Genomic DNA, 57,671 nt, shown 5'->3' on the forward strand with positions numbered 1-57,671 from the left:
TAGTCAGTTGAAAATAAAACTGTTATATAAATTTAAACGCGCTACTGGTATAAATTTTACTTGCGTGCTGCGTTCCCAGAGGCTGCGCAACCTACGTTTAAAAATAGCATCCCAGTAGCGCTATGCGCTTTTTAGAGGGCATCGACTATATAGCTCATACGCGCCTCATATGCTTGTTAGTTTACCCAACTGCATAACACTTGACTACCCTTTACGTTACGCATCCCCCTCCCAGAAAGTACAGATTTGTTAAAAACCTAACCCAGCAAAGCCTTTTTCAGCAAAACCGTTGTCAAAAAAACGCATAGCGTACTTCCGCTTCCGCATAGCCATGACCTATATCAATCTGCTCGAGCGTAGGGTTTGTCAACACCCGCGTTATCCCTTATGATAATTGGCCTCTAGCAGCGATTTATCGATTACCTTTTGCCCATTGTTTATCCGCGGACTCTCTATGACCCAACACTTTATCGTCATCGGCAATCCCATTGCCCACAGTAAATCCCCTGAGATTCATGCCCAGTTTGCCGCTCAAACGGGGATAGATATCAGCTATCAGCGTCAATACTGTCCTGATGATGCTGCCAGCTTTACCGCGCTGCTCGAAGCGTTTTTTCATGGTGGCGGCGTGGGTGCCAATGTCACCGTGCCGTTTAAACAAGTCGCCTATGCATGCTGCGCGGCGCGTGGCGGCTTGTCTGAGCATGCCAAGGTAGCAGGCGCGGTCAATACTTTATGGTTAAATACAGCATTGTTAAAAAACGGTGCTTCCATCTCTGAGGCCATTTATGGCGATAACACAGACGGTCAAGGTTTGGTCAATCATATACTGAGCTTGGGCTGGCCACTTGCAGGCGCGCGCGTGGCACTGATCGGCGCTGGCGGCGCAGCTCGCGGGGTGATTTTGCCACTGATTCAGGCAGGTATCGGTGATTTGAGCATTGCCAATCGTACAGTGAGCAAGGCGGAGGATTTGGCTTGTGAGCTGAGCGCTGCTAGCGACGTGATTGATGCACATGCTATCTCGACCTGCGCGACAAGCGAGCTGACAGGAGCGTTTGACATTATCATCAATGCCACCTCTATTGGGCTATCTGGTGAGACGTTGCCACTGGCAGATATGCTAACGGCTCATTATGCCTATGACATGATGTACGGACGCACGCTGCCGTTTTTGCAGCACTTTGCCGCTCGCGGCGCGCAGACATCAGACGGTTACGGCATGCTCATCGGCCAAGCGGCACTGAGCTTTGAGCGCTGGACGACGCAAAAGGTAGATGTCGCCATAGCGACTGCGGCATTACATGATAAGGCGTTACATGATAAATAATACTGTGATAAATGACGCCTAACCAACACGCGCCAGCAGCCAGTGTTCTATACGTCTCAATGGGCGGCGTAGGCGCATCGAATGTATAGCCAGCCCGCCACCTAGGCCGACCACGCAGCCGAGCGCTGTATCGAGCATCCGCGCGCGCATGACTTCCTCGGCTATCGGTGCCACCATCGAGGCACTGCCGTACTCTGCGATAAAGATGGTCAGCGGCGTGATAAAGATCACGGCCAGACCATAATGCCGATCGACCAATGACTCGATCAACAGCATCATCGCGAGTATCGAGGCGGCCACGCCCCACTGCGACAGCCCCCACGACAGCATCCAGCCAGCGACCGCCATGCCAGCGATGGTGCCGAGTAGTCGGTGTAGCTGCTTGATCCACATCGTGCGTAGCTGCATGCCCTGAATGATGATAAAACAGCTCATCGCCGCCCAGTAAGGATAGGGCATCTCAAAAAACATGGCGAGCGCTAAGGTTAAGCTGACAAAGCCCGCCACAATCGCACTATCACCGATCGTATCTGCTTCATAATGATAGACAGGCGCAGGCGCGACCGCACGCGTCATCAACAAAAACAGCGTATACAGCGCCGCCAATAACATCGACGCCCCGCTGCCCAATACCACTAGCCCCATCGCCGCTGGCACCTGCGCCAGTGGTGTCGGCATAAACAGTGCTATCGCGCCTGCCATCATCACAAACAACCCCGCAGGTGGCGGCTGACGATAGTAACGCCCCAGCACCACGACCCCAAAGGCCATCAGCACAAACACCGGCAACCTAAGCCATGGCAACTGCTGAGCTATCAGCCCTAAAGCAAAGCTCATCGCCATCGCAAACCCCCATGCCATGACCGTCACCAACCGATACGGCAAAGTACCCACCAGCGGTAGGTTTAAGATAATCATCGCCCCCAGCGACGCCTTAATACCTGAAGGCAGCGCATCAAAATATGCCCCGACAAACACCGGAAAACTAATAGCAAGCGCGGCGATAATGGGCATGTGCCATGGTCTTTTGCTGCGATTGACCTTAAGCAGATGATCCAGCTCGCCATCGATGAGCGACTTGATACGAGTCCACAAGGCGGTGCGCCAAACGACATGCTGGTTGCGTAGTTTTTTGCCCATAATTGGCCTACTGTCTCCTAGATATAGGTTGCTTTCGTCGGTGGCCTACCCTGCTCTTTAGGTAATGCCTGCTTAGGTAGTGACTGCTGATTATTGTCACGCTGCTCTTGCTCCTAGACCGCTGTGATAACGGCGGCCACAAAAGCAGAGCACTGATATAAAGGTGTTGATATAAAAGTGCTAAGATAAAACTGCTAAAAGTAACAGACTAAAAAAAGCCCCATCATTCGTACTTCAACAAAACTAAAAGTAATAAACTTTTATTAAAAACATGAATATTAGTTATCTGTTGTATATTTGTATGCATAGAAGATTTATACTCATACAAACGCCATAGCAGCTGACTTTTACTAAGGACGTTTGTAGGGCTTTCATGGAAGACATCGACTGGCTGCTCTTATCACACTCCATGACCACTGACAGACGACCAACAGACCATTGGTTATCAAATAGATACAGTGTCTACCTCTATCCCAAATAAGTAAAGATCGCTTACATAAACACTGGCTCAACGACTGCGCCACAAGCCTATGAGAGCGAACCAACCAAAGAGAGCGATTATGTTAACTTACAAAGCACCCTTACGTGATATCAAATTTTTGATCAACGATGTGTTTGATTATCAGACGCATTACAAAAGCTTAGACAACGGCGAAAACGCTGATCCCGAAACCGTTGATATGATTTTGCAAGGCATGGCGGATTTTGCCGAAAACGTCCTATCACCACTTTACCAGCCTGCTGACGAAGAAGGCTGTCATTTTGAAAACGGTGAAGTCACTACCCCAAAAGGCTTTAAAGAAGCCTATCAGCAGTTCGTCGAAGGCGGCTGGCAAGGCATCTCATACCCTGAAGAGTACGGCGGTATGAACTTGCCGATGTCCATCAACCTCATCAAAGCTGAGATGATCGGCACGGCCAACTGGCCATGGGCGATGTACCCTGGTCTATCTACTGGCTGTATCAATACTTTATTACAGTACGGCTCTGATGAGCAAAAAGCCATCTATCTACCAAAGCTGGTCGAAGGCTCATGGTCAGGTACCATGTGTCTGACTGAGCCGCAGTGTGGTACCGATTTGGGTCAAGTAAAATCAAAAGCCATCCCGCAAGAAGACGGTACGTATAAAATCAGCGGCACCAAAATCTTTATCTCAAGCGGTGAGCACGACCTAACCGACAACATCATTCACATTACTTTAGCACGCCTACCCGATGCCCCAGAAGGCACGCGCGGTATCTCGCTGTTTATCGTACCGAAGTTTTTGCCAAATAGCGATGGCGAGTCGGGCGAGCGCAATGCGGTGGTTTGTGGCTCTATCGAACACAAAATGGGCATCAGCTCATCATCAACTTGTGTCCTTAACTACGATGGCGCGACAGGCTACCTAATCGGCGAGCCAAACAAAGGCCTAAAAGCGATGTTCACCTTTATGAACACCGCGCGTATCGGTACGGGTATCCAAGGTCTGGCGCACACTGAGCTGTCTTTCCAAAACGCCTTGCCTTATGCCAAAGAGCGTCGCTCGATGCGCACCTTATCAGGCACCAAAGACCCTAAAAAAGTGGCAGATGCCATCATTCATCATGCCGATGTTCGTCGTATGCTCTTGACCCAAAAAGCCTTTGCTGAAGGTGGTCGTTCGATGATCTATCACTCAGCGCGCTATGCGGACAAAATGTCACAAGGCGTGGCCAATGGCGATGAAGCAGAGTTTGAAAAATGGGATGACAAGCTTGGTTTTTATACCCCTATCCTAAAAGGCTTTTTAACTGAGCTGGGTATCGAAGCGGCCAAACACGGTCAGCAAGTCTATGGCGGCCATGGCTATATCAAAGAATGGGGCATGGAGCTGATCGCTCGTGATGCTCGTATCGCGACCATGTACGAAGGAACCACGGGCGTACAGGCGTTAGATTTGCTCGGTCGTAAGGTCATCTTGCAATCTAAAGGCAAGATCATCCGTGACTATACCTCAAGCATCATGAAATGGTGCGGCGAGTATGCGCTGGATAAAGACATGCGCAAGTTCGTTTGGGCATTGACCAAGTTATGTGCTGAGTGGAACACCTTGACCGTTCGTCTGATGCTGATGGCACGTAAAGACCGCGAAATCATCTCTGCGGCCTCTGATGACTTCTTGATGTACTCAGGCTATGTGATGATGGGCTATCACTGGGCGCGTATGGCAGCGGTCGCGTATGACAAGCTCGAAAACGGCGGCACAGAAGCGCCAGAGTTCTACCAAGCCAAAATCCAAACCGCCGAGTTCTATTTCGATAAGCTACTGCCACGTACGTCAGGTCACGCCGAAGCCATGGTCGCCCCTAGCGAGAGCATGACAGCGATGGATATCGACAGCTTTGCTTTCTTAGACTAAGACTGCCCCTCGCACTCATTTATAACGATGAAAAAGCGCCTATGATTTAGGCGCTTTTTTTATGTGTCATAGAATACCAAAAAGCGGGGGAAAATATCTGCGAGAAGATAAAAATGTGGTCGAGTTATATAGAGTGAGTTCAGTATAAAAACAATAGTCGCAAACACCGACAGCCATCAGCCTATCGATACCATGTCGATACCATGCTGCTAATCATCGGTGATCGCAGCAAAATGCGCATTTAGCGTCGTGGCCAATTGATGCGGCGGCAACTCTATCTCTAAGCCACGACGGCCACCGCTGACATAGATGGTAGACTGCGTTTGAGCTGAGCAATCTATCATCGTCGGCAAGCGCTTTTTTTGTCCAAGCGGGCTGACGCCGCCCAGTACGTAGCCGGTTGTGCGCTCAACCAGCTTACTATCCGCCATTTGTACTTTTTTGCAAGACAAGGCTTTGGTAGAAGACAACGCTTTGGCCATCTTTTTGAAGTTTAAGGTCTTATCAACGGGCAATATGGCCACGGCAAGTACGCCTGCATCGCTCGATACCACTAAGGTCTTAAAGACTTGAGCGGCATCCACGCCCAGCTTTTCTGCCGCCTCAAGACCAAAAGAGGCTGCTTGTGCATCGTGGGTGTATTCGTGTAATTGATAATCCAGACGGTGTTTTTTGGCAAGATTGATAGCAGGCGTCATAGTGGGTTCACTTACCTTTTTTAATAGATATATTTTAATAGATAACAAGACAGAGCGGTTTTCATCAGTCAATGCGTCCATTATTGCGCTAAACGGATCAACTTTCAAACGATTGTACCGCTAGCTGCGCGCGCCTAGCCTTGTTTTTAAATACTGTCTCTCTCTGCTGCCCTTAAGCACTGTCTTTAAGCGCTGCTTTCGCTTACTGCCTGATGACTGATAGATAAGCGATGACCGCTGGCATATGAATATTAGTAGTATATACAGACAGCATATATCGCTTTGCTGGCTTTTATGGCATCATAAGCGCACTATATTTGATGACTTTTGATACTGATTATGATACCGAAGTTCCTAAAAAAACGGATTTTTAAAGCGCCCGTCACCACGGACAATACCGCAACTGACGGCCAACCAATCACGCCTAAGCCTTATGCAAATGCCCCGATCAATCAGCTCTATCGCAAGCTATCGGGTCAAATGCTGGACGTCGCGGTCAAACCCACACTACTAGGAGAGCTGCCTGAATTTGACAGCGACGATCAGACGCTCAGGTTTTATGTGCTGCAAGATTATTCGCGCTCCAATAGTATTTTGATTGACCTACAAACCCAAGAGCACAACCTGCCGCCTGCGTTGGTCGGCGTCCAAGATAGCGCTCATAACATCAAAGAAAACGCCGCTATTATCTTTTTAAAGCACCCAAGTGCCAAAGACAGCCAACTCTCGCCGCGACTATCGCGTTTGGTCTCTGCGGTGTTGCAGTATCCGGAGCTAAAGGTTCGGTTGGTACCGGTGTCTATTTTGTGGGGGCGTGCACCAGAAAAAGAGGACTCGTTATTTAAGCTGTTGACCGCCGATAACTGGGAAGACCCTAGCATCACCAAGCAATTATTTAATATCGGAGTGATGGGGCGCGATACCTTTGTGCAGTTTCATCCGCCGCAGGACTTGCGCGCGCTGATCCACGAGCAGTTACATACCACGCCCGTAGAAGACGACCATACTCAACCTATCAGCGATGAGACGTCCGCTTATACCATGACCACTGGCGCGGATGGCAATCGCGAGCTGGTGCGGATGTTGCAGCAGCAGCTCACCATCTATCTGGACAAGCAGCGCGCCAGTATGCTGGGCCCTGATTTATCAGACCGCCGCAACCTTGTAGACAAGCTCGTGTACTCGCCTGCCATCAAGCACGCGATAGAAGCCGAGGCTAAGGCTACGGGTACCAGCGTACGCGAAGCGCGCAGTGTCGCCAAAGGCTATGCCAATGAGATGGTCAACGACTACTCGCACTCGATCATTCGTGGTTTTTACAAGTTTTTGACGTGGTTATGGACACAGCTATATGATGGCGTCGAAGTCCATCATTTCGAGCGTGTACGCGAGCTGGCGGCAGACTACGAGCTTGTCTATGTGCCATGTCATCGTAGCCATGTCGATTATTTGCTATTGTCTTATGTCATCTACAAGCGCGGTCTGAGCATTCCTTATGTCGCCGCTGGTGACAATTTAGACGTACCAGTATTAGGGCCGCTACTACGCGGCGCGGTGGCGTTTTATATTCGCCGTAGTTTCCGTGGTAACGCGCTTTATACCGCGGTGTTGCGTGAGTATATGCATACTCTCATCACCCGCAACACGCCGATTGAGTACTTTATCGAAGGAGGCCGCTCTCGCTCAGGGCGATTGCTACCGCCGAAGATGGGCATGCTGGCGATGACGGTTCATAGCCAGCTGCGCCGTACCAACAAGCCTGTGGTGTTTATTCCGACCTATATCGGTTATGAGCGCATCATGGAGGGCGGCACCTACGTCGGCGAGCTAAAGGGCAAGCCAAAAGAGTCCGAATCCCTTATTGGCTTACTCAAAGTCGGGCGCAAGATCGAGCGTATCTTTGGTAATGTCCATTTGAGCTTTGGTACGCCGTTGCACCTAAGCGATTTTATGACCAAGTTTGATGTGCCAGCAGACAGCCTGCCTGCCGATCGCACCGATACCCCGCTTGACGAAAAAACCAGCGCCATGGTGGACAATATCGGCGTCAAAATCATGCAGCATATCAACAAAGCCGCTGTCATCACGCCAGTATCGCTATTGTCACTGGTATTGCTATCAGCCCCAAAAGCGGCGCTTGATGAAGACATCTGCCGCGAGCAAATCGCCTTGTATCAGGGGCTCGCCCAGCAGCTGCCTTATGCCGATGATACTTTTATCACCGATATGAGCCCGCAGCAAATCATTGATTATGGTATCAAGCTCAAGCTCATCGAGCGCACGCCGCATATCTTAGGCGACATCATTCAGATTGCTGGCAAGCAGGCAGCGTTGCTTAGCTACTTCCGTAACAATATCTTGCACGTCTTTATTTTGCTGTCGTTCTTATCGGCCTTGGTCGCTCGTAATGGCCGCATCGAGCGCAGCCGTTTGGACAATATTGCCACCCAGCTGTATCCATTTTTACAAAGCGAGCTATTTTTGTACTATCCGGCGCACAGCCTAAACGATACCCTCAACAAAAAAGTCGATAGCCTGCTCGCTCATGGTCTTATCGTCGAGCTTGGCGATGGTATCTTGAGCGTCCCTGAGTCCAATAGCAAAGGCTATCAGCAGCTACAAGTACTGGCCACGCCCGTCGGCCAGAGTCTCGAGCGTTACTTTATGACCCTTGCCCTACTCGCGCAGCAAGGCTCGGGCAATCTGACTGAAAACGAGGTCGTGGATTTGTGTCACTTGCTCGGTCAGCGCTTGTCGGTGCTATATGCCGACGACATTCCGGACTTCTTTGATCGGGCGTTGTTTACCAGCTTTATCAGTGCCTTGACGCGCCTTGACTACTTACAAAAAGAGGAAGAAACTGGGGTGCTGACCTTTGATCATCGTATCAATGACATCGCTCACCATGCCAAGTACGTCCTGACGCCTGATATGATGCAAATCTTGCAGCAAGTCGCAAGCTTAGACGAAGAAGAGATTACCCACGCGATTACTGAGATTAGCAATAAAAAGCAGCGTAAATTTGGTCGTAAGCGTTAATTGATACCGTTATATTAAGCTGCTCAAGATATTGAGCAGCATAAAAAAAGACCTCTAACTGATTAGAGGTCTTTTTTTATTGAGCACTATATTTTATTGAGTACCATAAGCACCGCTCTTAGGTAGAAATCTTTTTATACTTCATACGCTTAGGAGTAGCATCATCACCCATGGTCTTTTTGCGATAGGCTTCAAACTCAGAGTAGTTACCATCGAACCATACAGGGCCTTCTTCTTCGAACGCCAAGATGTGGGTGGCGATACGGTCAAGGAACCAGCGATCATGCGAGACCACCATGACGGTACCAGGGAATACTTGAATCGCATCCTCTAGCGCACGCAAAGTTTCGATATCCAAGTCGTTTGACGGCTCATCAAGTAGCAAGACGTTAGCGCCCTGCTTTAGTGTCTTAGCCAATTGCAAGCGGTTACGCTCACCACCTGATAGCTGTCCGACATGCTTTTGCTGGTCTGAGCCTTTGAAGTTAAAGCGGCCAATATAAGCACGGCTTGGGGTCTCATAGTCGCCTACCTTGATGATATCAAGGCCGTCTGATACTTCTTCCCAGACGGTTTTGTTATCGTCCAAGTTGTCACGTACCTGACCAACATAGGCAACCTTGACACTTTCGCCCAGCTCGACTGAGCCAGTATCTGGGGTATCACGCTCGGTAATCATGTTAAATAGCGTGGTTTTACCCGCACCATTTGGCCCGATGATACCGACGATAGCACCTGCTGGCACGTTAAAGCTGAGGTTTTCATAAAGCAAACGATCACCAAAAGACTTGGAGATATTGTTGACTTCGATGACCTTGTTACCCAGACGTGGACCAGGTGGAATATAAATCTCAGCGGTTTCGTTACGTTTTTGGAACTCAGTTGAGTTTAGCTCCTCAAAACGCTGCACACGAGATTTGGACTTGGCTTGTTGGCCTTTTTGATTTTTACGAATCCACTCAAGTTCTTTTTTCAGTGCTTTGGCAAAAGACTCTTCTTGCTTTTGCTGCTGCTCAAGACGGTTGTTCTTTTGCTCGAGCCACTCAGTATAGTTACCCTCATAAGGATAGCCATGGCCACGGTCCAGCTCCAAAATCCACTGCGCGACATTGTCTAAGAAATAACGGTCGTGAGTAATGGCGACGATGGTACCACTGTAGTTTTGCAAGAACTGCTCAAGCCACGCGACCGATTCGGCATCCAAGTGGTTGGTCGGTTCGTCAAGTAGTAGCATATCAGGACGTGACAATAGCAGACGGCATAGCGCCACACGGCGTTTTTCACCACCAGATAATTTGCTGACATCTGCATCCCATGGCGGCAGACGTAGCGCATCAGCGGCTTTTTCGAGCTGGGTATTTAGGTTATGAGCGTCCCACGCTTGGATGATGTCCTCCATCTTGCCTTGCTCTTCGGCCAGCTTATCAAAGTCGGCATCGGGCTCTGCGTATTCGGCATAAATCGCATCCAAACGCGCGAGCGCATCTAACGCCTCACGCATACCGTCTTCGACGTTACCACGGACGTCTTTGCTGTCATCAAGCTGTGGCTCCTGCGGTAGGTAACCGACTTTGGTACCTGTTTGCGCGCGCGCCTCACCACTAAACTCAGTATCGACACCTGCCATGATACGTAGCAAGGTAGACTTACCCGCACCATTGATACCTAGCACACCAATCTTGGCACCAGGGAAAAACGATAGGTTGATGTTTTTTAGAATCTCACGCTTAGGCGGAACAAGTTTTGACACGTTGTTCATCGTGTAAATATATTGAGCCATTAACACTCCGATAGACTGCATAGACAAGGTGTGACAGTCGCACTTTGCACGGATGCTCAGTGGGCTGCGCCTCAAAAATCAGGGTTGTAAATTGTCTGCCATTATCGCATTGTGGCGCATACCCTGCAAGCGAGTAGACGGCTTTCGTGCCTTTTCTGCTAAAGTATTGGATTAATTGGTGAAATAAGCCAACCTTATCGAGTTTTTTGCCGACCTCAACGAGCCTTGACGATTTTGATAAGGGTAGGCTATCGTAACATTTACCCTATCCACGATTACCCGAAAGGGCTATAAATCTACTCGCAGTCAGCGCATAATAAGGCATAACGTATTTGGGCAGATAATAAATAAACAATGCCGCCATCTATCATAGATCTAGAGCCTTTTTATAAGAAACATTGATCTAGAGCTTTTGTATAAAGCCACTGTCTAAATACCCTCAACCTAAAGCAATCTAATAAAACCAACAACGGAGTATATGATGAGTACACAGGAATTTACTGCAGACAACGCCCCAACCATCACCCACAACGAGTCCGCAAACCGCTTTGAGACCACCATCGACGGTCATACAGGCTACATCAGCTATCAGGAGCGCGACGACAAGCTGGTGTATGACCATACCATCGTGCCAAAAGAGCTAGGCGGCCGTGGTCTTGGTACAGCACTGGTCAAGCATGCTCTCGACTATGCGCGCGCTCATGATAAAAAGGTGGTGCCGCAATGCTCATTTGTCGCCTCCTACATCAATAGACGACCTGAGTATCAAGACTTAGTATAAAAAATTTGGTATAAAAGACTTGATATAAAAGACTTGATATAAAAGACTGTTCGCCAGTCAGCTGACGTCATCGTTATTTTTAATAAACCAAACCGCATAACAATAAAGGTTATTAATATGAGTAGTTTATCTGACAAACAAATCAACCTACAGTTAGAAGATCTGGCAGGATGGCAACGTGACGGCAATAGTATCGTCAAGACCTATCACTTTAGCGACTTTATCGAAGCCATGAGCTTTATGAATCAAGCCGCTTTTCATGCAGAAGCGCTCGAGCATCATCCTGAATGGCGTAATATCTACAATGTGGTAGAAGTGCGCTTGACCAACCATGATACAGGTGGCATCTCAAGCTTGGATATCCGTTTGGCCAAACGCATGGAGCACATCATTCAGCCCAAACGCTTATAAGCGCTATCTGACAGACAAACACAGCAGCCACAAAAAAGTCCTCGATTCAAATCGAGGACTTTTTTTACCAAATATACTCAAGCATCTTGCCTGTATGTTTAAACTTGCCTGCATACTTAAAATAGTTAAACATCTTAGCTGCTTAACTGCCGACTACATACGGCGGCTTACAAATGCGACGATAAATAAAATCACCGCCAATGCCAATAAAATATACGCAAAGTTTGCTGATAAGCCTGCGACACCGCCGAAGCCCAAGAAACTTGCTAACAATGCGATAACGGCAAAAATAATAGCCCAGCGAAACATAATCTTCTCCTTGAATGATAATCAAAACCAGATCGCAGATCTGTCTGCTATCCCTTCTCATACTCATTAATTGTTGTTTTTTATACCTATTACAACGACTTACGACCATAGATTAGCAACATTTGTCGCCAGACAACGTTCATTTTGGTAATAATATCGGTGGATTATGTAACCTTTGTAGCAAATCTTAATACTCGCCAAATCTTGTTTGTGTTTATAAAGATTGTGTGTAGCGACAGTTGGTGTTTTATAAGTCACGCTTTTTTTGTCCATTAAATCTGTTATAACCCCTCATAGTGACCCATTAAAAAAGTGACCCACTAAAAAGCAGCTAGGCACAGTGTGGAGGACACGCCCTAATCATCAGCCTTGCTCTCACATTTTTATAGAGAACTGACTGTCGCAACCCAACCATAAAATGACTGTCAGTACTGCACTTGACCAGATGATCATTGAGCAAAAGTTGCTATGATGATGGTAGCTACGATAATGAACGAGCCGCTACAAACAACCATTCATATAAGGAAGAGAATTATGGATACCAATACGGATACGACCAATCACACCGCTACAAACAATACTAAAAAACGACCTTATGCGGTCGTACTCTATGGGGCGACCAGTTTTGTCGGGCAGATTACCGCTCATTATTTGACCCATTTTTTGTCAAATGCCAAAAACAAAGACGGCTCTAATGTCACATGGGCCATCGCCGGCCGTGATGAAACAAAGCTAAACGACTTGCAGTCCAAACTTGCCAGCAAAGTCGACACCATCATTGCCAATAGTAACGACGCCGCCAGCCTCGATGCGATGACCAAACAAACCCAAGTCATCATCTCAACCGTCGGCCCCTACCTCAAGTACGGCGAGCCATTGATCAAGTCTTGTGCAGAAAATGGCACCGATTACGTCGATTTGACCGGTGAGGCCATCTTTATCAAAGACATGATGGATAAATATCAGGAGGCGGCAAAGCAAAGTGGCGCTCGTATTGTCAACTCCTGTGGGTTTGACTCTATTCCTTCAGATTTGGGGGTTTATTTTACCCAAAAGCAGGCTGAAGAGAGATTTGGTGAGACATGTGATGTCATTCATATGCGCGTCAAGGCGGCAAAAGGTGGGCTGTCTGGTGGCACTATTGCCTCAATGGCAACGATATTTGAAGAAGTCGGAGAAGACAAATCGCGCCGCAAGCAAGTGGCCAACCCTTATTTGCTAAACGATGATAAAGACGCGCCAAGCGTACGCCAAGACAACATCAGCAAACCAAAATACGACAGCGAGCACAAACGCTGGCTTGCGCCTTTTGTCATGGCCAGTATCAACACCCGTATCGTCCATCGCACCAACCAACTGCTCGGCTATGAGTATGGACGTCAGTTTAAATACGATGAAGCGATGTGGATGAAGGATGGCGTCAAAGGTCAACTATCGAGCTATGCGATGAGCGCAGGCTTATTTGGATTTGCCACAGCGATGATGATCAAACCCAGCCGTGAGCTACTATCTAAGCATGTGCTGCCCAAGTCAGGCTCTGGCCCTTCTAAAGAAGAGCAAGAAAACGGCTACTTCGATATTCGCCTGTTTGGTCAAACCACTGACAACCAGACCATCAATACCAAAGTCACCGGCGATAAAGACCCAGGTTACGGCAGCACTTCACGTATGTTGGCACAGGCTGCTCTTTGCTTGGCACAAGATATCAGCAAAGACGATGTGGCCGGCGGATTTTGGACGCCAGCCGCCGCGATGGGCGATACCTTACTGTCGCGCTTAGAGGAGCATGCCGGCCTTCGTTTTGAGGTGCTCGATGCCTAACATTATTATCATGGGTAGATGAGGGGCTGCATCACATGCATCCCAGCCGTACTGTACTTATTTTATAGCAGATCGACTATAGTCTCTGACCGTATCTTATTTATAAGGTGCGGTTTTTTATGGCAAAAATTTTAGAAAATGTAGTAAAACATCAAATGACAAATCTGGGCGGCTGTTAACAAATACAACTAGTGTACTTTTTTAGTGACAGATGTTGCCTGTTGACGATTTTTTTATACATTATGCTACACATTCCTAGCCTAATGTCACAGCCATCTTTTGGTCACTAGCGTAGGATAAAAAAGGTCACATAACTTTTTGTGCCTTATTTCTAAACATCTTATGAAGACCAAACACCTTATAAATACCGCTCCTGACCACTTAGCTTCTGATAACGCACAGTGAATGGCACATCGTTCATGTTACGTAGCCATGAGACCGATACAAGATAGAGCAAAATCAATAATAATGAAGAGGGAACCACAATGAAATTGCACGTATTAACCGCCGCTGTATTTACTTCAGGCCTTATGATGTTGGCAAGCTCTGCCAATGCAGCTATGACCACCGATGGCCATGGCAACGTTGGCTATGATAGCTACGATGAATGCGTCAGCGCAGTCAAAGAGGGTTCAGCCAAATTTTATACCCCTTATACTTATCAAAACCCCAAGCGCCAAGCCGGTGAAGCCGCCGTCAAACAAATGACGCTAGCAGAAGTGATGATCCCCCAAAGCGTGGTCGATCGCCATAACTTACCTACCAAGGATTACTCTGCAGGAGCCTGTGACTTAGGCGTTGGACAATCAAACGGTCGTTATGGGGTATCGGGCGCGTTGGTCGGCAAATATGTCCCCATCGCTGCTGATATGCCCGTCAACGTCTATATGGACAAAGCTGGCAACCCAGTTCGCTTGAGTATGCAGCAATGTGACAACCATTTTGGCGATAAATTTCCCACACCTATCGTCAGTGAGGCCCCTGCCCCAGAGGCACAAATTGCGGTCACTGAAGCGCGCAGCGTAGAGCCTGTCGTCGTTGAGACAACGCGCGTGATACGTCCAGCCAAATACAGCGTCAAAGAAGTCATCATCGCCCCAGACGATCAGATCAAACGCGTCAACACCACTCAAGGCACAGCAGTCGCCATCGAAGATAGTGCCAATCGCGCTGTGATTGTAGGCGAAGAGGCCGATGCCGACGTCCTTGATAATACAGAGATCAACCAAACCTTCCCTGTGGTTCGCGTTCCTGATGCTGACGAGATGCCTCAGATAACGAAAGAAGTAAATAAATAAAGGATTGGCATATAACCTGTTTTAAATACGCGCTCAAAGCGCCAAAAAAACAAAGATAAGCTTGGATAGACATTGTCGCAAATGTATTACCAATGTTTCATAATGTTACAAGAAAACACCAAGCTGTTAGAACCTTAATGACTTTACTACTGAAATACTGGCCCTAGAGCTGGTATTTTGCGTTTGGGAATAATAACAAGCTCATATCAGCACATAAGGTAGTGACTCAAAGTTCACCATCTTATGCGCGGATTTGTGGTTTTGTACATAATCATCTTATTATATTTTGGAGTTTTATCATGAAAAACACGGCTTTATCACTACTTATGGGTGCAACGCTTATCTTACCAACCATGGCGATGGCAGCCCCAGTCAACACAGCAGAGGTGACCCCAGCGGATAAACTGGCCGAACCCGTAGACAATACCTTACAAGCCGAAATCGAAGGCCCAGATGGTGAGCTACTGGCCACTCAACCTGGCGCTGTAGAAAATGAAGAGGCAGTCGCTATCACAGATGCAGTAACCATGGAGGTAGCGACTGAGGAAGCTGCTGAAGAAGCGACTGAGGAAGAAAATGATGCAATGGCAGCGGCTGGCATGCAACCTGCGCAAACCGAGCAGGCTGCACCAGCACTCAACATGCAGCACAGTGATGCAAACTATCAGCCACTATTGGCAGGTGAAGGCGCAACCGACGACGAAGCTGCCAACACAGAAATCACATTACAAGAAAAGAAAAAAGACAAGCGTGGTGAGCTACTCGCAACGCAGCCTGCGGATGTCGAGTTTAAAGAGAATCGCCGTATCGCTATCGCACGCTAAGATTTGGGCGCAATAATAGCGTCTCGATAATAGCAGCGCCCCAATTATAGCGCCGCTAACAAACAGCATAAACACAGATAATATTCTGCCTAGTAAGGCACAATTGATACAAGCGTATGACACAAAAAAGGCAGCACAATGGCTGCCTTTTTTATCTTTTATAATACTGATTATTTTTTGCTTTTGGTCACGCCGGCTTCTTGTAGCAGTGCGCCCAAAGTCCCCATTTTAGCTGGTGCGTCGGCTTTTGGAGCCTTGCTGCGGTTAGAGGCACTGTCATTAGCTTGACGATGGTCACGCGGTTTTGTTGCACGCTTATCCGCTGGGCGCTTGTTGTTTGGACGATTGCTGCGCGGACGGCTCGCTTTTTCATCACCACCAGTATTGCGGGTTGCAGGTTTGGTGGCTGGCCGCGCTGATTTTTCTGCTTCAGGCTTCATGCTAAAGCCTATACGGCCGCGTTTTTCGTCGATAGAGATGACGCGTACTGAAACGATATCGCCTGGTTTGACACGGTTCATCGGATCAGCGACAAAATCATTGGCCATCTGCGAGATATGTACCAGCCCGTCTTGATGCACACCGACATCCACAAAACACCCAAAGGCGGTAACGTTGGTGACCACGCCTTCTAGCTGCATGCCTTCGCTTAAGTCTTTAATGCTATTGACGTCTTCACGGAAATTAGCGGTCTTAAACTCAGGGCGTGGATCACGCGCAGGTTTTGCCAGTTCTTCAATGATGGCTTTTACACTGACATTGTCGTCATTGGCCGCCAGTGCTGTGGTATCAATGCTATTTAATACGCTGTCATTACCCAGTACCTCTGGCAATGCTTTACCGGTTTGCGCCAGCAAGCTATCAACCAGCGCGTAGCTCTCTGGATGGACGCCTGTCGCATCCAGCGGATTGCTGCCGCCGTGGATACGCAAAAACCCTGCCGCCTGCTCAAAGGTCTTGACCCCGAGGCGTGGTACGTTTTTGAGGGCCTCACGACTATCAAATGCGCCATGCTCTTTGCGGTAAGTCACGATTTGCTGAGCGACGTTTTTGTTTAGACCAGCGATATGCGCCAAAATAGCAGGGCTCGCTGTATTTACATCAACACCCACCGCGTTCACACTATCTTGCGTGACTTTGTCTAGACTGTCGGCCAATTGGTTTTGGTTGACATCGTGCTGATATTGACCCACGCCAATGGCTTTTGGATCGACCTTGACCAGCTCAGATAGCGGATCTTGCAAGCGACGGGCGATAGAAACCGCACCGCGTACCGAGACATCTAAATTAGCAAGCTCATCACTGGCAAGCTCACTGGCAGAATAAACAGACGCGCCTGACTCATTGACGATCACGGCTTTGGCTTTTAGTTCAGCGTTGGCGGCCAAAATCTCTTTGATCATCGCATCGGTTTCGCGGCTCGCCGTACCATTACCGATAGCGACCAAATCAACCTGATAAGTGCTTAATAACTCATCGATGACTTTTTTGGCTTCATCCATCTTATTATCAGGGGCAAACGGATAAACGGTGGCGACGACTGGCTTTTCTTCGCCATCTAGCATGACATGGCCTTGGGCATCGACAATCGCCATCTTCACGCCATGGCGGATACCTGGATCGACGCCCAAAATCACCTTGCGGCCAGCAGGTGCAGCCATGAGTAGATGCTGTAAGTTATTGGCAAACACCTCAATCGCATCGGCCTCAGCGGTCAGACGTTTTTCGGTCAATAAACGATGCTCGATATGCGGACGCCATTTATCCTTCCAGAGACTGGTCGCCGCCTCCTGCAAAAACTCACGACGGGCAGCAGGCGCTTTGGCATCGATATCAAAGTGACTGATGATTTTTTCGATAAAGGGAGCGTCTTCGCCATCAATTTTTAGGCCCAAAACGTTTTCTTGGCGGCCACGCAGCATCGCAAGCAAGCGATGATTGGGCAGACGCGCTAGGCTCTCACTGTGCTCAAAGTAGTCTTTGAATTTTTCGCCCACTTCGCGTTTTTCGTCACTGGCGACAGTCGATACGATGCTCGCTGTCTTTGCAAAGCCATTACGCAAGTTATCAAGCAAATCCAGCGCTTGCGTCCATTCATCAACGATGATGGCTTGTACGCCCGCCAGTTGTTTGTCTAGATCACCAAAGTCGACCTCTATCTCGTTACCCTTGTCATCAGAGATACTGGCTGGCGCCTCATAATCTGCCAATGCATCAGTGGGGGTAATCTCTTGGGTCAACAGCGCTTGTGCTGGTACATCCAAACCGGCGGCGCGGGCTTTGGCCGCAGGAGAGCGGCGGCGCGGACGGTATGGCAGATAGATGTCTTCTAGCTCAAGTTTCGATGTCGCATTGTCAATGCGCGCCTGCAGCTCATCTGTCAAGTTGCCTTGCGTGCTGAGCAGCTCAGTGATTTTGAGGCGGCGGCTGGCCATGTCACGCTCATAGTTGAGCGATTTTTCTAGCGCTCGCAGTTGTGCATCGTCAAGATTTTGCGTCTTTTCTTTACGGTAACGGGCGATAAACGGAACTGTCGCGCCCTCATCATAAAGTTTGACAAACGCATTGACTTGAGCAGTCTTAATGCCAAGCGCGCGAGCAAGCTTGTCGTGAATATTCGCGTGTGTGGTTGCATCCAAAACCTGTGTATTTGTCTGGGTTTGAGATGGCGTTAAGGTATCAGTGCTACTCATATACGTATCAATCGTTGAGAAATGTAGTTTTGCATTATAGCAAAAGCTGCATGAATAAAAATCCTTTTTATCTTTTTGCGCTTTTGCCTAGATTTTATGGCCGATATCGCCTTTTATCCTTTCTGTTTCGGCCTTGTTAAACAAACGCATACAGCATTTATCCTGATGGGTGATGCAATTGCTGGTGCAATCTTATACACTAAAGTATCAGCGGCGCAGTTTGGTGGTGTCTTGCAGCGTGAATCTCTAAGTCTGACTATTTTGTATCGCTTACCGCCGCTACATAGCCTTGTGTGCTTCTATATTTAGAAAGCTATAGTCGAACCCAAATAAATCAGATACCTGGCCAGCAAGTCGCTCAATGAAATGGGGTTTTTATATTGGATTGACTATAAGGCATATTAAGAGAGATCTTTGTTGTTAGATAATTTTTTAGACAGTTTTTAATCACAGAGCAAATAATGATAAGGGTGTTGCTCAGCGCAATTTATGCGTGACACCGATAATGAATGTTCATAATAATTTTTATAAGAGGATGCCTGTATGACAGATAATAATAGCCCAGATACTTTGACTCAGCGTATTTTGGTCGTCGATGACGATGCCCGCCTGCGCTCTTTGTTGCAGCGCTTTTTAGAGGACGATGGTTTTGTCGTGCGCACCGCCCATGATGGCAGTCAGATGGATAAGCTGATGCAGCGCGAGCTGTTTTCGTTGGTGGTGCTTGATTTGATGCTTCCTGGTGAGGACGGCATTAGTATCTGTAAGCGCTTGCGTGAAGACAATGCCGACATCCCTATCATCATGCTCACCGCCAAAGGCGGCGACGCTGATCGTATCGCTGGCCTCGAAGCAGGCGCTGATGACTACTTACCAAAACCCTTTAACCCAAAAGAGCTGCTGGCACGTATCAAAGCGGTACTGCGTCGTCAAAACCGTGAGCTGCCGGGTGCGCCAAGCCATCAGCTAGAAGTGGTAGAGTTTGGACCATGGACGCTTGATTTATCAACGCGTACGCTCAAACGCGACGGCAATGTCGTGACTTTGACGACAGGCGAGTTTTCTGTCCTAAAAGCCTTGGTGCAACATCCGCGTGAACCTTTGACTCGTGACAAGCTTATGAATCTGGCGCGGGGCCGTGAATGGGGGGCGATGGAGCGCTCTATTGATGTACAGGTCTCACGCCTGCGCCGCTTGATTGAGGACAATCCGTCACAAGCGCGCTATATCCAGACAGTATGGGGCGTGGGTTATGTGTTTGTACCAGATGAGGCAGAAGCCGAAACCGCCAAGAGCGAATAACCACATTGCCGTCTTTTCGGTTGGTATGTAAGCTGTTTTGCCGTTGGCGATCGTGATCTTTTAGCGCTTATGGCTTTAATCTTTTGCGATAAGCGTTTTAGGTCATCGTGCCGACAGGCAAAATATATCTTTGGGCACGCTTGTTGAGATTATTTTGACATCAACGACTATTTTTCAAAACATACCCTGCACCTTAGTGACAGGGTTTTTGGGTGCTGGCAAAACGACCCTCATCAACCACTTACTGACTACCAAACCGACCGAGCAGCGCTGGGCGCTCTTAATTAATGAGTTTGGTCGTATCGGTATTGATGGTACGCTGCTAAAAGGTGCGGATTGGTGGCAGGCGGCGCAAGAGACGATCGCCGTACGGGAGGTCAGCGGCGGCTGTATTTGCTGCACCAGTCAGCTACCCTTACAAATCGCCATCAGCCGCCTACTCAGTGAGCATAAGCCGCAGCGTTTGCTCATCGAGCCGACCGGACTGGCTCACCCTCGCGAGCTCGTCCAGCAGCTGAGCGAGCCACATTGGCAAACTGCCCTACAGATGCAAGCGGTACTCACCGTCCTAAATGCCATACAATGGCAGCAAGCCAAATATCGTGAGCATGAGGGCTTTGCGGTGCATGTGCAAGAGGCCGATGCACTGATTATCAATCGTTACGACCATCTAAGCGCCGACGAAATACAAGCGCTACAAGCATGGATAGCCACACTGAATCCGCACGCTACTATCATTTGGGCGGCACATGAGCCTGCTGCGGCTGTTAGTCATGACAGCGATCATAGCGATAATCCTGATAACAGCAGCAATGGCAGCAGTGACAAAAATGACGCGCTGCCAGCCTATATCACCATGCTACGCGAGCAGTTAACCAAGCCCAGTCAGGTCTTAAACCGTCAGCATAAGGTTGCGCTTGGGCCATTGGCCAAATCAGCAATTCGCACGCCATTGCAGGGTAACACTTCTGCCGTCTTTGCGTTGGCTGATCCTACCTTGGCTAGCAATAGCGCCCAAAATAGTACCGATAGCGAGCTGCCTTATCGTTATCACGAGACACAGCAAGACCTGCTCTTGGCCGGTTGGCGACTGCCAGCGCATTATTTGCTACCCGCAGATACCCTACAAAGTTGGCTACTGAGGCTACCAAACTGGCAACGCATCAAAGGCGTGGTACACACCTCGGATGGTTGGTTGCAGCTGAACTTCACGCCTGATAGCCTAACTACCCGTACAGTCGGTGCGCAGAGTGATAGCCGCTTGGAGGTCATTTTGCAAGGTGCTGACAATGGTAGCAATGATGGCGCTGACCATACGCCAATCGCTATCGACTGGCAACCCTATGATCGTCAGCTTATGGCAATGGTCGTGGCATTAGGGTAGCGAGCCTCTATTCACTTATTGGTCGCTTCTGTATAGCTTCAATACAGGCTACACACAAAAAAAGCCAATACTGTAGAAGTATTGGCTTTTTCAATTCACTCTTATCATGTGTGCCTGCTATCGAAGCTGACTGTCCTTACTGCCACGCCGATTAAACAGCTCCGTTGCCCGTGCGGCTTGTTCAAGCTCGCTCTGACAGCCGACACAGTGCTGCACACCGGGTACGGCCAGTCGCCGTGCTTGTGGAATCGCATTGCCACACTCATCACAAAGCTCAGCGCTTTCACCTTTAGGCATAGCCCGTCGCGCCCGCTCTAATGCGTCGTTGACCGTTGCATCCATTTGCTCGTGCTCAGCACCATCTCTTGACCACCCACCTGCCATAACGTCATCCTATTTATTATTAATGCTATTTAGCTTTTAAACAACAAAAGCCTTTAATAACAAATAGATGGGGCTGTCTTTATGGATTACAATGCCAGTTAGGGGCGGTAGATGAGGACGCCATCATCAGATATAGGCTAAGCATGATGAGACGTGCCTGAGCCATTTTTCTTATTGGCGATCGCTAGTCTTTTGGTTGCAACGCGACCACCTGCCCGCGCACTCCGATACTGGCATCACTCATCAAGCAGACATAACCTGCCATGATATCCTCAGGGGTTTTTAGGCTCATGGGGTTTTCTCCTGGGTAGGCATGAGCACGCATGTTGGTACGCGTCCCACCCGGGTTGATACAATTAAAACGTAAATTGGTGGTGTTTTTTGTCTCTTGGGTAAAGATATCGCTCATACCTTCCACTGCCTGCTTGGAGAGCGCATAGGCACCCCAAAACGCGCGCGGATGCGTGCCCACACTACTAGAGGTAAAGACGATAGAGCCATTGTCTGCGTCTTTGAGCAGCGGTAGTAGCGCCTGCGTCAGCATAAATGTCGCCGTACAGTTGACCTTCATCACTTGTGCAAAGGTATCGACGTCATACATCTCAAGCGGTGTCAGCTGCCCAAGCAGACCAGCATTATGCAAGATACCATCTAGCTGGCCGATTTCTTTATCGATCAGCCCCTCTAGCTGCTGCATCTCGGCATAAGTGGCACCCTCTAGGTTCATCGGTAGCATGGCAGGCTGCTTGCCGCCAAAGCTCTCAATCTCATCATAGACATATTCAAGCTTGCTGCTGGTACGTCCGAGCAACAACACAGTCGCGCCATAGCGCGCATAGGTCAAGGCGGCGACCCGCCCGATACCGTCACCTGCCCCTGTCACCAAAATAGTCTTGCCATCCAAGCAGTTGTCCGGGGGTACAAAGCTGCGGATCTCGTCATGTGTCAACGGCTGGGTAAAACCAGCTGTGTCTGTACTGCTCTGCGGTTTGGTTGGCTGATTCGTAGTGTCACTCATGGCATTACTCACTGCTTATTATTAAATAGTTAGGATGCTTAATCGTTATTTCGATAAATGGCTTTTAAGGCTTAGCTTGTAGAACTTATTTTGTAGAGGCTATAAATAATCGAACTGCCCCGAAGACAATAAAAGTTTATTTAATGCTTCAGGTGTCTCAGTAATATAGTCTGCGCCCCATTTTTTTAGGCTTTTTTGGTCTTCCGGTGGGATATAGCCATAAGCGGCCAAAATCGTCGGCATGCCAGCGGCGTTACCGGCTTCGATATCGCGTATATGATCGCCGACATATAGTACGCAGCCTGCCGCACCGCGCGGAATACCGAGCTTCTCTAAGGCCACATACATCGGCTCGGGATCAGGTTTTGAGCGCGAGACATCGTCGGGGCAGACCAGCACCGCGCAGCGCTCATCTAATTGCATCACACTGAGCAGCTGCTCGGCCAAATAACGCGGCTTATTGGTGACGATACCCCATGGCACGCCTTTTGCTTCCAGTGTGCTCAGTACCTCGTCGAGCGCAGGAAACACGCAGCTATCGACGCAGATGTCTGCTTCATAATCGTCCAAAAACTGCTGACGAAAGCGCTGCAGCTCTTCATCACTCGCCTGCAGTTGGTCATTATGACGCAGCATCAGCTGCACCATGGCCGAGGCTCCCGCAGAGACTTGCTCTCGAATTTGCCCCTCCGGCGGCGCTTGCCAATCGTTTTCACCGCTCATCTTTGCGATGATGCGGACAAAGTCAGCAGCAGTATCGATTAACGTCCCATCAAGGTCAAATAAAACCGCTTTTACAAATTGGCTCATAATAAATGCTCTTAGTCTAAAAGATAAATGTAGGCAAAATCACTTGAAGACGGCGCTATCGTAGGGGGTTTTGTACCGCCATCATATAATTGACATCGACGTTTTGTGCCAGCCAGTAGCGTTTGGTCAGCGGATTATAATGCAGGCCAATGATGTCTTGGCGTCTAAATCCAGCATGGACAGCCATTTTGTCAAGTTCAGCGGGGGTGATGAACTTGGCATAATCGTGAGTGCCGCGATCAAGCAGACGCAGCACATACTCTGCACCAATGATGGCAAACAAATAAGACTTGGGATTGCGGTTGATCGTCGATAGCACGCACACCCCGCCTGGTGCCAGCAGCTCAAAACACGCCTGCACAATCGACTGAGGGTCCGGCACATGCTCCAGCATCTCCATGCAGGTCACCACGTCGAACTGACCGGCGTGCGTTTTTGCCAGCGTCTCTACAGGGATATGCTGATAGCGCAGCGTGTGCCCAAGGCCACTTTGCTCGGCGTGGAGAGTAGCAGCTTTTAGGTTTTCGGTTCCCAAATCAATGCCTGTGACATCTGCGCCGCGGCGTGCCATTGATTCTGACAATATCCCGCCGCCGCAGCCCACATCCAGCACTTTTTTGCCCGCCAGACCCTGCTCAGCGGTCTTATCAGTGTGCTGCTTATCAACAGAGGGCTGCGCGCTTTGATAGCCGCGTTTGATATTTTCTTCTATCCAGTTGAGGCGTAGCGGGTTGATTTCGTGCAATGTCGCAAAGGCGCCCGTGCTGCTCCACCATTCCCCTGCCAGCTTATTAAATTTATCCACCTCGCTGGCATCCACATTGATGCTGTTAATCTCGGCATCATTGACGCGGCTATCGGTATGCTCATTGGCAGTTGACGAAGAAGCATGGACTGAGCTCATGATATTTCCTTTATTGTCATTATAAGTGTCGTATACGAAGGGATTGTCGTACAACGTCTACAACGCGCACGACGATACACTCAATATTAGCATGAGAGTAGCGGCTTTGTCGTGAGGTACATCGTCACGGATTGTGAGTCATGGCCATCGATTCGCTCACAGCTTTACAACCATTCGTTAAGAATCGGATTCACAAGCGCCTATGTTTTACGTTATCATAGTCGCTACTCTATGGTAGGTCGACCGTACTCGACACTATATCGTTTATACAGCTTTTAGCACTTTTGGCCTGTCTAAGCGGTAAAACCCATCATCACCCTAAGTTTATACATCTCAAGGATAAAGTATGAAACGTGTCATCACACTGACTGGTCTGGCTATGGCTATTGGTCTTGCCACTATGGGCGCACAAGCTGCCGACTATGTCGCCGGAAAAGACTATCGCGTGCTCGACAATCCAGAAAAAATCAGCGGTGACGCCATCATTGTTCGTGAGTTTTTTTGGTATGGCTGCCCGCATTGTAACGTCCTCAATCCGCATATGGAAAAGTGGGCAAAAACCAAAGACAAAGATGTCGCGTTCTTTAAAACCCCAGCGGCGCTCAACCCTGTTTGGGAAGCCAATGCCCGCGGTTTTTATGCCGCCCAGCTATTAGGGTTTGAAAACAAAACCCACGACGCTTTGTTTGATGCCATTCATAAAGACGGCAAAAAACTCTTTGACCAAGCATCATTGAGCAAGTGGTATGCGTCAAAAGGCGTAGATGAAAAGAAGTTTAACAGCCTATACAACTCGTTTGCCGTCGGTACAAAAATCGGCCGCTCACAAGCTGGCGCAAAGCGTTATCAGCTCTCAGGGGTACCAGCAGTCGTGGTACAAGGCAAATACGTCGTCACCGGTGAAAGCGCCAAAGTACCCAAGGTCGTTGATTATTTGGTCGACAAAGCGCGCGCTGAAAAGAAATAAACCCAGCCCTTTAACCGAGCGCTTCGATCTTATCGCAGCCTCGGACATATCGTGGTAGTAAGCTATAAATAAAAGCCAATCATTTGATGATTGGCTTTTTTGTTTGTTTGCGTTTATAGCATTTATAGCGTTTATAACATTGATAGCGACGCTGGGCAGTTATTTTTTGAGCTGCGACAAGATGGCCACTTCTCGTATATAGCTGGCCAAATCGGCTTCTGATTCTGCTAGTAGCTCATCATCTTGCATGTGTTTGGCGTACTCAATCCATAGTAACAGCTGATACATGCTGTTGCGCTCAGAGGCTTTGTATTGTTTGACAAACTGCTTTAGCGTGCCTTCGTCATTGATATTGAGGCGATCATACCAGCTCTCGATTTTGGAGACTTGCTCTTTTGGAAAATAGGCATCAAACAGCGCTTTGACAAGCTCGTGGCGGTTTTCTTCGCCGATAAGCTTACCCACCCGTTTGGTCTGACGATTGCGCGCATTGGCACTGGTAATGTCCGCCAATGCCATCAGCTCAGCCATAAAATAATCACTGGCTGGCAGTTTTTTTAGCTGTTTTTTCGACAAGCTTGCAAGCGGTATGGATAACTGCTGCAAGCGCTCATGGGCTTTTTTGAGTTCTGTGCGCGAGACGCGCATATCCTGTTCTGACCAGTCAATCATAAAAGCGTTCCGAAGTGATGAATAATAAAATAATAAAATGCACGTCTACTAGGGCGTGTCTTTATTGCAAAAATGGTGATAAAAATGAGCTACATTGCGGTCAAACAAGGAAGATAGCGCCGTTAATATCGGGATATAAACCCGCTATTTGACGATGTTTGGCAAAATTTGGCCATTTTTAGCCCATTTAGACAACTATCGAGTGAATTGAAGACACGCCCTAGGGGTTTACCACCGGCTTTTTTCGCGGTGCTTGGCCAACACCTTGACCCCTGCTGGCATGCTCTGTGCCAAACGGCGCTGCAAAGCATCTGTGATAAACACCGAGCGATGCTTGCCGCCTGTACAACCAATCGCCACCGTCACGGTATGACGGTTGTTGTGCAAAAACTCAGGCAGCCAGCGCGTCAAAAACTGATCGATATCATCGGTCATTTCTGCCACTTCTGGATAGTCGGCAAAAAATGTGGCGACCTCTGCATTTAGACCAGTCGCCGCTCGCAGCTCAGGGTTCCAATGCGGGTTTGGCAACACCCTCACATCAAAGACAAAATCAGCATCGATAGGGCTGCCATACTTAAACCCAAAAGACAAAAGATTGATGACAATCTGATTGTCCATGCCGATATGCGCACGTAAGCTGTCTTTTAACTGATGGATATTTAAGCTGCTGGTATCGACTCTGATATCAGCGTGACCTGCTATCGGCTCTAGCAGCTCTATCTCTCTTTTGATAGCCGCTGGCAAGTTAAAGGCGATATGACGGGCGTTATCACTGTCCACATCTTGCGACATCAGCGGATGGACACGGCGAGTGGCATTGAACCGCGCGATTAAAGTATGCTCTTGCGCGGTGACATAAACGACTTTGACCGCCTGCTTGCCATACGTTGTTTTTAGCGCCTCATAAGTCTCTGCAAAGTTAGACAAATCAGCGCGCGGTGTGCGAATATCGACTCCAAGGGCAATACGGCGTATACCACTTTCCATCACCAGCTTATGAGCTGCCTGTGGCACCAAAGATAAAGGCAAATTATCGATAGAATAATACCCAAGATCCTCTAAGATATTGAGTACTGATGTTTTGCCAGAGCCTGAGCGGCCTGAGACGACAAGGATGCTAAGTGCATCTGCAGCGGCTGGCCGTCGCACTTGCTCCGAAGCCTGCTCAGAGTGCTGATTGCTATTGTGTTGCTCCATGTCCATCACCCACCTGTCCTAGGTTATCCCAAGCCATACATACCAAACCACGCTACTCAGCCATCATAAAAGCGGTCTTGCTTTTGCCACAGAGCGGCTATGGAAATTGTTGTCGGTAGTTGACGCTATTGCTTCCTGCACATTGCGATATTACGATGGCTAATGATATGACGGCGAATTACATAATGACTACTTGATCGTCACTAGCTGATTGTCCAATAAACGCGCGCGCCCCAGCCATGCCGCTACCAAAATAACCATGTCTTGCTCATCTTTATCAAAATCCTCTGTCATAGCATCCAGCTCAGCGGTTTTTACCTCTAAATAGTCAACAGTAAACCCTGCATTTGTGAGGTGCTCACGCGTCTGTGCAAGTAACGCCGCTATGTGCGGCAATATCGAGCCTTGCGGCGCTATCTTTATATCTTGCAATTGCTGCGCCAAACCTTGCAGCGCTTGATGGAGCACAGGAGCCACCTGCCGCTCGCTTGCCGTTAAGTACTGATTGCGTGATGATAGCGCCAAACCATCAGCAGCACGGACAATGGGCGCGGCGATAATCTCTAGCGGATAACTAAGGTCTCGCACCAACTGCTTGATAATCGCCAACTGCTGGTAATCTTTTTGTCCAAACACCGCCGCATCAGGCTGGATGATATTGAACAGTTTTGACACCACGATACCCACCCCATCAAAGTGTCCAGGACGTGACTGCCCGCATAGCTGCGCGCTAATCGTCCCTGCCAGCACTGCTGTCGCGGGCGGCAAGACTGGATACATCTCCTCGATACTGGGCGCAAAAACATAATCGGCCGCCACTGTGGCAAGCTTTGTCACATCTGCGTCCAGCGTACGCGGATAGCTATCAAAATCCTCACCTTCACCAAACTGCGTGGGATTGACAAAAATACTCACCACCACAATATCAGCGTGTTGCTTGGCGATGTTTACCAGCTCAAGGTGGCCATCATGCAAATTACCCATCGTCGGCACCAGAGCGATAGATTGCTGAGTGCGATGCGGCTGCAGCGCTGCACGCAATTCTGATATCTGCTGATAAATGATTGGCATGATAAAGCCTTCTGTTCTTAATAATCGTAATTGCCCAAAGACAAAGTCAAACTCACTAAAAGGTTAAGCTATCATCAATTCAACTTAAAAATTAAAACTAGCTAAATTGATGCTGGGCGGTAGGAAAGCTGCCCTCGCGTACCGACTGCTGATACAGGGCAAATGCGCCTTCAATACTGCCAGCACGATTACGCGCATCGGTCAAAAAATCATGGACAAAACGCGGCACGCGGCCGTGTGCCATACCAAGCATGTCATGCATGACCAGCACCTGACCATCGGTATCTGCGCCTGCGCCGATTCCGATCACTGGTACCGCGACTGCTTGGGTCACCGCTTTGGCCAGCTCAGCGGGCACACACTCTAGTACCAACAGCGCTGCGCCTGCGTCGACGACGGCTTTGGCATCAGCCAGTAGCTTGTCTGCGGCTGTCTCACCGCGGCCTTGGATTTTATAGCCACCAAAGACATTGACCGACTGCGGCGTCAGCCCCAGATGCACACACGTTGGGGTGCCTGCCTGCGCTAAGGTTGTGACCAGCTCGCACAGCTCACGACCGCCTTCTATCTTTACCACGTGCGCGCCCGCCTGCATCAGCTTGCGGCTATTGGCCACCGCTTCTGGCAAAGTGACGTAGCTCATAAACGGCAGATCTGCCAAAATCAAAGCGCTGCTGTTACTCCGAGCGATATTGGCAGTATGATAAACCATATCGTCAACCGTGACTGGCAGCGTTGAGTCATGGCCTTGAACGACCATACCCAAGCTATCACCGATTAAGATCGTGTCAATCTGCGCCTTGTCCATCATCCGCGCAAACATCGCATCATAGCAGGTCAAGCACGTAAACTTGGTGCCTTCTTTTTTAAATTTATTTAGCGTAGATAACGTCGTCATATAGCCCTCAATCCCTTTGATTATCAGCTGAATACCTGGCGAGCGCACCGCTCATGAGTTACTTTTTAATAACTTGAGGCCTGTCCAATCGCAGCTTGGTGGATAGTCCGCAATCGGCTTGCCCAATACCTGTAGCTTTGGCGCTAACTCACGTAGCGGCAGCAAGACAAAGTTACGCTCACACAATCCAGCATGCGGTATGGTCAGCTTAGCATCCGTCATTTGCAGCTGACCATATAACAAAATATCGACATCCAAACTGCGCTCGCCCCAACGGCGCAAACGTGCCCGTTTTGCCTGCGCCTCTAACTGCTGACAAAACGCCAATAGCTCAAACGGCAATAACGTCGTCTCAAACCCCGCGACCGCATTGATAAAGTCAGGCTGGTCTTGTGGCCCCATCGGCGCTGACGCATAAAAAGATGACACCTGCAGATGACGTATCTGCGCATGCGCTTGCATCGCGTTGAGGGCGGTCTGTAGATGTTCGGTCGGCGAGCCCAGCTCATTGGCCAAATTACTACCCAACCCCACATAAGCGCATGCCCACTCTGCGGCGTCCTGATTACTGCCGTGATCAGTTGTGCTATTGACGTCTACAGCACCATTGGTGCTTTGACTGTTATGAAGGCGATTATTCATACCATTGGCTCTCACAGTCACCGATCAAACGTCTTTGGTGCTAGGCTGACGACGGCGACGCTTTGCGGGTATCGGGCCTTTATCCGTCTCTATCAGACTGATGATCGTCTGAGGCATTGCAGTTTGTGTTTTTTTGCTCGCGCTGGGCGCGGACGTTTTTGTTTTTTTAGTAGTAGCGGCTTCTTTATGGTCTGTGCCGCGCTTAGCTGGCGGCTCAGCTTCGGTAGTAGACTGAGCAGCAGGTTTTGGCGCTTGTTTTGCATAAGCCTTAGCCGGTTTTACGGGCGTCTGCTCGCTGGCATCGGTCGCTTGCGTTTTGGTCGTAGTAGCAGTACTGCTGGGCTGACGGCGGCGACGCTTATAAGGTATCGGCGCATTATTGAGACTCACCAATGCTGGCGACTGGGCAACCGTGAGCGCAGGCTTATCTGGTACCGATGCGACGGCTGCCTGCTTATCATCGCGGCTAACAGCTTGAGCCGATGGCGTCTGCTGTGTTGTGGATGGGCTTTCTACTTGCGCCTTTGATTGTTTTTGCGGTTGTTTTTGCGCGGCTTGCTGTTTGTCTTGAGCAGCGCTTTGAGCCTCTTTATCTTGCGGCAGCTGTTTTTTTAGCGGCGGTACGACTTTTTCGTGCTCGATGACAAATAATGGCTTTGGCGCGGCAGGCTTTTTGTGCGACTGCTTGATAGCGGTCAGTGACAATTGCTGCAATTGTGCCAGCTCAGCCTCGTCCTGCGACAATGGCTGATTGTCATCATGACGGCCAGCGCTTGACTTACTGTTTGGCTGACTATTTGATTTGCTAGTCGCTGGCTGTGATTTGGCACGGCGGCGACGCGCAGGAATACCGCCTGTATCAGCGCTGTCTTTTTGAGGCGCATTTGATGGTTTGGTCAACGCGGTATCTGTCACGCTATCGATACTGCTATCTGACTTTTGGTTTTGGCGACTGCGCCCGCGGCCGCGCTGACCTTTTTTGTAGGCGCCGCGGCGTATGCTTTCATCAAATACATCAATCGCTTGCTGCTGCTCGGACGTGGAGAGCGTTTGATACGTCTGCCACCATTCGCCCATACCATTGGTCGACTCAGACAAGGGATGCTCAGCATCGCCGCACTGCTCACGCAGCAATAAAAAATCAAAACCTGCGCGAAAACGTGGATGCTCAGAGAGCTGGACGATTTGCTTGTTACGCGGTGCCGACAGTTTGGGCTGCAAAATCCAGATATCACGGATAAATTGCTCAGCAAACTTTGGAATGGCGGTTTTGATACGCTGACGGTCGATGACTTTGCCAGCGGCGTGCAGTTGCGCATCGGCAAAAGGCATGTTGCGTTTTTTGGCTTTTTCTAGCTGGTGCAGGTAGTTTTCCCACAATAGCGCCGCATAAAAGAACGCCGGATTGATGCTTTTGCCAGCAGCGATGCGCTTGTCGGTATTGATCGCCACTTGCTTGACCAGTGCGCTTGGCTCAGCAGGTGGATAAATAACCAAGCTATCCATCGCCCCTGACTCAAACAATAACGGCAATAGCGGTACCAAATAGCCACCGGTAAACATCTTTTGCGTCTCGTCATAGAGACGATGCGGCGATATTTGCTCAAGTAGCGCCCAGTTGTCCTCATGGAACTGCTCCGCCAATGCCTCATCAAACTCAAAGCCAAGTTTGGCCTTAAAACGCAGCGCCCGTAGCAGACGTACAGGGTCCTCTTCGATACGAGTAGGCGCGTGGCCAAGCAGACGAATGATACGGTTGTCGATATCGTCAAGCGCCCTGCAAAAATCATGGACCACGCCTTTGAGTGGTTGGTAATAGAGCGCATTGATAGAAAAATCACGACGGGCAAAGTCTTGTTTGATATCGCCCCAGACATTGTCGCGCAAAATCATACCATCTTGGTTGGTATTGGCATTGTTGGTCGGTGGCCCGCGAAACGTCGCCACTTCAATCAGCTCACGGCCAGAATACACATGCGCCAATTGAAAGCGGCGGCCGATGATACGGCAGCGCTTTCCAAAGACGTCTTTGATCTCATGCGGCTTGGCATCCGTCACTGCGTCAAAGTCTTTTGGACGCAGACCCAATAATGTGTCACGCACCCCGCCCCCGACGATATAGGCATCAAACCCAGCTCGGGTCAATGTGGCAATGACTTCAGTAATGGAATTGGGTAATTCAGATTTATTCAGTTCTAACTGCTTGGCGGCACGCTCGGCCATGCATCTACTCCTCGCCGGTATTCTTTGATCACCCCTAACAGACACAGTGTTTATCAGGCGGATGTAACGACTAGTTTAACAAATTTTGCGCCTGCTGGGTGTGTTATGACCGTTACTTACGTGCTATTTTGTCAATATTCGCCTTGATTATTGCCAAACGCCTTTATTCATCTTGTACGCTGATGCGCGCTCGGTTTTTCTCAACGGTCTTCTGACCGATGCCTTTGACCTTTGCCAAGTCATCGACCGTCTGAAAACCGCCAAACATCTCGCGGTATAAAACAATCGCCTGCGCCTTATTACTGCCGATACCATGCAGCGAAACCAGCTCGCCCTCACCGGCACGATTGATATTGACCACCGTTTGCGTGCGTGCTTGCAACTGCGCGGTCTCTTGCGCCAATAAAGACGCGTATGCTTGCTGCGGACTGGCAAAACAAGTCGCTGCCAAGGCCTCGCTTAGCATGAGCGTCATGATAAGCACTGCCCCAGCGGCAGCCGCACCGACTGCGCTGACGGCTGTGCTGAGCATAGCACCGATCAAGCCAGGCTTATGATGAGCGTTCATGTTGTTTTGCCGCCTCCCACAAGGCATCCATCTCCTCAATATCGCTATCTTCCAGACGCTTGCCTGCCGCCGCCAGCTGCGCTTCGATATAGCCAAAGCGTGATTTGAATTTATGCACACAGGTCAGCGTTGCCGCTTCGGCGTCAAGGCTGAGCTTGCGCGCCACATTGACCAGCGCAAACATACAATCGCCCAACTCTTTTTCGATATCGCTAATATTGGCTTTTATCTCCGCCTTGGATTTATCCCTAACCTCCGCCTTTAACTCCTCGACCTCTTCTTCTAACTTCTCAAACGCGCCAGCTACCCCCTCCCAATCAAAGCCTAACTTTGACGCTTGGCTTTGTACCGACTGCGCTTGCATCAACGCGCTACCCGCTTTGGTATTATCCAGTCGGCGCTTGGGTTTGCCGCGCGCCTCGCGGGCTTGCTGCTCCTCGAGCTTGATCTCATCCCAGCGCGCTTTGACCGCCGCGTCGTCTGTCAGTGTCTCCGCTTCAAACACATGCGGGTGACGGCGAATGAGCTTCTCTTGCAAGGTAGCAATCACATCGCTCATATCAAAACGCCCTTGCTCAGCGTAGAGCTGACAATGAAACACCACTTGCAGCAGTACATCACCCAGCTCGCCCTTGATGTCTTCGTCATCATTCGCTTGTACTGCTTCGCCAAGCTCGTAGGCTTCCTCAATGGCATAAGGAATCAGGCTATGATTGGTCTGTTTTTTGTCCCACGGACAGTCAGCACGCAGCCGCGCCATCAAGGTAAGTAAATCATCAATCTGGCCGGTGGCCTCAGGGGTGCCTTGTACAGGCGTGGGTGGCAACGTGGTTTGCTCTAACGGTTTCATAAAAGACGCTCTTGTTTTTGCGGGTTGGTTCCTGTGTCAGCTAGTGTATCATTGAATAGCAACTGGCTTATAATGGTATAAATACCGCCATTCACTGTTTATTATTTATTAAAGGAATATATCATTATGCCCACCTCTACCGTCCCCAGCTATCAACCAGCGTCTGAGTTTCCACCGATGGTGATTGGCTCATTTAAGGCCTATGATATTCGCGGTGAGCTCGGCGTTAGTCTCGATGAAGACATCGCTTATCGTATTGGTCGCGCTTTTGCGCAGATATTGTTTCAGCGGTATCAGCAAGCGTCCGCTAATCAAGACAGTGAGCTGGCGACGCTAAAGCCCGCTATCGTCATCGGCAGTGACATTCGCCACTCAAGTGAGGAGCTAAAACAAGCGGCCATCAAAGGGATAGTCGATGCAGGCGTCGATGTCATCGACCTTGGCATGACCGGTACTGAGGAGGTGTATTTTGCCACCAGCCACTATGCGGCTTTAGGTGGTATCGAAGTCACCGCCAGTCACAATCCGATCAACTACAATGGCCTAAAGCTGGTCAAAGAGCAGTCAAAACCCATCAGCGCTGATGATGGACTGGCAGAGATTCAGGCATTGGCAGAGTCTGGGCAATTTACCAGCAGTGATAAATCAGGGGCATTGCAGCTGCTGACGGATAAAAGCGCCTATATCAATCACTTGATGATCTTTATCGACACCGACAAGCTCAAACCGCTAAAGCTGGTCATCAACTCCGGTAATGGTAGCGCCGGCCCTGTCGTTGATTTACTAACTGACAAATTAACACAAGCAGGCGCGCCGATCGAGGTAATCAAGCTGCATCATACCCCTGATGGTAGCTTCCCCAACGGCATCCCCAATCCGATGATTACCGCCAACCGAGCCGCGACGCAGCAAGCGGTTTTGACTCACAAAGCTGATCTGGGTATTGCCTTTGATGGCGATTTTGATCGGTGTTTTTTGTTCGACGAGACAGGCGAGTTTATCGATGGTAGCTATGTGGTGGGTATGCTGGCGCAAGCCTTTTTAAATAAGTATCCAAACGAGTCAATCGTCTATGACCCACGAGTGATATACAACACCGAAGCGGTGATTGACGCGCATCAGGGTGAGGCGGTCATCAGTAAATCTGGGCATTCCTTTATCAAGCAAGTGATGCGCGAGTCGGGCGCGGTCTATGGCGGCGAGATGTCCGCTCATCACTACTTCCGTGACTTCTTCTATTGCGACAGCGGTATGATTCCGTGGCTCCTGACCATTGAACTGCTATCCATCACCGGTAAGACGCTGTCGGAGCTGGTCACCGGCTATATCAATGCTTACCCCAGCTCAGGGGAGATGAACTTTCGCCTCACCACAAATGACGCGCCTGCTATTATTAAAGCCATTGAAGACAAGTATCGCAGCCAAAACCCCAGCAAAACCACCCTTGATGGCCTAAGCCTCGACTTTGGCGACTGGCGCTTTAATTTGCGCGCTTCTAATACCGAGCCGCTCATTCGGCTCAATATCGAAACGCGCGGCGATCAGCCACTTTTGGCGGATAAGATACAAGAGATCGAGCAGTGGCTGGCGGCACAAGGGGCGATGCCAGCATAAAGCCTTTACCTTGGTACAAAGAGTGCTAATGGTCAGACAATAAAGGCTCGCTAGTGAATATGAGCGCGCCTTTATTTCGCACGACCGATGCCCATATAGCTTCCTACTAAGGCCGCAATTTGTGAGCGGCTCATGGCGTTTTGCGCATCAAATATCGGCATGGCGTACTGATTGATTTTGCCAATATCTAACTGATCACGCGGTGACCAACTGATGATAAAAATAGCCTGCGCCTCTGCTAGATGCTGATAAGGCTGGGTAACCAGCTCCAGCAGCGGCTGCTGCCCATACAGCACAGTCAGCTCATGTTGCGCCTTATCGCTATAGACCAGTGTGCGGATATTGTACGACCATAGCAAAGCGAGTAATGGATGAATAGCTGATTCAATTGTAAGCCCCGAACCAGCCTTATAACTACCGCCCCAGATCATCACGGTTTTATTGTCGATAAACCCATCAAAGTATTGCCAAAACTTACGAAATATCAGCTCTTTTTGATCTTCATTGATATGTATGACCGACTCTAAGAGCGGCATATCTAGGCTACGCGCTTGGCTCGACTGCTGCAGCTGCTGCAGCTCACTTGGCAGGGTATTGCCACCAAAGCCCCATCCTGCTTGTAAGTAACTACTGCCCACCCGCTGATCTAAGCCCATGATACGGCTTACTTGTTCAATATCGACGTTTTGACTATCTGCCAAGCGCGACATCTCATTCATAAAGCTCACCCGCGTCGCCAGCATCGCCATGATGCTACTACGAGCAAACTCAATGGTCGCGATATCGGCATGATGGGACGCGCTTGCATGCTGCATCAATGGCTTTAATATGGCCAAATGCTGACTACTCTCTGGCGTTTTTTCGCCCAGCAGCCACAAGGAAGGGTTTAACATCGAGCTATAAGCATCACCGTCTTTTAAAAACACAAAGGGCACATAATACACCCACGCCCGCTGCAGCCGCTGCGCCAGTGCAGCGACCTGCCCTAATGCCTGAATACCGCTCATGATCAGCGGTAGCGACTGCTGATGACTGTGATTAAAGGCGGTAATCCAGCCGTCCTCTAGCCATATCGCGTCAATACTGTCTAAAAATAGCCAATATAGCGCCACTCTGGCTGGTTTGGGCGGATGATCAGCGGCGTTATGAGTGCCATCGCCTGTTTTATCATAGTGCTGCAACAGCTGGTCTGCACTATTGGGTAACGCGTGGTGACTGATCAGCTGCTGCTGCTCATACATCTGCCACAGTGCTTGCAGATGATGCTCAAAACCATACTGCTCTAACTGCTGGGTCAGTAGGGCTTTATCCGCATACAGATGCACGCACTGACCGAGGCTTGCCAGCACCACCGCACTGGTGATAGCCTCGATACTATGACCGACCAGCACACAGACATCAGTCTCCTTTACTGGCTTTGCTTGCCAGCCCCGCAGGTCAGACAAACGCTTATCACTATTATCCGTGCTCATGATATTACCTTGTAAACTGATGATTATAGGCTTTAAGACAGCTGATTGATGTGGCGTAGCAGCTGATCGGTGGAGCTATCAAACTGCCCTTCACGCTCATCTTGCATGGCATGATACACGGACTCCGCCATCTGCTTACCCATCTCAACCCCCCATTGGTCAAAGGGGTTGATATCCCAGATGCTGGCCATGACATAGACCTTGTGCTCATACAGCGCAATCAGCGCGCCTAGGCTATGCGGGGTCAGCTCATCGAGTAAGATGGTGGTTGACGGCTGGTTACCGCGGTAGTATTTGTATTTATCAGCAGCGCTATCGGCTACGCTATCACTGCCAGCTGTTGCCACGGCGGCATTCCCAAAGGCCAGCACTCGGCTTTGGGCCAGACAGTTGGCGAGCGATAGCTCATGCTGCTGCTGCAACGGTGCGTTTTTTTGCTTATCATGATAACGGCGCACGCAGGCGATAAAATCACATGACACCTGCTGCGTTCCTTGATGCAGCAGCTGATAAAACGCATGCTGCGCATTGGAGCCGATCTCACCCCACAGTATCGGGCAGGTATCATAGTCGAGACGCGCGCCGTGCTGGGTGACTGACTTCCCATTACTCTCCATCTCAAGCTGGGTTAAGTAGCTTGGCAGATAGCTCAAACGCCCATCGTAAGGCAGTACCGTGTGGGCATTGACGCGTAAAAAAGTACTGTTCCAAACAGCAATCAAACCCAATAAGACCGGTAAATTCTCTGCAAAGTCAGCCTGAGCAAAGTGCTCATCCATACTGTGCGCGCCTGCCAGTAGCGCCTTAAACCCCGCCATACCTATCCGAATGGCCAGCGCAAGGCCGATCGCCGACCACATCGAAAACCGGCCGCCGACCCACTCCCATAGCTGTAGCTGATGCTCAGGATGAATCCCCCACGCGCGCATCTTTGCGCTATTGGCAGAGATACCGATGAAATGTCGGCGCAGCACGCTGTCCTCTGTACCCGCATGGCGTTTGGCAGTAGCGAGCAGCCATGATAAGGCGGTCTTGGCATTGGATAAGGTGTCTACCGTACCAAAGGATTTGGACGAGATAATAAATAAAGTGGTCTCAGAATTGAGGTGCTTGAGCAGGTTGTCTAGCTGGGTGCCATCCATGTTGGAGACAAAATGTACGTCGATATCAGTATCAGCCCATTCATCAAGCGCCGTCGTCGCCATCAAAGGCCCAAGATCTGAGCCGCCGACGCCGATATTGACCACATCAGTAATGGCCTTGCCCGAAAATCCGCGCCACGTGCCGTTGCGTACCCGCGCCGATAGGCGAGCCACCTGCGCCAGACTGTGATGCACATCAGCCACCACGTCTTGGCCGTCCACTTGTAACGCGGCGGTCGCTGGCAGACGTAGCGCTGTATGCAGTGCCGCGCGCTGCTCGCTGGTATTGACCATCGCGCCTTGTAGCAGCGCCTCGATACGAGCCGATAGGTCGCAGCTATCAGCAAGGCTTAAAAGGTTAGATAATACCGTCTCATCGATACACTGCTTGCTATAATCCATGTATAGCGCCCCCGCCCGCGTACTAAAACGCGTGGCGCGCGTGGCATCTTGCGCAAACAAATCCGCCACCGACCAGCGCTGCGCCGCTACACTCTGTAGCTGAGACCAATATACCGAGTGGCGGGCGCTGCGATAAGCGCTATCTTGCTGTCTATCGTCCATGGGTTACTTATCGTCCGCGAGTTGCCGCTCGGCAAAGTAGACAAACGCCTGCATGTATGAGCGCATATCGCCGGCATCATAGCTATCACCACGCATCGTCGTCACATTGACCCCCGACTCACTAATCAGCGCATCGATGGCATCGGTCAGCTGAATCTCACCGCCGACCGAGGCAGTAGTCTGCGCCAGATAGTCAAAGATTTGATTGCTAAACACATAGCGGCCGACCACCGCGAGATTGGACGGCGCGTCTGCTAAGCTGGGCTTTTCGACGAACCCTGCCACCTTAACACTGCTATTGCTATTTGTGTTGTCATCGATATCGCTCGCATCACTAAACGCTTGACTCAATTGCGCGATACCGTATTTATGCACGTCCTCATCTGCCACGCTCTCAACCAATATCTGTGAATGACCATCGTTGGCAAAGGCATCGATCATAAAGGCTAAGTTGTCCACGCTCATGTCGGTGGTGTATGGATCGAGCACCACATCAGGCAATAACACGGCAAAGTCATGCTCGCCGATGATGGGTCGGGCGGCCAATACCGCATGACCCAACCCCAACGCCTTGCCCTGACGGATCATCGACACCGTCACGCCCTCTGGTAGCCAGTTCAGGCTATCGGCCAGCTCGTCTTTGCCTTTATGACGCAGCTGCGTATCTAGCTCGGCATTGATATCGAAGTAGTTTTCGATCGCGCTCTTTTGTGCATGGCCGACGAGGACAATGTGTTTGATACCAGCGGCGATGGCTTCCTCGACCACGTAATGAATGGCGGGGCGATTGCCCAGTGGCAGCAGCTCTTTGGGCACGGATTTGGACAGTGGCAGCATACGAGTGCCAAAGCCTGCGACAGGAATAACGGCGTGGGTGATGTTTTTCATACCTCAAAAATCCTATTGGCTTACTATTGATCGTTAGTATTTAATCAAGTGCTTTGCCTAAAGCTCACATCAAAGCTTACTCAATACTGTATGTGCATCTAAGCTTTCTTTTAAGCTCAGCTTATCTACTTTTATGCTATCTGGTATTCCAACAAATAAAGCGTGTGTCGCATTGGCTTGTTTTTCGACACTCGGCATAATCAAACTGGCTTTCTGATGAAGTGTTTCTATGTGCCACAGTCGCCATGCTTCCCAATAGTCTAAGCGAGACAGGGCTGCTGTACGATTGTAGATACCAAACTGCTCTGAGGTCATGAGTGAGTTTGGACGATGGCTGGCGATGGTCAGCGGCTTTTTAACAACTACGATGCGCTCATTGCCATAGACTAGTTTTAAACGCTCAAAAAACTCACTATCCGCCCCTGTGCGCACGATATGCCATAGCCCCGTCTCTTGTTTGACAGTCTGCAAGCGGAACATGGGAGAAGCGGGGTTTTGGCGCATAAAAGGATACACTTGCCTGACATAGTACTGACCCTCATGATCTAATCGCAACCAGTGGGAGGTCGTAACCATAACTCTAGCGTCTGTTATCAATGGATGTACTTGCTCTGCTATTTTTTGTGGATGCGCCCAATCGTCAGAATCCTGACAGGTCAAAAACTCACCTGTCGCATACTGTGCACAGATGCTTTTGGCAGCAAATGTTCCTACATTTTTCGGTAACGCAATGACCGTTAAGTCTTTATAGCGACTGTTCAAAGACCCTAAACGCTGTAGTGTATCATCAGTGCTGGCATCATCAACGACTATTATCTCTAAGTTGCGCCACGTCTGCATCAGCAAACTATGAATACAGCTTTCAATTGTCTTGCTGGCATTATAGGTGGTAACGATGACTGTCACTTTATGCCGCTGATGATGACCTCGAGACTCTTCTTGCTTGTCAAGATTCTCTACTGTTATTAGATTGGCTACAGTGAATTTCTGCTGCTCATCGGACAACGCTATCTGATCAAGCTGATGATAAGTAAATATTTGATTTAAATTGGCCAGCTTCGCCAGTGGTGTATGAAGGGCGATATTACTGTAAAGACAGCTTTTATCTGCATACTCGGCATCTGCTGGATATGCCAAAAAATCACTTAAATAATGATCAATATGAGTACTTAGTGGATCATGCTGCTGTAAAAGCGCAATATATAGACCCTGATAATAAGAACTATCTAACGTATCTGACTTTTCTTTCTGTGCTTTCAAAAAATTAAATACCACTTCAGGGTAAAGTGATATCGTTTCTTTGATCAACTCATGATGAAATTGATAGTAGCGTTTATCATACAAGAGTTGCTCTATATGACTTTTGGCCTTCTCATCCGTTAAATTTTTACGCTTAATATTGGCAATAGTAGATACCACTGTATGACGCGGTGTCTTTACTGATAACCATGAAGAATGTTTTGAAACGGTACGATATAGGCCCAGACGTGCTGCATACCAACGCCGCTTAGCAGTAATATAGCGCTGCCTGGGCTTTAACACTGCTAAAGCCTGAGCGAACTGCTTGTTTTTAACATAAGAAAAGTATTTCAAATCGAGACCTAATTAGTAATCTGAACCAGATAAGTCTCGAGTATATACCTTATCCAAACTACCTGATAAATCTTCTGAGAGTCGGTTGGCTACAATAACATCTGACCTACTCTTAAACTCTTCTAAATCATTTACAATTTCACAGTCTAAAAAACTATGTTCATCAGACTTCGGCTCATAGATAATCACCGTCGTACCCAGTCGTTTTAAGTGTTTAATAATACTCTGAATGGCCGACGCACGGAAATTATCGGACCCTGCTTTCATTATCAGACGATAAATACCCACAACCTTTGGGTTACTCGATACGATATCATTGGCGATAAACTCTTTACGAGTATTGTTTGAAGAAACCACTGCCTGTATCAAGTTCTGCGGTATATTTTCATAATTGGCCAGTAGCTGCTGAGTGTCTTTAGGTAAGCAGTATCCTCCATAACCAAAGGAGGGGTTGTTATAAAAATCCCCGACCCTTGGATCTAAACAAACACCTTTGATGATTTGCTCAGTATCTAGACCATGAACCGCTGCATAAGTATCCAGCTCGTTAAAGTAAGAAACGCGTAATGCAAGATAAGTATTGGCAAATAGCTTGACCGCTTCTGCCTCAGCACTATTGGTCAATAGAATGGTTGGATTTTCTTTAACTGCGCAATCTGCCACCATTTGCGCAAACTCTGCTGCCCGCTCTGACCGCTCACCGACGATGATACGTGAAGGGTATAGATTATCGTATAGCGCCTTGCCTTCACGTAGAAACTCAGGAGCAAAGACAAGGTTATCAATGCCTAGTCTTCTTTTCGTTTTTTGCGTAAAGCCTACAGGAATGGTGGATTTGATGATAATCAAGGCATTCGGATTGACTGCCAATACATCGTTGATGACTGCCTCGACACTACTGGTATCAAAGCAGTTGGTATCTGTATCATAGTTGGTCGGAGTGGCTATCAGCACATAGTTTGCATCGGTATAAGCTTGTATTTTATCTGTCGTCGCAAACAAATCCAGCTCTTTCCGAGCTAAAAAGTTTTCTATTTCTTTGTCATCAATTGGTGACTGACGCTGATTAATTTTATTGATTTTATCTTGATCAATATCTAATGCGGTAACGCTATATTTTTGTGCAAAAAGTACGGCATTAGAGAGACCGACGTATCCTGTGCCTACGATAGTTATTTTTTTCATATTTTATACCTTAGTATAATAGACTATAGTCAACTCGATCTAACAAACAGATGACACTACGAGTATAAGCTTTACTTATGTACTACATATCTTCACTACTGCGCAAAACCCATCTCAGTAGCGCATTTACATTTATAACAATATTGCTCTGAACTGACTATATTAGTTTTACGGCAGAAATTTTTCATAGTTTTATTATAAAAACGAATCTGTGTAATTTACGGCCTAATATATACATAACTAGAGAGTATCTTCAATTCAATCGATAGTCCTCTAAATGGGTTAAAAGTGGCAAAATTTGGTCAAACGGTGACAAGTATAGTCGACCCTAAATAAAACAGATACATCTGACTTCAACGTGGAACTGGTATAAATTTTTCTGGCGTGCTGTGCCTGCGCAGACAGAGGTTGCGTAAAATTCATCCCTGTCCCACTGTATCGTTTTTATACTGGACTTACTTTAGCTGACTAATATCTCGTTTCAGTCTTGTCAAGTAGACTTTTCCACAGATCTGCTATTTTTTCTTTCTCATATTGCTTAGACTTGTGATATGCGTTCTCTCTGAATACCGTATTTTCATTATTAAGAACTTTTATTATACTATGAGCCATGCCCTCAATATCTCCAAATTCATTTTTAAAGCCCGTTTTACCATCTATTACTAATTCAGCTGGACCATAGTTAACATTAAAAGCTACTACTGGGCAGGAATAGGCATAGGATTCAACGATAGGCATTCCAAATGACTCTCTTTCGCTAGTAAATAAAGAGCAAGCAGCACCTTTCAGATATTGTTGTGCATCTATTTGATATCCTAAAAGACTAACATTTTTTTCAACTTTCAAATCATTAATTAGTTTCGCAAGACTGTCATACTCAGGACCTTGACCGTAAACTTCAAGAGATGCAGATGGTACTTCTGATATTACTTTAGCAAATGCTTTAATAGCTATATCTACACGTTTAGGTTTAGTTAAAGAAGTAATATATACACATCTATTTCCTCGACGTGGAGTAAACCCTAGGTTCTGCCGACCTGATTCATGAGGTACAACTACTAAATTACCATCATTTCCTTGGCTAGATATCCATTGTTTTCTTTGAAGGTTGGTCAAAAAAACTATTGCATCATAATCACTCCAATATTCATCATCTCTCCAAGAAGCTAAAGGCAGAGCTTTATCATTATATATATCAATCATAGTACTACCATGTGCTATACGATAGTTAAAATACCTCTTTCCTCTTTTTATCGCACAGAAAACATCTCTAGTATCTACTTTATTATTATATGAAGCATCTTGAAATATATGTACTTTGTTATAATTATCTGATACGCATTCAATAAAGTATGCCCAAAAATCCCTATTGCTATAAAATCTTTTAATAAGTTTATTATTATTATACAATTCTATAATGGGTGTATAATCCCATAAAAAAGCCCCTCCTAAAGTTACTGCTCTTAGATAAACATCATTATTTTTGTTGAAGTACTCAAGTACAACTCTGCCATCCGGTAGTATATATTTTACACATCTATTGTTTTGTTTCTCTTTAGTAATAAAATTCACTTTCTTAAGTAACTTAAGGATCTCCCCTTCACCAATCTCATCTTTTGAATAAACAAAGGTACTGAAATAATCAAAAATATTAATTAAAGTACTTTGTTTCAAATAACCTGCATTTTGCAACTTACTTTCTATAATTTTATAATCTTCACAATAATCAAACGTTAAAACAAATGAGTCGTTAGTAATATTGAAATTTTTTAACGTATCAGCTCTAGTTAAAGCTGAAATAGCTACTCCTCTTACTATAGATCGTAGAGAACTAAGCAGGACTAATGCTAATCTATTCATAAAATCTTATATCCTTTAAGAGCAATGAAAACAAATTTATATTATATTTATCAAATTTTTATTCCGATGTAATCAACCTTTTCGCTCTTATAATTGCTAATCTCAAATAACCCTCTAAAGAAGATGCTAAATAATCAACATGGTTAGACTTTGCTCTATAATAAGAAGACTGACTAAAGTTATTCCATGCCACTTCATTATTATAAAGCCACGAAACCATTTCACCCATCTCATCCGGTGTTCTAACAGCCATCCCTGTGGCAGAGATATACTCACTTAAAGAATGTGGCATATGTCTATAAACAGCAGGAGTACCATAAAACTGAGCTTCACAAGCCACCATCTCAAAAGTAAGATGAACATTTAGACAAATAAACAACTTCCTATGTGCCATCCAGTCTCCAAACTCGTCTGTCATATGAGGTACAAACTGTACTTTAGGATGTGGTGGATTTTTTCCTGAATATTGTTTATACGCATATAGGTTGACATGAGGTAGTCGTCTATGGATCGCCTCAATCCAAGCATGTGAGTTACCTCCAATTATATATTCATTGCTTAGCTTAGTCGCATCACCTAAACAAATACCTTCGCGCTGATGAAATGGAATAGTGGCATTACTTTCAGTTGGTAAAATTGTTTTTGGTAATACACATATAAACTCTCTGATTTCATTAAAAATTCTATCCTGAGCTGCACTTTCAGTAAAAACTGTAGCAAAAACAGGAACTTTAGAAGACTTATTATAAAACTTTATTTTTTCTACCATCCAGTTACTTCTATCATCATCATAAAGATATGATAAGTTAACAAGTACTGGTATATTTCGGCTCTGTAAAAAGTTAACTTTATTATCTACGCTTACAAAATCTGGCCTAACTGGATCTCCTGGATATATCCAACATAAATCTATATCTTTTACAATATCTTCATCTAAATCATTAGTTGTATCGAGAGTTTTTACTTCATGTCCTAGATTAACTAATACATCTTTAATAAGTTTACAAGACTTATAAATACCACCTTTAGAAAAAGTGCCAAACCTTCCTATAATTAATAGCTTTAAAGGTAGATTATTATTAAGTGTCCATTCATTAATCGATTTTACAAAATTATTTTGTAAAACTACTGTGTTCTTTCTTGTTTGCGCATTTGAACTAGAGTCTTTATAAATAGAACTAGCATCACTACCCTCAACTGCAACTATTTGGTTAGCTTCATGTTCAATTACGTAAAAAGGAATATTATACTCTTGACCTTTTAGCGAAAAAAATATATCTGCCATGTTAGGCGCTATAAAATCTTTCAACTTAACAGGCATAATACTAGTATGGAACGCACAGCAGCCTGTTCCTAAAATATGAACAGGAGTATCAAATGGTCTATGAGCTTTAAAAGTAAATACACGTCGAGACTTTTGATCATAAAAATCTTCATAAGGCTTTTTAATTAATGACCCATGCCAGCCAACACAGGCCTTGAATTCATATTTTTCCAATTTTTCGATGGTAGTAGATATATAGTTCTTTGGATAAATTAGATCGTCATCACAAGAAAAGTATATACCATTGTGCTCATCGACCCAGAAAAACTTACCTACATCTCCTAAATCTTTGCCTTTAAATCCTTCAACTATTATTTTAGGATGTTTTAGATAATCTGGAATATAACTCCATCCATTTAAATAGACGCCTATTTTTTCTACTTGTGGTAACAAAGAACTAATGGTTTTTTCCAGTGCTAATTCTCTTTCGGGTATTGCCGCAATACCGACAAAGACGTTGTTTGACAGTTTACCTTTGGCAAAATCAACAACCTCTCTTTTCGTTCTATTCTTAATTAGTTCAATATTAAAAAGAATAGTATCAGATAACTCTGGATACTCTACAATCGCTTTCTTATACAGTTCTAACGCTTTATCATAGTCCTGATTTAACATTAGATTGTTAGCTTTCTTTAGTATATTTGTTGAAATCATATCAAGCCTATTTAAATTTAATGAACCATTATTAGTTTATATATCGTTACTATTCACATAGCGTAAAAAATTACTTTTTGAACTCTCTTATCTCTCGGCTCATCATAAAAGGCATTTTAATGAGAGCTTTAGGAGATGTCATTCCGCTCACAAACAAATCACCTAATTTATAAGACAAATGACTTTTTACTTTTTCGGCTTCCCTATTGTCTTTGTATTCTTCTATGTCTGGTAAGTCGACTTGATTTCTATCGAAACTCTGAAATTCTTGGTATTCTTTAAACAGAGCTAAAGGTAAAACCGCTAAATCTTTAGGTTTTTTAGCCTTTACCATCTTCGCTCCAAGCCTATATGGCAGATCATTCTTCACCCTATCAGCTGCTCCATAATATACTGGTGCCTTAGAAGGTTGCTGAGCAGTTACTTGTGGTTGCTCATTTTTTTTGGAAGGCGATAACGACTGGCTTTTTAAATAGTACTTTTCTAACTCTTCTTGAGTACGATGCAGCTGCTTAAGTAGCATCTCATTTTCTTGCTTTAGACTCTCAGCTAATCTATTCCCATCTATAGCGTTTGCTGGGTTCTGACTGTCTTTTGCCTCTTCTAATTTTTTCTCAAGTAGCCCAAACTCTTTTACTTTCTGCTGTTTGTACATTTCATGTGCTGACGACTGACTCTCTAACTGATTTTGAACATCATATAATTGCTCTACAAGCAGTTCTTTTTCTACTGAGTGCTGGGGGTTTTCTTGCTTATCATACAGATCATTTAAGACAGTAACCAACTCTGTTAAATCAGCCTGTTTGGTTCTATAGATTGGCTCACTGCTTTTTATAGCCGCTTTATTCAGTAACGTATTAAACAGCTTAATCACTTCTGGATATTTTTTTAGGATTTCATTATTGATATGATCTATCGCTGCACTACTTTGGTTAGCAGTGTCGGTATCTGAGACTGTATCTGTAGCATCTTTAAAGACTTGCCAATGCTTCTTTAGGCTCAAACCACTAGCAATGGACTGAACTTGCTCCCCTAGCTTGCTAATATTATCGGCTGCACAGCTGCCCTCAATCAGTATGGCTTGACCTTCATAAGTTTCAAGTGTTTCTAGCATTTTCTGATGGTAATCAACCCATTCATTTATAGCTTGATCAATCATGTCTGTAGTTAGAACGGCATCTGCAAATTCTTTAAAAACATTACTTGGATGATCAAATACCAAAACAAACCCTACATCAGGTTCAATCTGCTGCCAATACTCTAAACTCGCTAGGTTCTTATCAGACTCCCAACCCCAGTTCTCAGCATCCAAATTAGCCAAAAGAAAGTCCGTCATCACATTATCAGCCATCTTCTCATTGGTAGATGACATATTTTCTCGCACAAGCACCTTATACAGTGTCTCTGAAACTTGTTCGGCAGTCATATTATGAGTATAGCTATCGTTAGGCCTACTCAAGCCTCTTTCATATAGCTTCTCCATCACCTGCTTAGATTTAGAAGTCTTATGCCCAGCTTGCACGATAATACTCATGTGGATTTCCTTAGTAAGTAACAATAATAATAGATAAGATAAGTTTATTTACTTATAACCATTCGGATTCATACTCTGCCAGCGCCAGGTATCTGCACACATCTCAGCGACAGACAGCTTAGCCTGCCAGCCAAGTAGCACTTTGGCTTTATCAGCACTGGCATAGCAGCTGGCGATGTCTCCGGCACGCCGCGCGACAAACTGATACGGCACAGGCTGCCCTGTGGTATCAGTAAAGGCATTGACCAGCTCTAACACCGACGTACCTGTGCCAGTCCCTAAATTAATGGGTAAAAAACCCACTGCGCTTTGCTCTACCTTGACTTGCTGCTGTAAGTAATTCAGTGCAGCGACATGACCTGCTGCTAGATCAGTGACATGGATAAAATCACGCACGCCCGTGCCATCGACGGTCGGATAGTCATTGCCAAAGATGCTCAGTTTCTCGAGCTTACCGACAGCGACTTGTGAGATATAGGGCATGAGATTGTTTGGAATATCGTTTGGATCTTCGCCTATCTGCCCTGATGGATGCGCGCCCACTGGATTGAAGTACCTAAGAGGAATCAGGTTCCAGCTGGCATCGGATACTGCTAAGTCTTCTAAGATATGCTCGACGGTCAGTTTGCTCTGACCATAGGGATTGGTACAGGAACGCGGGGCGGTCTCATCGATAGGGAGAGTCTCAGGATCACCATAAACCGTAGCAGAGGAGGAAAACACGAGGTTTTTAACGTCGTACTCAGCCATGACTTCGAGTAAGGTGATGGTGCCACTGACGTTGTTATTATAATAAAGTAAGGGCTTGGCCACGGACTCACCGACGGCTTTTAATCCAGCAAAATGAATGACACCAAAGAATTGATGAGCGTCGAACACTTGTCTCAATGCCTTGGCATCACGGATATCGCCCTTAACAAACTCAATAGGAGTACCAATAAGGTGAGAGACACGATTGATCGCTTCACGGCTACTGTTAGATAGGTTGTCATAAACAACTATCGCGTAGCCTGCCTGATGCAAGGCTATACAAGTATGAGAGCCGATGTAGCCTGCACCGCCAGTTACTAAGATTTTACTTTTCATAATTTTTCAAACAAAAAAAGACACCCCATTGTAGAGATGTCTTTTTGATAATTCAACACAGCTTTAGTGGCTTTTTGTAGACTTATGCTGACGTCTATCTTACCAACCCGTAACTTCTTTTAGCTTATCGCCTAGCTTCGATGGGTCACGTGTATACGCGATACCCGCATCTTCAAAGGCTCTAAACTTCTCTTCTGCAGTACCTTGACCACCAGAGATGATCGCGCCAGCATGGCCCATACGCTTGCCTTCTGGAGCAGTGACACCAGCGATGTAGCCAACCACAGGCTTCGTTACATGATCTTTGATATAAGCGGCGGCTTCTTCTTCAGCAGTACCACCGATCTCACCGATCAAGATGATCGCTTCGGTCTGTGGATCTTCTTCAAACAGTTTTAGCGCGTCGATTTGGTTCATACCAGGGATAGGGTCACCACCGATACCGATACAGGTTGACTGACCAAAGCCTAGCTTTGTGGTCTGCGCGACAGCTTCATAAGTCAAAGTACCAGAGCGTGAGATGATACCGACTTTACCTGGCTGATGGATGTGGCCTGGCATGATACCGATTTTGCACTGGCCTGGGGTGATGACGCCTGGGCAGTTAGGACCCACTAGACGCACATCGCCCGCTTCTTCTAGATAGCGCTTGGCTTTTAGCATATCGATAGTCGGTACGCCTTCAGTGATCACGACGATCAGCTTTACGCCAGCATCGATCGCTTCGACGATTGAGTCTAGTACAAATGGTGCTGGTACATAGATCACAGACGCGTCAGCTTGAGTCGCTTCCATCGCTTCCGCCATGGTGTTAAATACTGGCAATCCTAGGTGCGTTTGACCGCCTTTACCTGGCGTGACACCGCCGACGACTTTGGTGCCGTATTCGATGGCTTGCTCTGAATGGAACGTACCATTTTTACCCGTAAAACCTTGTACCAATACTTTGGTATCTTTATCGATTAATACACTCATTATTTTTTCCTTGTATTCGGTTGTCTTGTGACAGCGACTTGACGACTGATGACCACTATCAATGACGATCTGACAATGACGATCTGAGCTTATCAAGTGCCATCACGCTTTGACGACTATGCGATAGCGCTTATATGCTTAGAGTTTGGTTTTATCGCCCTACTCTAAGGCGCTGGCGCAATCGGTATTAAGCTTGTACAGCTTCGACAATTTTTTGTGCAGCGTCTGCGAGGCCCTGAGCTGAGATCAGTTTTAGACCAGACTCTTCTAGGATTTGCGCGCCTTTTTCAGCGTTGTTACCTTCTAGACGGACGACGACTGGTACTTGTACGTCGACTTCTTTGACCGCAGCGATGATGGCTTCTGCGATCATGTCACAGCGTACGATACCGCCGAAGATGTTGATAAGAACGCCTTCTACGCTGCTGTCTTCTAGGATGATTTTGAACGCTTCTACAACGCGATCTTTGGTTGCACCGCCGCCCACGTCTAGGAAGTTAGCAGGCTTACCGCCGTACAGTTTGATGATGTCCATGGTCGCCATAGCAAGACCAGCACCGTTGACCATACAGCCAATGTTACCTTCTAGGGCGACATAGTTTAGGTCAAACTCAGCAGCTTTTAGCTCACGCTCGTTTTCTTGCGTTTTGTCTTGTAGCGCAGCGATTTTTGGTAGGCGATATAGGGCGTTTGAGTCGATACCGATTTTGCCATCGACACAGACGATTTCGCCGTTTTCGCGTACGGCTAATGGGTTGATTTCCATTAGAGCAAAGTCGTTTTCGACAAATGCTTTGTATGCGCCAGTCATCAATTTTACGAACTGGTTGATTTGCTTGCCTTCTAGGCCAAGTTTAAACGCCACATCACGCGCTTGAAAAGGCATAAGACCAACTAATGGATCTACATGTACTTTGAAGATTTTTTCTGGTGTCTCATTAGCGACTTCTTCGATATCGACGCCGCCTTCGGTTGATGCCATAAAGGTCACACGGCGGGTTGCACGGTCGACCACGGCACCAAGATATAGCTCAGTCTGTACTGGATACATATCTTCTGCAACCAAGACGAAGTTGACAGGTTGGCCATCAGCATCAGTCTGGAAGGTGACCAAGTTGGTACCGATAAGCTCTTCTGCCACTTGTTTGGCTTCTTCACGAGTCTTAACCAGCTTTACACCGCCCGCTTTACCACGGCCACCAGCGTGTACCTGTGCTTTGATGACAGCGATATCGGTTGGGGTTTTGTCAAAAGCAGCAGCAGCTTCGTCGCCATTGTGGGCGATGATGCCTTCTTGAATAGGCAATCCGTAGCTTTTTAATAGCTCTTTTGCTTGATACTCATGTAAATTCATTGATTGTATCCCTTGTTTTTTACAATTAATAAAAAGTGAAAATAAGTGCGCGTAGACCAGAGTCTGGCGCACTTATGACCATAGCCGCAGCGCCGATAGTAGTACTATCATTGACGCCTAAATAGTCAAGTCATAAATCGATACTTGCTTATTTGTTTGCTTGTTTTGCAACGGTAGCGAACGACTTATTTTTTACGCTTTTTACGCTGGATAGCGTGAATGGCGCGGCCATCTGCAGATAGCGCCGCTTCGTGTACTGCTTCTGAGATCGTTGGGTGAGCAAACGTCATCAGTTGCAAGTCTTCGATACTAGAGACAAACTCCATCGCGATCATGCCTTGATGGACGATATCACCTGCGCCTGCAGAGATGGCATGCATACCTAACAAGCGATCTGTTTTGGCATCGGCGACGACTTTGATAGAGCCTTGGCCTTCGCTTTGCGCGAGCGCACGACCGTTGGCCGCTAGGTTAAATGAGCCAGTTTTGACTTCATAACCAGCTTCTTCGGCTTCTTGCTCAGTCATGCCAACCCATGCGATTTCTGGATGGGTATAGATGACATTAATGATGGTGTCGTAGTTGACCTGAGCTTTTTCGCCATGGATACGCTCGACGGCCATCATGCCCTCTTCCATCGCTTTGTGCGCAAGCATAGGACCACGTACCAGATCACCGATGGCATAGACGCCGTCTAGATTGGTTTTGCACTGATCGTCGACATCGATTAGACCGCGCTCGGTCAAGGTGATACCGCTGTCTTCGCCCAGTAGTTTTTCAGAGTAGGCACGGCGACCGACACAGACGATTAGCTTATCAAAGCTCTCCTCGCTCGGCTCGCCTTTGGCTTCGCTGGTCACAACGACTTGATCGCCTTTGACTTCGGCGTTGGTGACTTTGGTATCGACACGGATATCAAGGCCCTGCTTTTTCAGCAGTTTGCCGGCTTCTTTAGCGATGTCTTTGTCAGCAGCAGCTAAGAAGCTTGGTAGTGCTTCATATACCACAACCTCACTACCCAAGCGGCGCCATACAGAGCCTAGCTCCAGACCGATCACGCCTGCACCGATCACACCAAGGCGCTTAGGTACTTCAGTGAAGTCAAGTGCGCCAGTCGAGTCGACGATACGGTCGCCGTCAGTTTTGGCCACTGGAATATCGATAGGCACTGAGCCTGCCGCAAGAATGACGTTTTTGGCAGTGATGGTCGTTTCGCTGTCGTCTTCTAGCGCGGTAAATTTAACTTTTTTCTCGCTACCTTTACCATCGATGAGCGTACCCCAGCCTTGTAGCCAGTCAACGCCATTGCCCTTGAGCAATGCTGCCACGCCGCCGGTCAACTGCTTGACGATGCCTTCTTTACGAGCGATCATCTGTTCGATATCGATAGAGACATCACCTGTGCTGATGCCATGCTCAGCTAGGTCATGTTTGGTCGCTTCATAACGATGCGAGCTATCCAGCAAGGCTTTTGATGGGATACAACCGACGTTTAGACAAGTACCGCCAAGCGCAGGCTCGCCTTTATACACGCGTTTTTCGATACAGGCCACGCTCATGCCAAGCTGACCTGCGCGAATGGCTGCTTCATAACCGCCAGGACCGCCGCCGATGACGACCAAATCATAATTGTCTTTCATAGTACGTTCCTATTTTTTTAGATTATTTTAGATTTTGCTCATGTTGTGTGAGGTATATCGGCACGATGGTGTCACTTTTTTGCAATAACGACCGATCTCATCTTTAACCACAGGATTAATTATTTGTCTGGTTTTGATGACGTCTGTATTCGCCAATAGGCTGCCCCCAAATACAGACAGCTCAATAAGGCGTACTAACAGCCAGCCGTCAAACGCCGCCCTATATGACTGCGTTTTCATTAAACGTCACAATTAAACGTCACAATTAAACGTCACAATTAAACGGCTTGATTATTGCTAAGCTTAATCTTGCTTAAATGACAATGGCCGATACCAAAGTTAAAAAACTTGTATCAGCGATTGCCAATACAAGCTTAGAAGCTTACAGGTCTAAAAGAAGCATAGTAGGATCTTCGACCAATTCTTTTAGTGTCACTAAGAATTGTACCGCTTCTTTACCATCGATCATACGGTGGTCATAAGACAGCGCTAGGTACATCATTGGCAAGATCTCAACTTTACCGTCGACTGCCATTGGGCGCTCGTTGATCGCATGCATACCTAAGATAGCAGTTTGCGGTGGGTTCAAGATAGGCGTTGACATGAGTGAGCCAAATACGCCGCCGTTTGAGATAGTGAATGTACCACCCGTCATCTCGTCTAGACCAAGCTTGCCTTCTTGCGCCTTGCTACCGTATTCACGGATTTTGGCTTCGATGTCAGCCATACCCATACGGTCAGTATCACGCAGTACTGGAACGACGAGGCCGCGATCTGATGATACCGCCACACCGATGTCATAAAAACCATGATAAACGATGTCATCACCGTCTAGTGAAGCGTTTACCGCTGGGAAGCGTTTGAGGGCTTCGGTCGCCGCTTTGACAAATAGCGACATAAAACCTAGACGTACGCCATGACGTTTTTCGAACTGGGCTTTGTACTTAGTACGCATGTCCATCAACGGCTTCATATTGACTTCGTTAAAGGTCGTCAACATAGCGGTTTCTTGGGTAGCTGACAGTAGACGCTCAGCGACACGCTTACGTAGGCGCGTCATTGGAACGCGTTTTTCGGTGCGCTCGCCAGTTGACTCTGCCACAGGACGACCACTATCTGACTTGATAGAGCTGTCGGCTTTTAGCGTTGGGTTTGCCATATCACTCTTGGTCACACGGCCACCGCGGCCACTGCCTTCGACGTTTTTCGGATCTACGCCAGACTCTTTGGCCGCTTTACGAACGGCTGGGCTTTGATCTTTATGGTCGGCTTCGTCTTTTTTGTCAGTGGCTTGTACTGGCTCACCGCCATCTGTACCTTGTTTGGCTTGCACTGGTGCCGCTGGCTGGTCTGGGTTGACTGCTGGCTCATCGTTTGAGTCCGTGCTGCCGCTTGCGCCCGCTTCAAACTCAGCGATCAGCTCGTCAGATAGTACTGTGTCATCTACTTGCTTGACGATTTTGGTCACAACACCATCATCAGGTGCCACAACTTCTAAAACAACTTTGTCAGTTTCGATTTCAGCCAATAGGTCATCACGGTTTACTTGCTGACCTTCACTGACATGCCATTCGACGATCGTGCCATCGGCAACCGATTCTGGAAAAACGGGGGCTTTGATATCAGCCATCGATATACTCCTTAGATTTGGATATTTATATGCGTTATTAAGTCGTGATAGGCAGTCAATACTGTGTGCAACAATGTCACTGATAGGTATTGCCAGTACTGACTGTCATCGCCTGCTTCATGTGTCTTCTATAATCTATAACTTGTAACGTCTGTCACTTATCTTACTTTGCCAGCTCATCGACACTGATACCAAGACCGCCTGCGATCAGTGCTTGCTGCTGCTGAGCATGCAGTTTTGGCGAGCCTGTTGCAGGAGCGGCGCTCGGCGGACGTGCTACTGGCTCCATGACTTTTGCCTTGGTTGGATGTGGTACGACGATACGGAACATATGCGGCGCTAGATAGTACCAAGCACCTTGGTTCAATGGCTCTTCTTGCGTCCAAACGATTTCTTTTAGGTTGCTGTATTTTTCGATCTCAGCAATCAAGCGTTTTTCTGGCAACGGATAAAGCTGCTCAATACGGACGATGGCCACATGATCAAGACCAAGCGCACGGCGCTGCTCAAGTAGATCATAGTAGACCTTACCACCACAGAGCACCATACGAGTGATGTTGTCTGCATTGTGCTCATCCATCTCTGGCAGTACCGTCTCAAACTTACCGTTGGCAAGCTCTTCTAGATGAGAGGTAGCTAGCTTATGACGCAGCAGGCTCTTCGGCGACATAACGATAAGCGGCTTACGAATCGGGCGTACCGCTTGACGACGTAAGGCATGATAAATCTGTGCAGGCGTCGTTGGGGTAATCACTTGCATGTTGTCTTCGGCACATAGCTGCAAGAAACGCTCAAGACGTGCTGATGAGTGCTCAGGGCCTTGACCTTCATAGCCATGTGGCAACAGCATGGTCAGACCACAAACGCGCTGCCATTTGGTCTCGCCGCTTGAGATAAACTGGTCAATCACCACTTGTGCGCCGTTGACGAAATCACCAAACTGCGCTTCCCAAACGATGAGCGCGTTTGGTACAGTGGTTGCATAGCCGTATTCAAAGGCCAGTACCGCTTCTTCTGACAACAACGAGTTATAAGTGGCAAAACGTGCTTGGTCTTCGCTGATATGCGATAAGGGCACATACATACTGCCGTCATTGACGTTATAGATCTCACTATGGCGATGCGAGAAAGTACCACGGCCAACGTCTTCACCAGTGATACGAACCAAGACATTGTCATGATCGACCAATGACGCATAGGCCAAGGTTTCAGCAGCGCCCCAGTTCAATGGCTCTTCGCCTGTTTGCATGGCTAAGCGCTGATCGACCATTTTTTGTACTTGACGCTGTAGCTTGTAGCCTTCTGGCATCTGCGCCATACGGCGGCCATACTCTTTTAATTTTTCGATATCGACGCTGGTATCCCACTCATCGACCAAATCATGGCCTAGATAGGGCTTCCAATCGACAAATAACGCTTCGTTTGGCTTGCTGACCAAGGCATTAGCGACATAGTCACCACGGTCTAGCGACTCACGGTAATCATCTTCGTACTGTTTTTCTTCTTCTGCACTAAGGACGCCATCGGCGATGAGTTTTTGTGCGTAGATAGTACGCGTCGTAGGCAGTTTTTTGATAACTGCATACATCAAAGGCTGCGTCGCTGATGGCTCGTCGGCTTCGTTGTGGCCGTTACGGCGATAGCAGAACAAATCAATGATGATGTCTTTGTCAAATTCATGACGGTAGTCTAGTGCCAATTGCGCGGCAAACACCACAGACTCAGGGTCATCGCCATTGACGTGTAAGATAGGTGCATGCACCATCTTGGCCACATCAGTACAGTACTCGGTTGAGCGTGCGTCTTCTTGACGGCTGGTCGTAAAGCCGACTTGGTTGTTGATCACGATATGAACCGTACCACCCGTGGTATAAGCACGCGTCTGTGACATCTGGAAGGTTTCTTGAACCACACCTTGACCAGCAAAAGCAGCATCACCATGGATGACGATTGGCAGCACTGAGTTACCGTCTTTGTTGTCCATAAACGGCTGATCGTTACGGCGAACTTGACGTGCACGTACCGAGCCTTGCAAGACGGGCGCTACGATTTCAAGGTGCGAGGGGTTAAAGGCTAGAGCCAAATGCGCCTCACCACCTGGTGTCATGACGTTAGAAGAAAAACCGTTATGATACTTAACGTCGCCTGAGCCTTTTTCTGGCTGTACCTTACCATCGAACTCATCAAACAAATCGGCAGGGTTTTTACCTAAGATGTTGACCAATAGGTTTAGACGGCCACGGTGCGCCATACCAATGACCATCTCTTTGGTGCCATAGCCGCCAGCACGTTGGATGATTTCATTGATGGCTGGAATAAAGCTCTCGCCGCCTTCTAGACCGAAACGTTTGACGCCGGTATATTTACGAGCCAGATATTTCTCTAGGCCTTCAGCCGCTGTCAGACGCTCTAAGATAGATAGGCGTTTTTCTTTATCAAATTCGATATAGCCTAGGTTGGTCTCGAGGTATTTTTCCATCCAGCGTTTTTCGGTACTGGTGGTCACGTGCATGTATTCAACACCGATATAACGGCAGTACACACGCTCCATAATTTCGATTATCTCACGGAGTGTCGCTTCATCTTTACCGATGTTTAAATCATTGGTCGGAAATACCGTATCGAGATCGGCCTCTGATAGGTTGTGATATGCAAGCGTCAGATCTTCTACTTCGGCACGCGGATGCAGATCTAATGGATCTAGCTTGGCGCGGCGATGACCACGGCGGCGGTAAGCTGAGATCAGCTGCTGCACACCCATTTGTTTAGGGTCCGCGCAGTCGGCACTGCCAGCAGGCGCGCTACTGGTGTCAGTGTTGACTTTATTGGCGGTTTGATTGCGGGCCAGCAATAAAAACTGATCCTTAATAGCATTGTGTTTGGCGTCATTTGGCGACTTGTACTGTTCAAAATACGTTTGCCAGTCCGCATCCACACTATCAGGATCTGTTAGGTATTGCTCGTAGAGCGCTTCGATATAATTGGCATTGTCAGCGGCCAGTTCAGTATGTCCTAGCTCTGCTGCGTCTTTGGTTATACTATTCATAATAATCGTCTATTTGATAGATAAATGAATGGAATCGTGCTTATTATTGTGTAATCTGTCGTATATCTGCTATGTAAACCTTGTGTCACATCAGCGGCTGAGCGTTTATTGACTGAACGTTTATTGATTGTCAAAAGTCTGGATAACCTCTGACATAACTTACGTCAAGCAACAATCAAACAAATTGACCGCTGACTGTCTCTCGTCTATTTTTGCATTGCCGCTAACATACGGTGTCGACAATAGCTAAGTAGTGCTGATCGCAGTTATTACAATACCGTTGGTAAAAATATAACTATTTGTGAACGCTCAGTTTTCTGAACCAACTCGTTTCACAACATTAATTTATATATAATGCAAAAAGCCATAACAAATCTATTAACTAACATTTATTAACCATGGGTTATCCATGCTGGTTTGTGGCAAGCTCATAGTATATATCCACCTGACACATATAGCTGGCTAGGAGCATAGAGATATTGCGTTAGCAACCAATGAATCACCAGTTTTTCTACTTTCAGCTAGCCTTTTATACGGCTGTTTTGGCTGAACCGTTATCCTATCAATGAGATAGGTGACACTTTTAGCCAAATATACATTGCTGTATAGGGTAGCATGTCTACTTTTTACGACATAGTTTGTTTGTTCAATACTAGGTATTTACACAATGAATATCTATTATCAATATAATGATATCATTATTGGCTGATTC

44 protein-coding genes are annotated in these 57,671 nt (G+C 47.4%); 13 read left to right on the top strand and 31 right to left on the bottom strand.

Features of this window, described 5'->3' with window-relative positions; all coding sequences use genetic code 11:
* The first annotated feature begins 454 nt into the window (after nucleotides 1-454).
* On the top strand, nucleotides 455-1,330 hold the full coding sequence (gene aroE / locus J3491_RS01205) for a shikimate dehydrogenase (RefSeq protein WP_207968937.1): 876 nt from the start codon (nucleotides 455-457) through the stop codon (nucleotides 1,328-1,330).
* An 18-nt stretch (nucleotides 1,331-1,348) separates the two neighbouring features.
* On the opposite strand, the gene J3491_RS01210 is transcribed toward aroE, so the two are convergent.
* Nucleotides 1,349-2,470, bottom strand: a complete 1,122-nt coding sequence (locus J3491_RS01210; protein WP_207968938.1) for an FUSC family protein — start codon at nucleotides 2,468-2,470, stop codon at nucleotides 1,349-1,351.
* Nucleotides 2,471-3,030: 560 nt separating this feature from the next.
* Here J3491_RS01210 and J3491_RS01215 point away from each other — a divergent pair.
* A complete protein-coding gene (locus tag J3491_RS01215) occupies nucleotides 3,031-4,851 on the top strand; it encodes an acyl-CoA dehydrogenase C-terminal domain-containing protein (protein WP_207968939.1) in 1,821 nt (606 codons plus the stop codon).
* Between the two features lie 209 nt (nucleotides 4,852-5,060).
* Here the strand turns inward: J3491_RS01215 and ybaK are convergent, their stop codons facing one another.
* Complete coding sequence (gene ybaK / locus J3491_RS01220) at nucleotides 5,061-5,549, bottom strand: Cys-tRNA(Pro) deacylase (protein ID WP_207968940.1); 489 nt, start codon at nucleotides 5,547-5,549, stop codon at nucleotides 5,061-5,063.
* 339 nt (nucleotides 5,550-5,888) lie between these two features.
* Between ybaK and plsB the strand changes: the two genes are divergently transcribed.
* Nucleotides 5,889-8,588 carry a glycerol-3-phosphate 1-O-acyltransferase PlsB gene (gene plsB / locus J3491_RS01225; protein WP_207968941.1) on the top strand — a complete coding sequence of 900 codons (2,700 nt, stop codon included), beginning with the start codon at nucleotides 5,889-5,891 and terminating at the stop codon, nucleotides 8,586-8,588.
* 118 nt (nucleotides 8,589-8,706) lie between these two features.
* On the opposite strand, the gene ettA is transcribed toward plsB, so the two are convergent.
* A complete protein-coding gene (gene ettA / locus J3491_RS01230) occupies nucleotides 8,707-10,368 on the bottom strand; it encodes an energy-dependent translational throttle protein EttA (RefSeq protein WP_198335638.1) in 1,662 nt (553 codons plus the stop codon).
* 481 nt (nucleotides 10,369-10,849) lie between these two features.
* On the opposite strand from ettA, the gene J3491_RS01235 reads away from it, so the two are divergent.
* Together J3491_RS01235 and J3491_RS01240 are read left to right on the top strand one after the other, a co-directional pair.
* Nucleotides 10,850-11,149 (top strand): GNAT family N-acetyltransferase, encoded by a 300-nt coding sequence (locus J3491_RS01235; protein ID WP_105244600.1) that lies wholly within the window; start codon nucleotides 10,850-10,852, stop codon nucleotides 11,147-11,149.
* 117 nt (nucleotides 11,150-11,266) lie between these two features.
* Nucleotides 11,267-11,560, top strand: a complete 294-nt coding sequence (locus J3491_RS01240; RefSeq protein ID WP_192995764.1) for a 4a-hydroxytetrahydrobiopterin dehydratase — start codon at nucleotides 11,267-11,269, stop codon at nucleotides 11,558-11,560.
* 153 nt (nucleotides 11,561-11,713) lie between these two features.
* On the opposite strand, the gene J3491_RS01245 is transcribed toward J3491_RS01240, so the two are convergent.
* Nucleotides 11,714-11,869: a DUF1328 domain-containing protein gene (locus J3491_RS01245; RefSeq protein WP_011512513.1), complete on the bottom strand. Its 156-nt coding sequence runs from the start codon at nucleotides 11,867-11,869 to the stop codon at nucleotides 11,714-11,716.
* 534 nt (nucleotides 11,870-12,403) lie between these two features.
* Between J3491_RS01245 and J3491_RS01250 the strand changes: the two genes are divergently transcribed.
* The 3 genes from J3491_RS01250 (at nucleotide 12,404) to J3491_RS01260 (ending at nucleotide 15,812) form a co-directional block, all read left to right on the top strand.
* Entirely contained in the window at nucleotides 12,404-13,690 is a 1,287-nt protein-coding gene (locus J3491_RS01250) for a saccharopine dehydrogenase family protein (RefSeq protein WP_207968942.1), read from the top strand.
* A gap of 485 nt (nucleotides 13,691-14,175) precedes the next feature.
* Nucleotides 14,176-14,988, top strand: a complete 813-nt coding sequence (locus J3491_RS01255; protein WP_207968943.1) for a hypothetical protein — start codon at nucleotides 14,176-14,178, stop codon at nucleotides 14,986-14,988.
* A gap of 299 nt (nucleotides 14,989-15,287) precedes the next feature.
* Nucleotides 15,288-15,812, top strand: a complete 525-nt coding sequence (locus J3491_RS01260) for a hypothetical protein (protein ID WP_207968944.1) — start codon at nucleotides 15,288-15,290, stop codon at nucleotides 15,810-15,812.
* Between the two features lie 170 nt (nucleotides 15,813-15,982).
* On the opposite strand, the gene J3491_RS01265 is transcribed toward J3491_RS01260, so the two are convergent.
* Nucleotides 15,983-18,505 (bottom strand): Tex family protein, encoded by a 2,523-nt coding sequence (locus J3491_RS01265; RefSeq protein ID WP_207968945.1) that lies wholly within the window; start codon nucleotides 18,503-18,505, stop codon nucleotides 15,983-15,985.
* Between the two features lie 96 nt (nucleotides 18,506-18,601).
* On the opposite strand from J3491_RS01265, the gene J3491_RS01270 reads away from it, so the two are divergent.
* From J3491_RS01270 to J3491_RS01280, 3 genes are all read left to right on the top strand, one after another.
* Nucleotides 18,602-18,814, top strand: coding sequence for a hypothetical protein (locus tag J3491_RS01270; RefSeq protein ID WP_207968946.1), 213 nt, complete (start codon nucleotides 18,602-18,604; stop codon nucleotides 18,812-18,814).
* A gap of 234 nt (nucleotides 18,815-19,048) precedes the next feature.
* Complete coding sequence (gene ompR, locus J3491_RS01275) at nucleotides 19,049-19,807, top strand: osmolarity response regulator transcription factor OmpR (RefSeq protein WP_075102182.1); 759 nt, start codon at nucleotides 19,049-19,051, stop codon at nucleotides 19,805-19,807.
* A gap of 148 nt (nucleotides 19,808-19,955) precedes the next feature.
* On the top strand, nucleotides 19,956-21,191 hold the full coding sequence (locus tag J3491_RS01280) for a GTP-binding protein (protein WP_207969043.1): 1,236 nt from the start codon (nucleotides 19,956-19,958) through the stop codon (nucleotides 21,189-21,191).
* 117 nt (nucleotides 21,192-21,308) lie between these two features.
* On the opposite strand, the gene J3491_RS01285 is transcribed toward J3491_RS01280, so the two are convergent.
* The 4 genes from J3491_RS01285 to ubiG form a co-directional block, all read right to left on the bottom strand.
* Entirely contained in the window at nucleotides 21,309-21,575 is a 267-nt protein-coding gene (locus J3491_RS01285; RefSeq protein ID WP_207968947.1) for a DksA/TraR family C4-type zinc finger protein, read from the bottom strand.
* 184 nt (nucleotides 21,576-21,759) lie between these two features.
* The gene (locus tag J3491_RS01290; RefSeq protein WP_201586569.1) at nucleotides 21,760-22,593 is read right to left on the bottom strand and encodes a YciK family oxidoreductase; all 834 of its coding nucleotides are present in this window, start codon (nucleotides 22,591-22,593) and stop codon (nucleotides 21,760-21,762) included.
* A 99-nt stretch (nucleotides 22,594-22,692) separates the two neighbouring features.
* Nucleotides 22,693-23,403 (bottom strand): HAD family hydrolase, encoded by a 711-nt coding sequence (locus tag J3491_RS01295; protein WP_075102178.1) that lies wholly within the window; start codon nucleotides 23,401-23,403, stop codon nucleotides 22,693-22,695.
* Between the two features lie 55 nt (nucleotides 23,404-23,458).
* Nucleotides 23,459-24,307 carry a bifunctional 2-polyprenyl-6-hydroxyphenol methylase/3-demethylubiquinol 3-O-methyltransferase UbiG gene (ubiG, locus tag J3491_RS01300; protein WP_207968948.1) on the bottom strand — a complete coding sequence of 283 codons (849 nt, stop codon included), beginning with the start codon at nucleotides 24,305-24,307 and terminating at the stop codon, nucleotides 23,459-23,461.
* Nucleotides 24,308-24,653: 346 nt separating this feature from the next.
* Here ubiG and J3491_RS01305 point away from each other — a divergent pair, with 346 nt between their 5' ends.
* Complete coding sequence (locus J3491_RS01305; protein ID WP_075102176.1) at nucleotides 24,654-25,274, top strand: thiol:disulfide interchange protein DsbA/DsbL; 621 nt, start codon at nucleotides 24,654-24,656, stop codon at nucleotides 25,272-25,274.
* Between the two features lie 159 nt (nucleotides 25,275-25,433).
* On the opposite strand, the gene yjgA is transcribed toward J3491_RS01305, so the two are convergent.
* The 8 genes from yjgA to mazG all read right to left on the bottom strand — a co-directional run bounded on the left by yjgA (nucleotide 25,434) and on the right by mazG (nucleotide 33,398).
* Nucleotides 25,434-25,946, bottom strand: coding sequence for a ribosome biogenesis factor YjgA (gene yjgA / locus J3491_RS01310; protein ID WP_100748714.1), 513 nt, complete (start codon nucleotides 25,944-25,946; stop codon nucleotides 25,434-25,436).
* A 228-nt stretch (nucleotides 25,947-26,174) separates the two neighbouring features.
* On the bottom strand, nucleotides 26,175-27,146 hold the full coding sequence (rapZ, locus tag J3491_RS01315; RefSeq protein ID WP_207968949.1) for an RNase adapter RapZ: 972 nt from the start codon (nucleotides 27,144-27,146) through the stop codon (nucleotides 26,175-26,177).
* Nucleotides 27,147-27,335: 189 nt separating this feature from the next.
* Nucleotides 27,336-28,217, bottom strand: a complete 882-nt coding sequence (panC, locus tag J3491_RS01320; protein WP_207968950.1) for a pantoate--beta-alanine ligase — start codon at nucleotides 28,215-28,217, stop codon at nucleotides 27,336-27,338.
* Nucleotides 28,218-28,314: 97 nt separating this feature from the next.
* Nucleotides 28,315-29,115: a 3-methyl-2-oxobutanoate hydroxymethyltransferase gene (gene panB, locus J3491_RS01325; protein ID WP_207968951.1), complete on the bottom strand. Its 801-nt coding sequence runs from the start codon at nucleotides 29,113-29,115 to the stop codon at nucleotides 28,315-28,317.
* Nucleotides 29,116-29,166: 51 nt separating this feature from the next.
* Nucleotides 29,167-29,757 carry a 2-amino-4-hydroxy-6-hydroxymethyldihydropteridine diphosphokinase gene (gene folK / locus J3491_RS01330; protein WP_207968952.1) on the bottom strand — a complete coding sequence of 197 codons (591 nt, stop codon included), beginning with the start codon at nucleotides 29,755-29,757 and terminating at the stop codon, nucleotides 29,167-29,169.
* A gap of 24 nt (nucleotides 29,758-29,781) precedes the next feature.
* Nucleotides 29,782-31,980 (bottom strand): polynucleotide adenylyltransferase PcnB, encoded by a 2,199-nt coding sequence (pcnB, locus tag J3491_RS01335; protein WP_207968953.1) that lies wholly within the window; start codon nucleotides 31,978-31,980, stop codon nucleotides 29,782-29,784.
* Nucleotides 31,981-32,143: 163 nt separating this feature from the next.
* The gene (locus J3491_RS01340; protein ID WP_243456022.1) at nucleotides 32,144-32,548 is read right to left on the bottom strand and encodes a ComEA family DNA-binding protein; all 405 of its coding nucleotides are present in this window, start codon (nucleotides 32,546-32,548) and stop codon (nucleotides 32,144-32,146) included.
* Nucleotides 32,532-33,398 (bottom strand): nucleoside triphosphate pyrophosphohydrolase, encoded by an 867-nt coding sequence (gene mazG / locus J3491_RS01345; RefSeq protein ID WP_207968954.1) that lies wholly within the window; start codon nucleotides 33,396-33,398, stop codon nucleotides 32,532-32,534. Before mazG ends, J3491_RS01340 begins: the two co-directional genes overlap by 17 nt.
* 126 nt (nucleotides 33,399-33,524) lie before the next feature.
* Between mazG and J3491_RS01350 the strand changes: the two genes are divergently transcribed.
* On the top strand, nucleotides 33,525-35,012 hold the full coding sequence (locus J3491_RS01350) for a phosphohexomutase domain-containing protein (protein ID WP_424108335.1): 1,488 nt from the start codon (nucleotides 33,525-33,527) through the stop codon (nucleotides 35,010-35,012).
* A gap of 71 nt (nucleotides 35,013-35,083) precedes the next feature.
* Here the strand turns inward: J3491_RS01350 and J3491_RS01355 are convergent, their stop codons facing one another.
* The 14 genes from J3491_RS01355 to J3491_RS01420 form a co-directional block, all read right to left on the bottom strand.
* Nucleotides 35,084-36,484 (bottom strand): UDP-glucose/GDP-mannose dehydrogenase family protein, encoded by a 1,401-nt coding sequence (locus J3491_RS01355; protein WP_207968955.1) that lies wholly within the window; start codon nucleotides 36,482-36,484, stop codon nucleotides 35,084-35,086.
* Nucleotides 36,485-36,516: 32 nt separating this feature from the next.
* Nucleotides 36,517-38,190 (bottom strand): glucose-6-phosphate isomerase, encoded by a 1,674-nt coding sequence (pgi, locus tag J3491_RS01360; protein ID WP_207968956.1) that lies wholly within the window; start codon nucleotides 38,188-38,190, stop codon nucleotides 36,517-36,519.
* A 3-nt stretch (nucleotides 38,191-38,193) separates the two neighbouring features.
* Nucleotides 38,194-39,078, bottom strand: coding sequence for a UTP--glucose-1-phosphate uridylyltransferase (locus J3491_RS01365; RefSeq protein ID WP_207968957.1), 885 nt, complete (start codon nucleotides 39,076-39,078; stop codon nucleotides 38,194-38,196).
* A 69-nt stretch (nucleotides 39,079-39,147) separates the two neighbouring features.
* A complete protein-coding gene (locus J3491_RS01370) occupies nucleotides 39,148-40,671 on the bottom strand; it encodes a glycosyltransferase family 2 protein (protein ID WP_207968958.1) in 1,524 nt (507 codons plus the stop codon).
* A gap of 12 nt (nucleotides 40,672-40,683) precedes the next feature.
* Nucleotides 40,684-41,856: a nucleotide sugar dehydrogenase gene (locus tag J3491_RS01375; RefSeq protein WP_207968959.1), complete on the bottom strand. Its 1,173-nt coding sequence runs from the start codon at nucleotides 41,854-41,856 to the stop codon at nucleotides 40,684-40,686.
* Nucleotides 41,857-42,324: 468 nt separating this feature from the next.
* Nucleotides 42,325-43,716 carry a glycosyltransferase gene (locus J3491_RS01380; protein ID WP_207968960.1) on the bottom strand — a complete coding sequence of 464 codons (1,392 nt, stop codon included), beginning with the start codon at nucleotides 43,714-43,716 and terminating at the stop codon, nucleotides 42,325-42,327.
* Between the two features lie 58 nt (nucleotides 43,717-43,774).
* Nucleotides 43,775-45,694 (bottom strand): tetratricopeptide repeat protein, encoded by a 1,920-nt coding sequence (locus J3491_RS01385; protein ID WP_207968961.1) that lies wholly within the window; start codon nucleotides 45,692-45,694, stop codon nucleotides 43,775-43,777.
* A 70-nt stretch (nucleotides 45,695-45,764) separates the two neighbouring features.
* Nucleotides 45,765-47,228: a hypothetical protein gene (locus tag J3491_RS01390; RefSeq protein WP_207968962.1), complete on the bottom strand. Its 1,464-nt coding sequence runs from the start codon at nucleotides 47,226-47,228 to the stop codon at nucleotides 45,765-45,767.
* Between the two features lie 48 nt (nucleotides 47,229-47,276).
* Nucleotides 47,277-48,314, bottom strand: a complete 1,038-nt coding sequence (galE, locus tag J3491_RS01395; protein ID WP_207968963.1) for a UDP-glucose 4-epimerase GalE — start codon at nucleotides 48,312-48,314, stop codon at nucleotides 47,277-47,279.
* 99 nt (nucleotides 48,315-48,413) lie between these two features.
* The gene (gene sucD / locus J3491_RS01400) at nucleotides 48,414-49,289 is read right to left on the bottom strand and encodes a succinate--CoA ligase subunit alpha (protein WP_207968964.1); all 876 of its coding nucleotides are present in this window, start codon (nucleotides 49,287-49,289) and stop codon (nucleotides 48,414-48,416) included.
* Nucleotides 49,290-49,476: 187 nt separating this feature from the next.
* On the bottom strand, nucleotides 49,477-50,643 hold the full coding sequence (sucC, locus tag J3491_RS01405; RefSeq protein ID WP_075101408.1) for an ADP-forming succinate--CoA ligase subunit beta: 1,167 nt from the start codon (nucleotides 50,641-50,643) through the stop codon (nucleotides 49,477-49,479).
* A gap of 185 nt (nucleotides 50,644-50,828) precedes the next feature.
* Nucleotides 50,829-52,283, bottom strand: a complete 1,455-nt coding sequence (gene lpdA, locus J3491_RS01410) for a dihydrolipoyl dehydrogenase (RefSeq protein ID WP_207968965.1) — start codon at nucleotides 52,281-52,283, stop codon at nucleotides 50,829-50,831.
* A 382-nt stretch (nucleotides 52,284-52,665) separates the two neighbouring features.
* Nucleotides 52,666-53,913: a 2-oxoglutarate dehydrogenase complex dihydrolipoyllysine-residue succinyltransferase gene (gene odhB / locus J3491_RS01415; RefSeq protein WP_100748693.1), complete on the bottom strand. Its 1,248-nt coding sequence runs from the start codon at nucleotides 53,911-53,913 to the stop codon at nucleotides 52,666-52,668.
* A 163-nt stretch (nucleotides 53,914-54,076) separates the two neighbouring features.
* Nucleotides 54,077-56,959, bottom strand: a complete 2,883-nt coding sequence (locus J3491_RS01420; RefSeq protein WP_207968966.1) for a 2-oxoglutarate dehydrogenase E1 component — start codon at nucleotides 56,957-56,959, stop codon at nucleotides 54,077-54,079.
* Between the last annotated feature and the right edge of the window lie 712 nt (nucleotides 56,960-57,671).

Source organism: Psychrobacter halodurans, from assembly GCF_017498075.1.
In the GTDB taxonomy this organism is placed as follows: Bacteria; Pseudomonadota; Gammaproteobacteria; order Pseudomonadales; family Moraxellaceae; genus Psychrobacter; species Psychrobacter celer.

Coding starts and splice junctions, on each gene's coding strand:
- aroE (WP_207968937.1), top strand. CDS start 455: ATGACCCAACACTTTATCGTCATCGGCAATCCCATTGCCCACAGTAAA.
- J3491_RS01210 (WP_207968938.1), bottom strand. CDS start 2,470: ATGGGCAAAAAACTACGCAACCAGCATGTCGTTTGGCGCACCGCCTTG.
- J3491_RS01215 (WP_207968939.1), top strand. CDS start 3,031: ATGTTAACTTACAAAGCACCCTTACGTGATATCAAATTTTTGATCAAC.
- ybaK (WP_207968940.1), bottom strand. CDS start 5,549: ATGACGCCTGCTATCAATCTTGCCAAAAAACACCGTCTGGATTATCAA.
- plsB (WP_207968941.1), top strand. CDS start 5,889: ATGATACCGAAGTTCCTAAAAAAACGGATTTTTAAAGCGCCCGTCACC.
- ettA (WP_198335638.1), bottom strand. CDS start 10,368: ATGGCTCAATATATTTACACGATGAACAACGTGTCAAAACTTGTTCCG.
- J3491_RS01235 (WP_105244600.1), top strand. CDS start 10,850: ATGAGTACACAGGAATTTACTGCAGACAACGCCCCAACCATCACCCAC.
- J3491_RS01240 (WP_192995764.1), top strand. CDS start 11,267: ATGAGTAGTTTATCTGACAAACAAATCAACCTACAGTTAGAAGATCTG.
- J3491_RS01245 (WP_011512513.1), bottom strand. CDS start 11,869: ATGTTTCGCTGGGCTATTATTTTTGCCGTTATCGCATTGTTAGCAAGT.
- J3491_RS01250 (WP_207968942.1), top strand. CDS start 12,404: ATGGATACCAATACGGATACGACCAATCACACCGCTACAAACAATACT.
- J3491_RS01255 (WP_207968943.1), top strand. CDS start 14,176: ATGAAATTGCACGTATTAACCGCCGCTGTATTTACTTCAGGCCTTATG.
- J3491_RS01260 (WP_207968944.1), top strand. CDS start 15,288: ATGAAAAACACGGCTTTATCACTACTTATGGGTGCAACGCTTATCTTA.
- J3491_RS01265 (WP_207968945.1), bottom strand. CDS start 18,505: ATGAGTAGCACTGATACCTTAACGCCATCTCAAACCCAGACAAATACA.
- J3491_RS01270 (WP_207968946.1), top strand. CDS start 18,602: ATGGCCGATATCGCCTTTTATCCTTTCTGTTTCGGCCTTGTTAAACAA.
- ompR (WP_075102182.1), top strand. CDS start 19,049: ATGACAGATAATAATAGCCCAGATACTTTGACTCAGCGTATTTTGGTC.
- J3491_RS01285 (WP_207968947.1), bottom strand. CDS start 21,575: ATGGCAGGTGGGTGGTCAAGAGATGGTGCTGAGCACGAGCAAATGGAT.
- J3491_RS01290 (WP_201586569.1), bottom strand. CDS start 22,593: ATGAGTGACACTACGAATCAGCCAACCAAACCGCAGAGCAGTACAGAC.
- J3491_RS01295 (WP_075102178.1), bottom strand. CDS start 23,403: ATGAGCCAATTTGTAAAAGCGGTTTTATTTGACCTTGATGGGACGTTA.
- ubiG (WP_207968948.1), bottom strand. CDS start 24,307: ATGAGCTCAGTCCATGCTTCTTCGTCAACTGCCAATGAGCATACCGAT.
- J3491_RS01305 (WP_075102176.1), top strand. CDS start 24,654: ATGAAACGTGTCATCACACTGACTGGTCTGGCTATGGCTATTGGTCTT.
- yjgA (WP_100748714.1), bottom strand. CDS start 25,946: ATGATTGACTGGTCAGAACAGGATATGCGCGTCTCGCGCACAGAACTC.
- rapZ (WP_207968949.1), bottom strand. CDS start 27,146: ATGGAGCAACACAATAGCAATCAGCACTCTGAGCAGGCTTCGGAGCAA.
- panC (WP_207968950.1), bottom strand. CDS start 28,217: ATGCCAATCATTTATCAGCAGATATCAGAATTGCGTGCAGCGCTGCAG.
- panB (WP_207968951.1), bottom strand. CDS start 29,115: ATGACGACGTTATCTACGCTAAATAAATTTAAAAAAGAAGGCACCAAG.
- folK (WP_207968952.1), bottom strand. CDS start 29,757: ATGAATAATCGCCTTCATAACAGTCAAAGCACCAATGGTGCTGTAGAC.
- pcnB (WP_207968953.1), bottom strand. CDS start 31,980: ATGGCCGAGCGTGCCGCCAAGCAGTTAGAACTGAATAAATCTGAATTA.
- J3491_RS01340 (WP_243456022.1), bottom strand. CDS start 32,548: ATGAACGCTCATCATAAGCCTGGCTTGATCGGTGCTATGCTCAGCACA.
- mazG (WP_207968954.1), bottom strand. CDS start 33,398: ATGAAACCGTTAGAGCAAACCACGTTGCCACCCACGCCTGTACAAGGC.
- J3491_RS01350 (WP_424108335.1), top strand. CDS start 33,525: ATGCCCACCTCTACCGTCCCCAGCTATCAACCAGCGTCTGAGTTTCCA.
- J3491_RS01355 (WP_207968955.1), bottom strand. CDS start 36,484: ATGAGCACGGATAATAGTGATAAGCGTTTGTCTGACCTGCGGGGCTGG.
- pgi (WP_207968956.1), bottom strand. CDS start 38,190: ATGGACGATAGACAGCAAGATAGCGCTTATCGCAGCGCCCGCCACTCG.
- J3491_RS01365 (WP_207968957.1), bottom strand. CDS start 39,078: ATGAAAAACATCACCCACGCCGTTATTCCTGTCGCAGGCTTTGGCACT.
- J3491_RS01375 (WP_207968959.1), bottom strand. CDS start 41,856: ATGAAAAAAATAACTATCGTAGGCACAGGATACGTCGGTCTCTCTAAT.
- J3491_RS01380 (WP_207968960.1), bottom strand. CDS start 43,716: ATGAATAGATTAGCATTAGTCCTGCTTAGTTCTCTACGATCTATAGTA.
- J3491_RS01385 (WP_207968961.1), bottom strand. CDS start 45,694: ATGATTTCAACAAATATACTAAAGAAAGCTAACAATCTAATGTTAAAT.
- J3491_RS01390 (WP_207968962.1), bottom strand. CDS start 47,228: ATGAGTATTATCGTGCAAGCTGGGCATAAGACTTCTAAATCTAAGCAG.
- galE (WP_207968963.1), bottom strand. CDS start 48,314: ATGAAAAGTAAAATCTTAGTAACTGGCGGTGCAGGCTACATCGGCTCT.
- sucD (WP_207968964.1), bottom strand. CDS start 49,289: ATGAGTGTATTAATCGATAAAGATACCAAAGTATTGGTACAAGGTTTT.
- sucC (WP_075101408.1), bottom strand. CDS start 50,643: ATGAATTTACATGAGTATCAAGCAAAAGAGCTATTAAAAAGCTACGGA.
- lpdA (WP_207968965.1), bottom strand. CDS start 52,283: ATGAAAGACAATTATGATTTGGTCGTCATCGGCGGCGGTCCTGGCGGT.
- odhB (WP_100748693.1), bottom strand. CDS start 53,913: ATGGCTGATATCAAAGCCCCCGTTTTTCCAGAATCGGTTGCCGATGGC.
- J3491_RS01420 (WP_207968966.1), bottom strand. CDS start 56,959: ATGAATAGTATAACCAAAGACGCAGCAGAGCTAGGACATACTGAACTG.